At 57.3% G+C, this 56186-nt stretch carries 56 protein-coding genes and 2 pseudogenes (1 of these 58 running past the window's edge); 32 read left to right on the top strand and 26 right to left on the bottom strand.

The window, feature by feature from the left end; all coding sequences use genetic code 11:
* The first annotated feature begins 56 nt into the window (after positions 1 to 56).
* Positions 57 to 878: a PD-(D/E)XK nuclease family protein gene (locus WDJ60_RS06840; protein ID WP_340099402.1), complete on the top strand. Its 822-nt coding sequence runs from the start codon at positions 57 to 59 to the stop codon at positions 876 to 878.
* A gap of 424 nt (positions 879 to 1302) precedes the next feature.
* Positions 1303 to 1923: a tyrosine-type recombinase/integrase gene (locus tag WDJ60_RS06835; protein WP_340099399.1), complete on the top strand. Its 621-nt coding sequence runs from the start codon at positions 1303 to 1305 to the stop codon at positions 1921 to 1923.
* Positions 1924 to 1951: 28 nt separating this feature from the next.
* Here WDJ60_RS06835 and WDJ60_RS06830 read toward each other — a convergent pair whose 3' ends face one another.
* From WDJ60_RS06830 to WDJ60_RS06815, 4 genes are all read right to left on the bottom strand, one after another.
* Positions 1952 to 2587, bottom strand: coding sequence for a hypothetical protein (locus WDJ60_RS06830; protein WP_340099397.1), 636 nt, complete (start codon positions 2585 to 2587; stop codon positions 1952 to 1954).
* Between the two features lie 3 nt (positions 2588 to 2590).
* Complete coding sequence (locus tag WDJ60_RS06825) at positions 2591 to 3241, bottom strand: hypothetical protein (RefSeq protein WP_340099395.1); 651 nt, start codon at positions 3239 to 3241, stop codon at positions 2591 to 2593.
* A gap of 261 nt (positions 3242 to 3502) precedes the next feature.
* Positions 3503 to 4894 carry a hypothetical protein gene (locus WDJ60_RS06820; protein ID WP_340099393.1) on the bottom strand — a complete coding sequence of 464 codons (1392 nt, stop codon included), beginning with the start codon at positions 4892 to 4894 and terminating at the stop codon, positions 3503 to 3505.
* The gene (locus WDJ60_RS06815; RefSeq protein ID WP_340099391.1) at positions 4887 to 5318 is read right to left on the bottom strand and encodes a hypothetical protein; all 432 of its coding nucleotides are present in this window, start codon (positions 5316 to 5318) and stop codon (positions 4887 to 4889) included. Before WDJ60_RS06815 ends, WDJ60_RS06820 begins: the two co-directional genes overlap by 8 nt.
* A 341-nt stretch (positions 5319 to 5659) precedes the next feature.
* Between WDJ60_RS06815 and WDJ60_RS06810 the strand changes: the two genes are divergently transcribed.
* The 3 genes from WDJ60_RS06810 to WDJ60_RS06800 all read left to right on the top strand — a co-directional run bounded on the left by WDJ60_RS06810 (position 5660) and on the right by WDJ60_RS06800 (position 10497).
* Positions 5660 to 7255, top strand: a complete 1596-nt coding sequence (locus tag WDJ60_RS06810; protein ID WP_340099389.1) for a hypothetical protein — start codon at positions 5660 to 5662, stop codon at positions 7253 to 7255.
* Between the two features lie 1406 nt (positions 7256 to 8661).
* Positions 8662 to 10050: a PD-(D/E)XK nuclease family protein gene (locus WDJ60_RS06805; protein ID WP_340099387.1), complete on the top strand. Its 1389-nt coding sequence runs from the start codon at positions 8662 to 8664 to the stop codon at positions 10048 to 10050.
* Positions 10051 to 10215: 165 nt separating this feature from the next.
* Entirely contained in the window at positions 10216 to 10497 is a 282-nt protein-coding gene (locus WDJ60_RS06800) for a hypothetical protein (RefSeq protein WP_340099385.1), read from the top strand.
* 80 nt (positions 10498 to 10577) lie between these two features.
* Here the strand turns inward: WDJ60_RS06800 and WDJ60_RS06795 are convergent, their stop codons facing one another.
* On the bottom strand, positions 10578 to 11213 hold the full coding sequence (locus WDJ60_RS06795; RefSeq protein ID WP_340099383.1) for a winged helix-turn-helix domain-containing protein: 636 nt from the start codon (positions 11211 to 11213) through the stop codon (positions 10578 to 10580).
* A gap of 364 nt (positions 11214 to 11577) precedes the next feature.
* Here WDJ60_RS06795 and WDJ60_RS06790 point away from each other — a divergent pair, with 364 nt between their 5' ends.
* From WDJ60_RS06790 to WDJ60_RS06780, 3 genes are all read left to right on the top strand, one after another.
* Positions 11578 to 12171 carry a hypothetical protein gene (locus tag WDJ60_RS06790; protein WP_340099381.1) on the top strand — a complete coding sequence of 198 codons (594 nt, stop codon included), beginning with the start codon at positions 11578 to 11580 and terminating at the stop codon, positions 12169 to 12171.
* Positions 12158 to 14269 (top strand): minichromosome maintenance protein MCM, encoded by a 2112-nt coding sequence (locus WDJ60_RS06785; RefSeq protein WP_340099380.1) that lies wholly within the window; start codon positions 12158 to 12160, stop codon positions 14267 to 14269. Before WDJ60_RS06790 ends, WDJ60_RS06785 begins: the two co-directional genes overlap by 14 nt.
* 331 nt (positions 14270 to 14600) lie before the next feature.
* A complete protein-coding gene (locus WDJ60_RS06780) occupies positions 14601 to 15668 on the top strand; it encodes a hemolysin family protein (protein ID WP_340099378.1) in 1068 nt (355 codons plus the stop codon).
* A 729-nt stretch (positions 15669 to 16397) separates the two neighbouring features.
* On the opposite strand, the gene WDJ60_RS18890 is transcribed toward WDJ60_RS06780, so the two are convergent.
* Complete coding sequence (locus tag WDJ60_RS18890; RefSeq protein ID WP_465269241.1) at positions 16398 to 16667, bottom strand: DUF7344 domain-containing protein; 270 nt, start codon at positions 16665 to 16667, stop codon at positions 16398 to 16400.
* A 59-nt stretch (positions 16668 to 16726) separates the two neighbouring features.
* On the bottom strand, positions 16727 to 18109 hold the full coding sequence (tnpC, locus tag WDJ60_RS06775; protein WP_340099485.1) for an IS66 family transposase: 1383 nt from the start codon (positions 18107 to 18109) through the stop codon (positions 16727 to 16729).
* 335 nt (positions 18110 to 18444) lie between these two features.
* Between tnpC and WDJ60_RS06770 the strand changes: the two genes are divergently transcribed.
* Complete coding sequence (locus WDJ60_RS06770; protein WP_340099376.1) at positions 18445 to 19113, top strand: PAS domain-containing protein; 669 nt, start codon at positions 18445 to 18447, stop codon at positions 19111 to 19113.
* 1349 nt (positions 19114 to 20462) lie between these two features.
* Complete coding sequence (locus tag WDJ60_RS06760) at positions 20463 to 20726, top strand: DUF7386 family protein (protein ID WP_340099372.1); 264 nt, start codon at positions 20463 to 20465, stop codon at positions 20724 to 20726.
* Here the strand turns inward: WDJ60_RS06760 and WDJ60_RS06755 are convergent, their stop codons facing one another.
* The gene (locus tag WDJ60_RS06755) at positions 20727 to 21044 is read right to left on the bottom strand and encodes a hypothetical protein (RefSeq protein ID WP_340099370.1); all 318 of its coding nucleotides are present in this window, start codon (positions 21042 to 21044) and stop codon (positions 20727 to 20729) included.
* 93 nt (positions 21045 to 21137) lie between these two features.
* Between WDJ60_RS06755 and WDJ60_RS06750 the strand changes: the two genes are divergently transcribed.
* On the top strand, positions 21138 to 21482 hold the full coding sequence (locus tag WDJ60_RS06750; protein ID WP_340099369.1) for a helix-turn-helix domain-containing protein: 345 nt from the start codon (positions 21138 to 21140) through the stop codon (positions 21480 to 21482).
* A 158-nt stretch (positions 21483 to 21640) separates the two neighbouring features.
* Here the strand turns inward: WDJ60_RS06750 and WDJ60_RS06745 are convergent, their stop codons facing one another.
* From WDJ60_RS06745 to WDJ60_RS06730, 4 genes are all read right to left on the bottom strand, one after another.
* Entirely contained in the window at positions 21641 to 25372 is a 3732-nt protein-coding gene (locus tag WDJ60_RS06745; RefSeq protein WP_340099367.1) for a PAS domain S-box protein, read from the bottom strand.
* Positions 25373 to 25385: 13 nt separating this feature from the next.
* Entirely contained in the window at positions 25386 to 25826 is a 441-nt protein-coding gene (locus tag WDJ60_RS06740; protein ID WP_340099365.1) for a chemotaxis protein CheW, read from the bottom strand.
* The gene (locus tag WDJ60_RS06735) at positions 25823 to 28048 is read right to left on the bottom strand and encodes a HAMP domain-containing methyl-accepting chemotaxis protein (protein WP_340099364.1); all 2226 of its coding nucleotides are present in this window, start codon (positions 28046 to 28048) and stop codon (positions 25823 to 25825) included. The genes WDJ60_RS06740 and WDJ60_RS06735 overlap by 4 nt, the downstream gene beginning before the upstream one ends.
* Before the next feature lie 95 nt (positions 28049 to 28143).
* Positions 28144 to 28347, bottom strand: coding sequence for a helix-turn-helix domain-containing protein (locus tag WDJ60_RS06730; protein ID WP_417750439.1), 204 nt, complete (start codon positions 28345 to 28347; stop codon positions 28144 to 28146).
* On the opposite strand from WDJ60_RS06730, the pseudogene WDJ60_RS06725 reads away from it, so the two are divergent.
* The 3 genes and pseudogenes from WDJ60_RS06725 to WDJ60_RS06715 all read left to right on the top strand — a co-directional run.
* Positions 28345 to 28640: pseudogene (locus tag WDJ60_RS06725) on the top strand (sensor histidine kinase); the annotation flags it as partial. The gene WDJ60_RS06730 and the pseudogene WDJ60_RS06725 overlap by 3 nt on opposite strands.
* 115 nt (positions 28641 to 28755) lie before the next feature.
* On the top strand, positions 28756 to 28932 hold the full coding sequence (locus WDJ60_RS06720; RefSeq protein ID WP_340099362.1) for a hypothetical protein: 177 nt from the start codon (positions 28756 to 28758) through the stop codon (positions 28930 to 28932).
* Positions 28933 to 28979: 47 nt separating this feature from the next.
* On the top strand, positions 28980 to 29204 hold the full coding sequence (locus tag WDJ60_RS06715) for a hypothetical protein (protein ID WP_340099360.1): 225 nt from the start codon (positions 28980 to 28982) through the stop codon (positions 29202 to 29204).
* Here WDJ60_RS06715 and WDJ60_RS06710 read toward each other — a convergent pair.
* The gene (locus WDJ60_RS06710) at positions 29201 to 31114 is read right to left on the bottom strand and encodes a DHH family phosphoesterase (protein ID WP_340099358.1); all 1914 of its coding nucleotides are present in this window, start codon (positions 31112 to 31114) and stop codon (positions 29201 to 29203) included. The genes WDJ60_RS06715 and WDJ60_RS06710 overlap by 4 nt on opposite strands.
* 93 nt (positions 31115 to 31207) lie before the next feature.
* On the opposite strand from WDJ60_RS06710, the gene WDJ60_RS06705 reads away from it, so the two are divergent.
* Together WDJ60_RS06705 and WDJ60_RS06700 are read left to right on the top strand one after the other, a co-directional pair.
* Positions 31208 to 31714: a JAB/MPN domain protein-containing protein gene (locus tag WDJ60_RS06705; RefSeq protein WP_340099357.1), complete on the top strand. Its 507-nt coding sequence runs from the start codon at positions 31208 to 31210 to the stop codon at positions 31712 to 31714.
* Positions 31714 to 32139, top strand: a complete 426-nt coding sequence (locus WDJ60_RS06700) for an FAD synthase family protein (RefSeq protein WP_340099355.1) — start codon at positions 31714 to 31716, stop codon at positions 32137 to 32139. Before WDJ60_RS06705 ends, WDJ60_RS06700 begins: the two co-directional genes overlap by 1 nt.
* Here WDJ60_RS06700 and WDJ60_RS06695 read toward each other — a convergent pair.
* Both WDJ60_RS06695 and ribH read right to left on the bottom strand, forming a co-directional pair.
* Complete coding sequence (locus WDJ60_RS06695; RefSeq protein WP_340099354.1) at positions 32136 to 33290, bottom strand: pyridoxal phosphate-dependent aminotransferase; 1155 nt, start codon at positions 33288 to 33290, stop codon at positions 32136 to 32138. The two genes, WDJ60_RS06700 and WDJ60_RS06695, sit on opposite strands and share 4 nt — an antisense overlap.
* Positions 33287 to 33700, bottom strand: coding sequence for a 6,7-dimethyl-8-ribityllumazine synthase (gene ribH, locus WDJ60_RS06690; protein WP_340099352.1), 414 nt, complete (start codon positions 33698 to 33700; stop codon positions 33287 to 33289). The genes WDJ60_RS06695 and ribH overlap by 4 nt, the downstream gene beginning before the upstream one ends.
* Before the next feature lie 110 nt (positions 33701 to 33810).
* On the opposite strand from ribH, the gene WDJ60_RS06685 reads away from it, so the two are divergent.
* Together WDJ60_RS06685 and WDJ60_RS06680 are read left to right on the top strand one after the other, a co-directional pair.
* Positions 33811 to 35745 (top strand): flippase activity-associated protein Agl23, encoded by a 1935-nt coding sequence (locus WDJ60_RS06685; RefSeq protein WP_340099350.1) that lies wholly within the window; start codon positions 33811 to 33813, stop codon positions 35743 to 35745.
* Between the two features lie 69 nt (positions 35746 to 35814).
* Positions 35815 to 36972 (top strand): 5-(carboxyamino)imidazole ribonucleotide synthase, encoded by a 1158-nt coding sequence (locus tag WDJ60_RS06680; protein ID WP_340099348.1) that lies wholly within the window; start codon positions 35815 to 35817, stop codon positions 36970 to 36972.
* A gap of 6 nt (positions 36973 to 36978) precedes the next feature.
* Here WDJ60_RS06680 and WDJ60_RS06675 read toward each other — a convergent pair whose 3' ends face one another.
* Entirely contained in the window at positions 36979 to 37206 is a 228-nt protein-coding gene (locus tag WDJ60_RS06675; RefSeq protein WP_340099347.1) for a hypothetical protein, read from the bottom strand.
* Between the two features lie 127 nt (positions 37207 to 37333).
* Between WDJ60_RS06675 and WDJ60_RS06670 the strand changes: the two genes are divergently transcribed.
* From WDJ60_RS06670 to WDJ60_RS06625, 10 genes and pseudogenes are all read left to right on the top strand, one after another.
* Positions 37334 to 37981 carry a 5-(carboxyamino)imidazole ribonucleotide mutase gene (locus tag WDJ60_RS06670; RefSeq protein WP_340099345.1) on the top strand — a complete coding sequence of 216 codons (648 nt, stop codon included), beginning with the start codon at positions 37334 to 37336 and terminating at the stop codon, positions 37979 to 37981.
* Positions 37982 to 38084: 103 nt separating this feature from the next.
* Positions 38085 to 38501: an NADH-quinone oxidoreductase subunit A gene (locus tag WDJ60_RS06665; protein WP_340099344.1), complete on the top strand. Its 417-nt coding sequence runs from the start codon at positions 38085 to 38087 to the stop codon at positions 38499 to 38501.
* Positions 38498 to 39196, top strand: a complete 699-nt coding sequence (locus WDJ60_RS06660) for an NADH-quinone oxidoreductase subunit B (RefSeq protein ID WP_340099342.1) — start codon at positions 38498 to 38500, stop codon at positions 39194 to 39196. The genes WDJ60_RS06665 and WDJ60_RS06660 overlap by 4 nt, the downstream gene beginning before the upstream one ends.
* Before the next feature lie 16 nt (positions 39197 to 39212).
* A complete protein-coding gene (locus WDJ60_RS06655; protein ID WP_340099341.1) occupies positions 39213 to 40898 on the top strand; it encodes an NADH-quinone oxidoreductase subunit D in 1686 nt (561 codons plus the stop codon).
* Complete coding sequence (locus WDJ60_RS06650) at positions 40898 to 41950, top strand: complex I subunit 1/NuoH family protein (RefSeq protein ID WP_340099339.1); 1053 nt, start codon at positions 40898 to 40900, stop codon at positions 41948 to 41950. The genes WDJ60_RS06655 and WDJ60_RS06650 overlap by 1 nt, the downstream gene beginning before the upstream one ends.
* A gap of 34 nt (positions 41951 to 41984) precedes the next feature.
* Positions 41985 to 42446, top strand: coding sequence for a NuoI/complex I 23 kDa subunit family protein (locus tag WDJ60_RS06645; protein WP_340099338.1), 462 nt, complete (start codon positions 41985 to 41987; stop codon positions 42444 to 42446).
* A 123-nt stretch (positions 42447 to 42569) separates the two neighbouring features.
* Positions 42570 to 42656: pseudogene (locus WDJ60_RS06640) on the top strand (NuoI/complex I 23 kDa subunit family protein); the annotation flags it as partial.
* Positions 42657 to 42874: 218 nt separating this feature from the next.
* The gene (locus tag WDJ60_RS06635; RefSeq protein ID WP_340099335.1) at positions 42875 to 43348 is read left to right on the top strand and encodes a hypothetical protein; all 474 of its coding nucleotides are present in this window, start codon (positions 42875 to 42877) and stop codon (positions 43346 to 43348) included.
* A gap of 412 nt (positions 43349 to 43760) precedes the next feature.
* Complete coding sequence (locus WDJ60_RS06630) at positions 43761 to 44141, top strand: hypothetical protein (protein WP_340099334.1); 381 nt, start codon at positions 43761 to 43763, stop codon at positions 44139 to 44141.
* 333 nt (positions 44142 to 44474) lie between these two features.
* Entirely contained in the window at positions 44475 to 44675 is a 201-nt protein-coding gene (locus WDJ60_RS06625) for a dodecin (protein ID WP_340099333.1), read from the top strand.
* On the opposite strand, the gene WDJ60_RS06620 is transcribed toward WDJ60_RS06625, so the two are convergent.
* The 4 genes from WDJ60_RS06620 to WDJ60_RS06605 all read right to left on the bottom strand — a co-directional run bounded on the left by WDJ60_RS06620 (position 44672) and on the right by WDJ60_RS06605 (position 48333).
* A complete protein-coding gene (locus tag WDJ60_RS06620) occupies positions 44672 to 45040 on the bottom strand; it encodes a HesB/IscA family protein (RefSeq protein ID WP_340099332.1) in 369 nt (122 codons plus the stop codon). The genes WDJ60_RS06625 and WDJ60_RS06620 overlap by 4 nt on opposite strands.
* Before the next feature lie 55 nt (positions 45041 to 45095).
* Positions 45096 to 46208 carry a hypothetical protein gene (locus WDJ60_RS06615; RefSeq protein ID WP_340099330.1) on the bottom strand — a complete coding sequence of 371 codons (1113 nt, stop codon included), beginning with the start codon at positions 46206 to 46208 and terminating at the stop codon, positions 45096 to 45098.
* A 98-nt stretch (positions 46209 to 46306) separates the two neighbouring features.
* Positions 46307 to 47581, bottom strand: coding sequence for a histidinol dehydrogenase (hisD, locus tag WDJ60_RS06610; protein ID WP_340099328.1), 1275 nt, complete (start codon positions 47579 to 47581; stop codon positions 46307 to 46309).
* A gap of 38 nt (positions 47582 to 47619) precedes the next feature.
* A complete protein-coding gene (locus WDJ60_RS06605; protein ID WP_340099326.1) occupies positions 47620 to 48333 on the bottom strand; it encodes a J domain-containing protein in 714 nt (237 codons plus the stop codon).
* Between the two features lie 88 nt (positions 48334 to 48421).
* On the opposite strand from WDJ60_RS06605, the gene WDJ60_RS06600 reads away from it, so the two are divergent.
* On the top strand, positions 48422 to 48793 hold the full coding sequence (locus WDJ60_RS06600) for a DUF5658 family protein (RefSeq protein WP_340099325.1): 372 nt from the start codon (positions 48422 to 48424) through the stop codon (positions 48791 to 48793).
* 17 nt (positions 48794 to 48810) lie between these two features.
* On the opposite strand, the gene WDJ60_RS06595 is transcribed toward WDJ60_RS06600, so the two are convergent.
* The 5 genes from WDJ60_RS06595 to WDJ60_RS06575 all read right to left on the bottom strand — a co-directional run bounded on the left by WDJ60_RS06595 (position 48811) and on the right by WDJ60_RS06575 (position 53444).
* Positions 48811 to 49824 carry an AI-2E family transporter gene (locus WDJ60_RS06595; protein WP_340099324.1) on the bottom strand — a complete coding sequence of 338 codons (1014 nt, stop codon included), beginning with the start codon at positions 49822 to 49824 and terminating at the stop codon, positions 48811 to 48813.
* A 42-nt stretch (positions 49825 to 49866) separates the two neighbouring features.
* A complete protein-coding gene (locus WDJ60_RS06590; protein WP_340099321.1) occupies positions 49867 to 50754 on the bottom strand; it encodes a phosphoribosyltransferase HisG-related protein in 888 nt (295 codons plus the stop codon).
* 49 nt (positions 50755 to 50803) lie between these two features.
* Positions 50804 to 52036 (bottom strand): hypothetical protein, encoded by a 1233-nt coding sequence (locus WDJ60_RS06585; protein ID WP_340099320.1) that lies wholly within the window; start codon positions 52034 to 52036, stop codon positions 50804 to 50806.
* A gap of 96 nt (positions 52037 to 52132) precedes the next feature.
* Positions 52133 to 52966: an MBL fold metallo-hydrolase gene (locus WDJ60_RS06580; protein ID WP_340099319.1), complete on the bottom strand. Its 834-nt coding sequence runs from the start codon at positions 52964 to 52966 to the stop codon at positions 52133 to 52135.
* An 82-nt stretch (positions 52967 to 53048) separates the two neighbouring features.
* Positions 53049 to 53444, bottom strand: coding sequence for a YlbF/YmcA family competence regulator (locus WDJ60_RS06575; protein ID WP_340099317.1), 396 nt, complete (start codon positions 53442 to 53444; stop codon positions 53049 to 53051).
* Positions 53445 to 53553: 109 nt separating this feature from the next.
* Here WDJ60_RS06575 and dph2 point away from each other — a divergent pair, with 109 nt between their 5' ends.
* The 3 genes from dph2 (at position 53554) to WDJ60_RS06560 (ending at position 55854) form a co-directional block, all read left to right on the top strand.
* On the top strand, positions 53554 to 54609 hold the full coding sequence (gene dph2, locus WDJ60_RS06570) for a diphthamide biosynthesis enzyme Dph2 (protein WP_340099316.1): 1056 nt from the start codon (positions 53554 to 53556) through the stop codon (positions 54607 to 54609).
* Between the two features lie 8 nt (positions 54610 to 54617).
* Positions 54618 to 55172 (top strand): class I SAM-dependent methyltransferase, encoded by a 555-nt coding sequence (locus WDJ60_RS06565; RefSeq protein ID WP_340099314.1) that lies wholly within the window; start codon positions 54618 to 54620, stop codon positions 55170 to 55172.
* A 61-nt stretch (positions 55173 to 55233) separates the two neighbouring features.
* Positions 55234 to 55854, top strand: a complete 621-nt coding sequence (locus tag WDJ60_RS06560) for an METTL5 family protein (protein ID WP_340099312.1) — start codon at positions 55234 to 55236, stop codon at positions 55852 to 55854.
* Here WDJ60_RS06560 and WDJ60_RS06555 read toward each other — a convergent pair whose 3' ends face one another.
* Positions 55855 to 56186 carry the 3' portion of a rhomboid family intramembrane serine protease gene (locus tag WDJ60_RS06555; RefSeq protein WP_340099310.1) on the bottom strand. 1303 nt of this gene lie beyond the right edge of the window, so the window shows 332 of its 1635 coding nt (coding positions 1304-1635); its start codon lies beyond the right edge, outside the window; the stop codon is at positions 55855 to 55857. It abuts the gene before it with no gap.

Genomic DNA, 56186 nt, shown 5'->3' with positions numbered 1-56186 from the left:
ACCGGACAATAGACCGTGATTTCGAGGCCGACGACGGGCCACGCCGTCGCTACAGCGTGACCGGAGATATCCTCTCGTACCGACGGTGCGCCAGACAGTACGGACATTTCACGGACTTCGGCTTCTCGCCAGCTGGGTCGGGACAGCTCTACTTCGGTCAGGTGGTACACCGGACGCTGGATCGGATTCACCAGCAATACAAGGGACAGATCGAAGGCAAGGAGGCGGGTGTGGTTCCAGACGAGGGAACTGTCGAAGAGTACTTTGAACAGGTAAGCGAGTCGCTGGTCTCTCGGGGAATCTACCCGATGAGCGAGAAGGCTGAAGAGAAAGCGCTTGAGTACATAAAACGGTTTAACAGCCAGATGGGCGATGAGTTGTATCCTGCCGTGAAGGACACTGAGCACCAACTCAAGCGCCAACACGAGGATTTCGTTCTGCAGGGCACTGTAGACGTGCTAACACGGTCTGCTGTTGACGACGATAATCCCAGTGACTGGGAGATTTGGGATTACAAAGCGTCTCAAGTTCCACCGGAGGACAGCCAAGACATGCAGAACTATCGGTTCCAGATGCAGGTATACGCGGGGTTATTCGAACTGAAAAACGGCGACTTGCCCTCCCGCGCAGTACTGTACTTCCTTGGCGAGAGAAATCCCGAAGACGCCATGGTCGAGATTTCATTCACCCGGGATAAAATTGACCGTGCAATCGAGATATTCAGTAACACAGTCAACAATATCGAGGACAGTCGGCGCATGGAGTCGTGGCCCGCTCCAGATCCGGAGGAGGCACCGACAGAGGAGACTTGTGCCGACTGTGACCTCCGGTGGGACTGCCCCGCCGTCGAAGGGAGATATCCACTACGGACCCCTTGAGTATCTACACAACCTCTAAACACTGATACGAGGGGATCTTAATCATCTCGCCACTACGAATTCCCTTTCCAGCTCTGCCCTTCTGTATAATCCTTAGCTACAGAAACTCCTGTTCCGTCTTATCTTCCTACACCCCAAAGACTTCATTTCGGGTGTTTGTAGAGATGAACGGCAGCACACCACTGCGGCCCGGAAAACCCGACGCACCACCGTCGGGTTTTGCGCGGGTGAGCCTCGGCCACCACACCGAGGAATCACTCTCTCTTGGGGAACCGGCTAGCCCATATCTGAGCGACCGGCAGTTTGTCGACGTAACCCCACCTACTTCAATGCTCGCACACTCTCTGAATGTAGGAGTCTATTAGCAAACTCCCACATTCAAGTGGTCTGGACGATACCTCGCTTATAAGCAGCCAAGCAGCCTATGTCTCCAAAAACAAATTCCAACATTCGTGCGAAGGTGTGGTTAGAGCCCGCCCAAGTAGATTCACTTCGGAACGCGTGCTACGACAACTCGTTCGCATCCTACCTTCAGCAACGAAACGATGCGATCATCGGACTACTATACGACAGCGGGTTACGCGTCGGTGAACTCGTCCAGCTTGACGTCGGTATGCTCCGCGACAACAACACTGCTCTCTACCTACCAGCACATATTCAGAAGGACTACCCGACTGAGAACTCTCCCAGTGCTGTGACGATGGACTTGAATAGTGGCACCACACGAACGTTGAACTCCTACTTGGCCTCACGATGGAAAGAAACGGACTCGCTTTTCCCATCTAGGAAGTCGAATCGGATCACCGAACAAGGTGTCCGATATATGCTCCACGCCGCTGCTGAGACCGCTGGTGTTCGACCATTTAGGCTAGATGGCAGTCGTGGGGACCCAAGTGATGTAACGCCACACTCCTTGCGTCACAGCGTTGCTTACCGAATGCTCCATGAGAATAACGGGAACACTCTATATGATGTTCGCAACCGTCTCAGACACCGCTCTATCCAAACAACGGAGCGTGTCTACGATCACTTCAAGAGGGTCTAATATGAACACACCGCATGCACAACTACGATCACAAAATGTAGCCAGGGCTGTCCACACAACTCGGTAGTTTCAAATCGACCATATCCGCTGTTATTCTGGTTCCGAAAGAGAGTTGATTGAATTCAGGAACGAAGCGTCCTACTTCGATCGGACCATACTCCTGCAGACTCTCATCAAAATCTTCGGGTTTGTGTGCTGGCCGATGTTTTCCCGGCTCCACACAAATAATATGACAAGCATAGTCATTATTTAAAATCACTTTGAGTCTCCGGTGCAATCCGCACACTCTACTCAAATGGAACAGTTCAATAACGACTGGTTCTGGCTCCTCAATTAGTACGTCTACTCTTGTCGTACCTCCTCCTGTGATTTCTAATTCGATATCAACAGCTTCTCGATTGTAACCCAATTGAGTACAAGCCATTTTTATTGCTTGCTCACACCCGACTTGATGTACATCAGAATTCTGTGGACGACCGAAACAATCATTCTTCCCACTACTGTGAGTGAAGAGTTCATGCTGGTCTGCCCTCCGGTTAAATTCTACTTCGTCATTACAGAGCAAGCAACGGTAGGTGTCTGTATCTGAGAATAATGACTGCGGGTCCATAACATCCAGTCCAGAAATTAATTGGTCAGATGGTCTGTGTATGGCGGTGAACATAGATTATCGAACCTCTGGCGGCGCAAGATTTTTCATTGAAAAATCGGAACTTGGAACGAACCGTCCCGCCAGTTCAGCAAGTTCCCGCGTCCGCTCGATATCAGATAGATTGTGTTTCAGAAGCGGTAGCCAGTCTCCGTCTTCGAACGCTGTGACCGCTTCTTCACTGTCTGTAAATGGATCACAAGTGTCGTCACCAATGAGTGTATTGTAGATGCCGACCAAGTCATTACCGTTGTTTGTGGCAAACCGGCTTGTAGCCTCCATTGTGTCTGCGTAGGCAATGTCACCGAATGGCCACTGGGTATCATTTCGAATACAGGCGGATCGGAGAAATGGAAGATCAAATCCCCCATTCCAAGTTTCCCCATTGTAGGCTGTGAGATAATGGATATCGCCGTCAATCCGATTATCAGCGAAGTCACCAAGAGTTCGAAGTAGCTTCTCTTCGCTCGCTACTACAGTGAGTTCAGTTTGATTATCTGTACATTGATTGAGTGCTTCTGTGAGGGAGTCAGTGGAGGCGTGACGATCCCCCGTATTTAGTACAATCCAATTGGTCAGTTGGTGTGAGAACCCTGCAACAGTTACTACAGCCTGGTTATCTAAGCCAGAGGTTTCAATATCGAATGCGACTGGTGCAAGATTACCCATGTTGAATAGTAGTCAACGTATGAATATAAATTTCTGCAAACCGGAGTGAAAGTGGTTGAAGGGCCCATAAGGCAAACTTTTAAATTTGTTTGTGTCCCTAGATATGAACCCTAATATAGCATAATGATGGATAGACTGTCCATGCCCATCAATAACAACTTCTTAGTGGAAAGTGGCTTTCAATCCGGGATACAAGGCCACCCAGGGTGAAAGTGTTATAGGTCGTAGAGGACGGGCAATTGATGGCCGCTAAAAGTAACACTATGTCTCTCCGACAGCAGAGATTACCTTGTCATAAACTCCAAATTTATATACAGCATCTAAGTACGGTTCTCGAACATCTCTCTCCCAGTCTTGATTTTCTTTATGTTGGTAAGTTTCACTGTCCGCATCACCGCTGTTGCGATCTCCTCGGATTCGATATTGTCGGACCCTGTCTAAGAGCTCTCCATTATGGAGTTCTGACGATCCTGCTCTGTGAGCATCTGAGAAGAAATGTCGTACGACATGGAAGGTGAATTTCTGTTCGGTACTAAGCCCATGATCCCACAGAACCGGTCTACGGTGTTGTGACCCGCAGTCTTCACATTCGAATACTCGCCCTGTCTTCTCAGCTTCAACAGGGTTCCACTCCACAACAAACCCGCCACAGTTGGGACACTCACTTAGAGCGCGATCCTCTCCGTATATCTTCACACTGTCTGTATTTTCGCTCCAAAACAAGCGGACTCTCATTGCATCAGATCCTAATCGTCCAGGGCTTGATCCTCCTTCTTCCTGCTTTTTATTGGTGAATAGTGGCTGTACCTGTCGTTCAGTCGTTTCCGGTCGCACAAGGAGATACTCAATAAGCGCTGTTTTGAGTTCGCTGTCGATGGGGATCACTGACCCACTTTCTTCTTTCCGTTTGTTCCCTGTTTTTCGTGTTTCTCCATTCTTCTCAGGACCAGGAGTATCCCCATCTGGAATTTCATCATCAGCGTTGAACTCCTCATAAATCAGGATAGAATCTGGCTTATCACGAACACGAGGGTCCAGCGTCACATCATATTTTTCTACAAGATTCCAGAAGACGGGGTGATCAATATGGCAGCACCGAAGGTCGGTATTGATCGTTTCTCCCGCTCTGCTAGCAGTTTTCAATCCGGTGAGATGGAACGCGCGCGCAAATGGAGTGTCAAGCCATTTGAGAAATGTCTTCATCTGGGTGAAAGAGATAAACGGGCGATCGGGGGAATCCCAGTCCCGGTTCTCACGCTCTTCGGAGAGCGTACTGTCCACGGGGTTAGTTCCAATCGCGTTATTATCTACTAATGTAGTGTAGAACTTTGAAAGTATATCGAGGTAATCGATGATGGTACGGTCGCCAAGCTGTGGATCATTGTCAAGATCTTCATTGACAAACTTCCTGATGTCTGTTTCGACAACATCCCGTACACCGGAAACAACATCTGGAACTGACTCAGATTTAGCTAGGAATTTCTCGAATCGGCCAAGTACCATTTCCTCTCTTGAAGCATGGTTTTTGGTCAAATCCTGACTTTTGTGGTATTCCCTAATCGGATGTTCTTTCCATGTCCTCTCTGTTTCCTGCTTACGCTCCCGACGGGCTGGGCTATCTGGTTGCTCTTCTTGTGTGTTACTCTTATTCATCTTTAGTTTGAACAAAACCTCCCTTCACCGTACGCTCTGCCTTTCCCTGCTTATTCAATTCCTCTAATGAATCTAAGATCGCTTCTCGTTGTTCTTCTTTAGTCCCGAAGACCAGCTGGCGGAGATCTGAGAGCTCAACAGCGTCACGGGCACCCTTCACCGGCAACTCACGGAGGACCTTTTCTCTAAGACTATCTTCGATTGTAGTCTGTGAAGATGCAGGTGTAGCTGACTCACCGGTGGTGCCGTCATCCCCAAGCAACTGTGTTAGGCGATCCGCCTGGAACTCACCTGTCTCCCAAAGCATGTTACCAGCCCGAATTCGTTCTCTTCCATATCGAGACTGTGGGATCCCCAACTCCTCTGCTTCATCTTTCCAACGTTGAACCTCGTCATCAGGTCCAGATACACGGATATCCTCCATATATGATGTAACTATCTATGAACGTATATAACCTAGTCCTCAGCTTTCGGCTTCCAAAAAAGTACATATATAATATATAAAACTACTAATATTGGTACGTGATGGGGTTGGATGTATTATTTGAACGCTTTCGATACTGCCGAAACAGAAGAACTAGTTCAATAGTCGTACTGTGAGTCTATCATCCCTACTGACAGTCTGTGAAAAGACAGGTTTTTTATACAAATATATCCACTCTGGGAACAGCGCTATTCTAGGTTTAAATTCTATTCCGATTCTGTGACGGTACTCTTTCGTGTCCATAGTACAACCGTTTTTACAATAACAGGTCACTGGCTGCTATGGACGATATTGAGCGAATTCAGGCGTATATCCTCGGTCGGCTTGATGGCGACCCGCAGGAGAAGGAAGACATCATAACCGCGATCAATGAGAATCGCGGAGATGATCGTGATATCATCGAAACCGCGTTTGAGGAACTGATCAATCGAGACCGCATCCAACCTGGCGACGAGAACCCGCCAACCTACTCCCTTACAGAGGCCGGCGAGGTCAAGATGCTTTTCGAAGGGCCAGCGGTGATGCTGGCGATCGACTTCGTCGGCGTCCAAAACAAGGACCAGCTGGACGCCTACCTGATGGACCTATACGAGGTGGACGAGACGCCGGAGGAGATGACGACAGGAGGAACGAGTACACTCCCGCTCACCTCGCAAGAATGGGGCGAAATAGAAAAGGATCGGGGTGAGTTCGACTCCTTCAACCTGACGGTGATTCAGTTCAACTCCGTCCCACTCGGTTACCACGTCATCCTCTCCGGCAAGCTGACCACGGACTACTTTGATGCCATCTGGACCGCGGACAAAGATGCGAGTCTGGCATCGGCCCGTAACGCGATCCGCAAGGCATGGAGCGACATCTTCGATGGGTTCTCTCTCGGCCTCGTTTCTAGTCACGATGACCCGGTACGGCTCGCCGGGAGGAACACACCAATAACGCTGTCCACGCTCAAATTAGGGTTGAGCGTCAACGAAGCCCTGACGGGCTCCCCCGACGTCACGGATTATCAGCGACTCTATCGTTCGTACGCCTCGCACTTCGGCCGACGCGGGTTTTTCGAGATGCTGGATATCGATCCATTATCCACGAAGTCGGTAATCCCGCAGGCTGCCAATGTGGTCTGTGTTGTCGGTTCGGGAAGCAAGATGTCGCCAGATAACATGACGCACCATAGCTCCTATACCATGATCGAGATTTCCGACCAGCTGGTTCTGGATGAGAACAAGCGGACCCCGCCATCGGCGCTTTCCCTGAGTTCGGACTTTCTAGTGCGGTTCCTCCCGCTGCTTTACCTCTTCAACTGGTTCAAGGGCAAGCAGTTGGAGTTCTGGGATTTGAACGAGTCCGTCCGAGAACTCTCACTATCACGGATCGATGCCGGCGGCAGTATCGATGACATCCAGGACGACATGGAGCACCTGATCGATGCCGACCTGGATTTCACAGAGACGTACTCGCGGGTCCTGTTCCACCAGCAGATCGCGGAGAACTATTTCGAATACCTGACCGACTGGTTCAAGCAGCGGGACCACGGCGAGATCCCGATCTCGGATATACGGAGGATCGACGATACGGAAGAAGCCCAAGGCGTGTTCACAACCATTCTGGACGATATCATCGACGAGATGGAACTGGTTGAGGAGAACTACGAAGGCCTGTTTGACCGGTACTCGGTGACCGCGACCAGCTTGAACCGGCTGTTGTCGTACCAGTCGTCGGCGACGAACATCCAGATCAACAACACGGTGAAGTGGCTGACGGTGATTTTGGTATTTCTGGCGTTGTTCGGCGGCTTCGGCGGATACGAGTTCGTGATCGGCCTCGCTTCCCAGACCTATCAATTCGCAGTAGAACTGGCTGAACAGCTATCCATTTAACCTGTGAAGTCTCGGAAATCCGGCTTTGTTGAATTCCTTAGTCGATGATAGGTTTAAACGGCCTTGCTGCATCTATCTTCTATATCTTTCACGCCAATTTCAATCGATCTGTAATCTGTTACAGGAGAATATGAACTCTTACGCTGATCCCTATAGAACACGCGTGAACGTACTAACTGTCTTCGTCGGTTTCGAACAGATTTAATCTCACGGATTGATTCGGTCAAATTGTACCCCTGCAATTCACCGTTCATCGCTTTCACTACCGCCCGCAGAAAACCCCCCCTCCTCTCTCGTAATTCCATATTCAATCAAGTGATCATCGGCACGCCTGGAGTTCACACCTTTCGGATCGGCAGATTCTCACCGTCAGTGCTCCGACCAGAGGGAGACTCACTCCGAGTGTCTTTTTCGGGAAATCGATGATCGGCTTGATCACTCGCGTTGATATTGTTCCAGAAACTGTCCGACGCTCCGAACGACGGAGCCATCATCTCCGGGCCTGACGCTTCATCGACCTCGTTATCGTTGTGACTCATTATGGCGTGTTATTAATTTACTATGCCCAGGCAGGGGACTAAGAATTCAGTTCTGGGCGGCCAACCTCTGCACAATCAAGACATAGCGGCCTTCCCTCAAGATTCGTTGTCCACACGTTACCGAGGGCCGATCCGCACTTTGAGCACTTAGTCGGAGCCTTGGGAAGACGATACCTATCGAGAATGCTGAATGATTCTCGTGCTGCGGCGAGCTTCTCCTTTGCTGACCTAACAATACTTTGAGAGAATGGTTGCTCGTCAACTGGACTTTGCTCCTCTATGACGCACCGGACATACGCCTCGGCCTCCAGCGACGACAAGAGTCCAGCATCCGTGAGCGCACTAATTGCTTCTCTCCGTCGTGGCAGAGCCGGATTCTCAAACACATCTTCAAGCTCAGATGCCTCTATCGACGAGCTGTTCTGATGAATTGAACCATATTTCTGAGCGTAGTCGTCTGGTCTGAGCTCCCTCTTACAAGCTCAGCTTGTACATTATACAAGAGATTGTATTTTGTATAGTGATAGAACGGAGTGGAGCGCGATGAGCAAACTGCGCCCAAAACTACTGTAATAGCCACGAAGTTGTACATTGTACAGCGAATTGTATATCATATAATGAGAGAGGAGTGTCCTCACTTAACGACGACCACTACCGACACGAAAAAGCCAATCAATGCGTCTCTCAATCAATTCCAGTCCCCATCATTCAACGGGCTGATAACTGCCGTGCTCATTTATACAGATCTATCGTGTTCTGACTGCAACCGACACGTGCCTGGAGCAACCGTTTCATCTGTGCCCTTACCCACAGATTTTATGAGTAGTGGCTCTTTCCTTTATTTGGAAACCGAGAGGAGTATGTTACGTGTCAGATAGTCTCAAACAGAGACTTGGCGAATTCAAAAACCGGCTGGATCTGCTGCCGGAGTCCACAGAGCCTCCGCCAACGACACTCCAAATCCTTGGTCGGAGCAACGCAGAACAGGACTGGCAACGGCTACTCTTTCATTTTCTGTCACCCGGTGGAGCTCACGGGCTTGATCACGCTTTGTTAGAACATTTCCTCTCTGCAGTATCCGAGCGTGATGATGTCGAATACTCATTTTCCCGCTTCGATCTCAACGATATACAGATCGAAACGGAGGTGATCACTTCCAACGGACGGCGTCCAGATGCTGTCATCTGGGCCGGCAAAGACTGGTTCATTTGCTGGGAGTTGAAGGTAGAGGCCTCCGAGGGCGACGATCAGACGTGTGACTATGTTGACACTGATTCGTTCAGTAGTATTGGGCTTGAGAAAGACGAGGTGCCGTCGAACAGTCATCATTACGTCTATCTTGCTCCTGGCGACGCTCCGCTTCCGAAGGCGAATGAGTTTGTCCCGGTCACGTGGGAATGGGTGGCCTCGAATCTCCAGTCGTTTCTTGCTACAAGTCACGGTGAATACCCAGCGCGGACAACAGCGCAACTCAACGATTTCATTGATAACATCCGGAGTGAACTCACGATGACCGAATACGAAGAAACCCAGCAGGATAAGGTCGAATTGTATCTTGAGTATCACGACGAAATTTCGGATGTGCAAGCTGCGTTCACAGACAAGTGGGACGACTTCATCGACACTTGGGGCGTTGAATTAGTGGAGGCTCTTGATGCGGTGACGATCGTCGAGAACGGAGAGGTTCCAGAGGAGTATGTGCTTGCTGAAATTCCAGTGAGTGCAGGTGAATCACGTCAGTGGGTCTTCCGGCAGGGGCATACAGATTGGAATATGGTATTCCCGCGAGAGTGGTGGACGAAACTGGATGAAGCCAGTCCGATAACTGATTCACCCAAGCCAAACGCTCGTGTCGGGTTTGTCCACCGGCTTGGGGATCAGTACCGTTCAGTTGCGATTGGCGATCAGCAATTGAAATTCTGGCTCCGAAATGCACGCGCTGGCCACGATGACTTTGTCAAAAACTTCGCTGAACGGTTCCACAGTGATGACGATATTACAGAGCTACTGCCAGCTCGAACGGCCAGAACCGGGAATCAGGCGAATGTGCTTGAGGCCACGTACGAAATTAATGTTGAGTCCCATGGCGACTTTTTCGAGGCGTACATCGCGGCATTAGCCAGAGCAATAGACGACCACGTCGTGTCGAATCCTGACCTAATTAAGAAAATCGACACGCTCTATCACGACACTATTGAGCAAGATCTTCCATTTACTGTTCCTGACTCGCTAACTGAAACTGTTTCCTCAAGTTAACCAGGCCGTTGCTTACCCCTGTTTTCAACGACCGCTGAGAAGGACGATAGAGATTCTTTCTCCGAATGATTGTGGCGATCGCACTGCAAGCAAGTTGGAGAACCCGCCAGAAGCCAGAGTATTAAAAAAAAGAGAGTAGCGGTTTCACCTGTTTGGGTCAGACCCATGACTAACGTAACCACCCGAAAGCGAGTACAGAAAATCGAGAAAGCGAAAGAAATCATAGCAGAGTTAGAGGCTCAGAAAGGCATGGATCTGTCCATGCCGCGGGCCTGCCTGTACGATGCGAGTAAGCATATCGGCAGTGATCGGACCTACTTCAAGCACATGGAAGATGCGATAGGTAGAACCGCTGGATTCGCCATCGAAGGAGGCTATGACGATATCGCATCCGATGCTTCGCAGCTCATCACAGACATCCAAGAGAACGTTCTGGACGACGAGTAGTCCTAAGCGTTCCTTCTTGTGGGACGCCAGCGCGCTGCTATTGCGGTTCTTAATGATATTGGGGGTAAAAGAGGAGTCAATTACTCGTCTGCATCCGTTTCTGTGCTTGCAGCATCTTCCCCGGCATTTTCATCGTTGTCCGTGTCGTGAGCAGCTCCCTGCATCTTCTCCTGAATATTGGCGTCAGAGAGGCGAGATTGTGATTTATCCTCAGGTTCCGAATCTTTCGAATCAGGGCTGTCCGTCGGTTCGTCGATCTGGTCGTCCGGGCGGGGCTTAACCACACGTTCCAAGGAATCGCTTGAGTTGTCGTTCCGGTCTGGTAGTGTCTCCTCGTGTGGTTCCATGTAGCTAACGTAGTGGCTCGGGTTTTCATTAGCCCACTCTAGGAAGTTTTCTGTCTTTTCGTCCAGTGCTCGCTGATTATCTCGCATTTCCTGGTAACTACTCAGAATACCTCGTTGTGAGAGGTCACGGACTACTGCTTCACCGTAATCCGTGAGTCGGTATTCTGTTACTGTCCGATCTTTTCGCTTGCTGGCTGCACGTTCAAGCAATCCGGCGTCGATTCCATCGTCAGTCCGTGTACTGATAGTAGAGGATGTGATCAGGACATCAGGTTCAATTTCAGAGTACGTTTTGCCGTGTTTTTGGAGAGCTGCGAGGATACCGATTCCCCCTTTTGAGTTGAGGTAGTCGGTAAGCGTGGTACCCATTGATGCATTCTACTCCATTTCCCAGCTATTTAGCAACCCAAGCCAACTCCAAATTCGAGTTGAATATTTTCTTAATCGACTCCAAATTCGAGCCGAGGTTCCAAAGTAACTCCAAATTCGAGTTGGCTATATTTCCTTCTTAGCTCCGATCAAGTAGTTACAGGCACTTAGCGAAGGGATTCCTAAGTGTATACTCCATCCCTTCGTGCATGATCGGACCCCATTTCCGAGTTACAAATGGCAGTCAGCCTGCCAATGCGCACGCACAGAATCACAATATCAGTCATTTCAGACAGGCTGTTCCGACAGTGGATGTTTCATCGGTAGTGTCGGTTACGCCCCACGGGCACGCGGAGGTACTTGTATGACATCACGGGAGCACCGAGAAGGAACGCATCTTGAGCTGCCCGTTGAAGTTCTCGAACCACTGCGAGAGGCGGATGACAACAATTGGGAGATCGTCACAGAGGCTCTCAAAGTTCACCTTGCCGTTGAAAATGATAGCTTGGCCGCGCTGTATCGGCAGGTCGAGGAGCTTGAGCAAAGCATTGCTGAATATGATGACGAGATCCAGTCATTGGCAGAAACGAAAAATGAGCTTGTTGACCGGCGTAAACGTCTCAAAGAGAAGATAGAACTACAACAAGAGGAACGCCGAGAATACGGTAGCATAATTGACGACATCATTGACCGGTTAGTGGATAACCCTACACTTGGGATCGCTTCACAACGGAGTGAGCTGCGGGCAGCTGCGGAGATCAAAAATCAGGGCGTGGCGAGTGAAGATGCTATCAAGAAAGTTCGTAGTGACGTACGTGCACGCGTCACCGAACGTAACGTGGACATTCAACAGCGGCGTCTGCACTTGGATATGAGTGCCGCAGAGACAGAAGATGAAGAGGCGACGGCCCATCAGGAATTCGCACTGCTTCAGGAGGATAACGATGGCTCCGAGTGAGCAGTTGGATGCTGATACGAACGGGCACAAGCCTGATGATGAGAATCAGAAAGATGGCGACCATTACACCGAGCAAAGGCAAGAGCTAGAAGAGTGGTTAAAGACTCACCACGAGCAAGAGATAGAGGCATTTGTTGACCGAGTGCCTGATGAGTGTTGGATTCAATTATCGGCTGCGACGTTAGCAGAAGCGTGTGGGCCCGAGTTGGTTCAGGACTTGCTCGAACACGTGGAAACAATTGAAGAAGGAAGTACCCACTACCCGGAAGGATTAGCGATTAAAACTGTCATAGTCGAATTAGTTGAGGCAGATATCGATCCGGAGGATTTCACGATTCGATGGACAGACCTGCCAGACAAGCGGCTTGTCGGTGATTACCGGTCACAAGAGCTGGAACGGCTCTTCGCAATAGAGGGTCAGATCGACACGGTAACTGAAGTCGATCCTGTTCTCTCAGAAGCCGTATTCAAGTGCTTGCGGTGCGGTACAAATTCGTCGATACCGCAGCGAATGACCGATGATGACCTACTGGAGCCACACGAATGTGTGGGATGTGAGCGACAGGGCCCGTTTGATTTAGATAAAACAAAGTCCGAGTTCGTGGACTATCAGCAGTTACGGCTCCAGACCCCTCCAGAACACGCACAAGATGGGGTTGAAACCCTCACTGTCTCTCTGAAGGCATCGCTTGCAGGTGCGTATACTGGCGAATTAGGTCGAAACGTTGTGGTCAATGGGTACTTGACAACGGAAGATACGAACAGTTGGAATCGGCCGTACCGATTGCAAGCCCGTGAAATTGAAGCCGTTGATGAAGTTGACGTGAATGTCGAGACATATCAAGATGATATTGACGCCTTCGAGGAGGTACATGACCCGATAAGTGAGATTGTGGATTCGAAGATGGCTCCAGAAATGTACGCTCCAGGCGGTTCCAAGCTCCGTATGTTGAAATTCGCTGTGCTGTTACAAGCCTGTAGTTCTCCGCGCCTGAACAACTCGCAACGCGGTGACATCCACGTGTTGGCTTGCGGTGATCCAAGTACGGGGAAGACTGCCATAGCTGAATTAGCAGCAGATATCGTGCCCCGGTCGGAGTTCGTCTCAACACGAACATCGGGGGTAGGGCTTACTGCTGCAGCTGTACACGATGAAATGTCTGGCTGGACGATCAAGTCCGGCGCGATTGTCAGAGCTAACAACGGGATGCTCGTCATTGATGAGTTGGATAAGATCGGTGAGAGTACTATTGAGGATCTTCATAATCCTATGGAGTCACAAATAGTCTCAGCAACGGTTGCAGATCAGCACGTCACGATGCCTGCAGAAGCAAGTGTGATGGCAACAGCCAACCCGAGATACGGACGGTTCGATCAGTACGAACCAATTGCAGAGCAGTTCGATATGCCGGGATCGTTACTCTCCCGGTTTGATCTCATCGTGACGATGACCGACGAGGTAGATGCTGAGCGTGATGACAAGTTAGCATCAGCCGTGTTAGATGGGTTCCAGAGTGACATGGAAGCTGAGCGGAACGAAGACCATCAGGCGTCAGTTGACGACAATATCGGTTTTCTGCGAGCGTGGATCGCAGAAGCACAATCGTATCTGCCTGAATTACCAGATGAATCGAAAACACGATTAAAGGAATTCTTCCAGACCATTCGGAAAGAAGGAGATGACGAGGATTCGGCAGTACCGGTTACTGTCCGGAAATTAGAAGGCTTGACTCGGCTCGCAACTGCAAGTGCGCGTGCACGACATTCAGATGTCGTCGAAGATGTCGATGTTAGTCGAGCGATATGGTTAGTCAAGCAATCGCTTCAAGATGTCGGGATCGATCCCGAGACAGGTGAGTTCGATGCAGATCTAATTGAAGTCGGGAACTCAAAGTCCCAACGTGATCGGATTAAATCCCTCGAACGAACCGTACGTGATCTGTCCAGCGAGTATGAGAGCGGAGCCCCACACGCCGAAGTGATTGAAGAGATGGTTGCTAATGGAATCTCAGAAGAGAAGGCGGAGAAAGCGATTGCCAAGGGACTGAAACAGGGCAATCTGTACGAACCGGAGTCCGACAAGCTTCGACTGACCTAACTGAAGCGGAATTCGGAGGCGATACCTCATGCCTGTACACAACCACTTCACTGGAGACAACCTCATCGCTCTGCTAAGTCACCTTGATCTGAAAGCCGTGTACGGTCTGTACGCAGATAAGAGGTCTTAGGAGATAGATTTCATCGCTATCTGATTTGAAACACCCACTTAGTAGACCTGTTACTGATCTCCGAAAGTTATGAGAGTTCAACGAGATATATTGAAGACTATAAAAGATACAGGGCGCTTATTTTGCAGTCTGGTCAGGTCAAATTGTCGTATTTCTTCCCATTCATACACTGTTTTGTGTCTGGGATGAATGTAGCCAGTAATGGAACCGCTTGAGATCGGGTTGCGGATACTCGGTGGCCTTATCCTCATCGGGGTAAACGCGTATTTCGTCGCAATCGAATTCGCGCTAACCCGAGTCAGACAGTATCCCGAATCGGAGTTCGATACCCCTGGGCTCGAACTCGCTTGGGAAATGACTAACGACCTGGAATTTTATTTGACGACGTGTCAGGTCTGGATCTCTGGGACCAGTATCGCACTGGGAATCATCGCTGAACCCGGACTAGCAGCCCTGTTCGAACCATTATTCGAGAACACCACCCTCGCATCGATCGGGGCCGGTTCACTCCTCGGGTTTCTCCTCATCAATCTGATCCATCTCACCCACGGCGAACAGACTCCGACGTATCTTGGTGTCGAACGTTCCAAACAGGTAGCCCAGTACGGCGCACGGCCACTGTACTGGTTCTCCAAGATACTCGCTCCGGCCATCTGGGTCGGTGACTCGGTTGCAAAGGGAACGCTCGGTCTATTCGGTATCGAGATGACCCAGGCATGGACAGAGACCGAAAAGGAGGTCATCGAAACCCGCGCTGACCTTCGAAACAAGCTTGGGTCGGTGCTCAATGAGGGTGAGTTGGCCGAGGAACGCAGTGAGGAGGTTATGAACGCCTTTGCCATCGGCGAGCAGTCGGTGGGAGAAATCATGATTCCGCCGGAGGAGATTGTAGCGCTGTCTACTGAGGATGATCCTGAATCGAACTTTCGGAAACTCGAAGAGCACCCACACACGCGGTATCCACTGATCGGTGAGGACCTCACCGAGTTCCGTGGCATCGTTTACAGCCCGGCCCTGTTCAAGCGCCGTGAGGAACTGTCTGCTGGCAACGGTGCGTTTACTGAATTGGCAGCACCGACGATGACACTCTCACCTGATACCGACGTAAGTGATGCGATTGATCAGTTCCAGACAGAACGACAAGAGATGGCGCTCGTCATCGAAGACGGTGAGGTGGTTGGACTGATAACTGTCACCGACCTACTGGAAACAATTATCGGCGATATCGAGGACCCATTCGACCAGGACAATCCCGATATACTCGACTAAAAAAACATGCGCGGTCAGGTGGCAGGTTTCGTTGCAATATTGGACCGATAGCTTCGACTGACTTGCACGGGGTCTCTTGCTTCGATACCTCCCCCAAGTGGTGAACGGAACCTCTAAATTCAGCAGTTGTCGAGTTGACCTGTTCGAAGCCTAATATAATGCCGAGTGCTGAATAGACCGCGCGTATCGGTCACCGATTTCGAGGGAAAAACAGGGCTTTCAACCGAGGATAGAGGGTTGAGGGCCTCGGACAACGGGAAAGCGAAGTGGGAGGGGATTGGATGTCCACTAAGACCAAGTTTGAAAGCCCTATATTACTAAAGTGTTAATAAAATATCAATCTTGTCCATTATGAACCAAGGCGTTTAAGTGATAAAGTTGAAATTAGAAGATGAGAAGGTTGTGCTGTCTGGTTTTGTTCAATACGCAACCGACCATCTAACGGCCAATTCAAACGACGGATCGTGGATCAAGTCGGTTCTATTTGCTGCACTCACGCTCTGTCTCGGTCACTGTGCTACCTACCATCTGTTGGATAGATCGATTCAACGTGTGCAAGATAGATCGCGCGTATCTTGCACGGGACCACCACCAGTTTTCGAGTGAGCAGATTGATCAGTACAGGGAACTACGTACCGATCATCTTACTGAATATGGGCTGGCTCTCACAATATACAGACGAAGAGCAACCCGCGGATTTGGGACACTCAACGTGTTAGGACACGCTTTTTAGAACATATCCCGAACTTCGGTCAACAACTGCTTCGCGTCCTCACTTCCGTGATACGTGATTTCCCCGGTTTGTGTATCATAGCTCAACCATCCCCGTGATTGAAGCTTTGACAGGTGCGTTTGGGGAAGTGTCAACATAAGATGTTCTTGACTCTCGCCTGGCAGACGATCTGCAAGGTGCGTGGTCAATTCCTCAAGGGACGAACTCGTCCCCTCAATATGATTCTCGAAATAATGGACGATCTCCCGCCGAATCGGGTTAGCCAACGTTGTAAGTAGTTCATCAGCTCGTTCCCTTTTTTCGGGATAACAATTATCGTACGTGTTTACTCCGAGGACTCAACGGCCGGCACAGCCTGATCTCGTGAAAGCATCTCGTTGTTTCGGGCGACTCGCTTGAGTTCGTCGTAGGGATTGCGTCCCTGCTGGCGCCACGTCGCCAGCAGGGACAGCACCGTCTCATGAGCGAACATTCCACGGTCGTTGCGGAGTGTTCCGATAAGTTTCCGGAGAACCACCGGCTCACGGAGCGCGTTTTCCGCGGCATTGTTTGTTGGAGAGACCGCTGGCTCACCGACGAAGGTGAGCCAGTGGTCGAGGCCACCTTCGATCTTTTTGATGAGTGTTGCCACTGGTCCGTCGGGAACTGACCGCTCAATCAGCGATTCAAGCTCTCTTCGTGCAACACGCTGGAGTTCTGCTCGCTCACGAACAGTCAAGTCGCTCTCCAGCCGCGTCTGGAGAGCGACGTACAACTGCTTGAGAGAGTCGTAAATCGGTTTGCCTTCTGGCTGCTTCTCAGCGGCATCTTCAGCCTCTCGCAGAATATGTGCCCAACACCGTTGGAGATTGTCGCTGAAGGCTGGATAGGCCGTCCATCCATCACAGATGACCGTTCCCGCGAAGTCCTCGCCGAGGACTTCTGCGGGAACATCGCTTCCACGACTCTCTCTAACCGCGTAGAGTGTGTGGCTCTCGGTGGTGAACGTCCAGATCCATGCTTGCTCACCATCTCGCTTGATGCCTGTTTCATCGATGTGGACAACGTCAGCCTGCTGGATCTGGCGGCGGATCTGCTCATATTCACAGCGACCGGCGCGCGCAGCGCGCTCGGTCGCGTGCCACGCGGCCGCGCCTGACAACTCCAGTTCATGCAGCTGCTCGAAACGGTCAGCAATCTTCCGGTAGGGCAGGCGGTAATCGTATCTCGATAGTGCTGATTGAGCGATAACATTCACCCCGAACTGCCCCTCATCGGGGCAGTCAGGGTGTGTAGCGACTGTCTCAGTCCCACAGGAGTCGCACTGGTAGCAGTGGCGGTTGTACTGCGTGACTTCTGGTGGCTGTGGGTCCGGAATCTCCTCGACGAGTCGGGGGCTGACGCCCACCGACTCGTCGAAGTGCTGGCCACACTCTGGACAGCAGTCACAGGTGACCTCAACTTCTTCGTCCGGATCAGCCGTAGAACGCCACACAGGGTCGTGACCGTCCTTCCGTCCAGGAGTGCCGCCGTCAGATCTGACATCGTCGTCCTCGTCGTTTTGCGAGGTCGGGGACTCGGTCCCCGACCGTCGCTTACTAGGCGGTGTATGTGGATTCTCGTATTTGCGAAGGCGTTTTTCGAGTTCTTCGATCCGTTCTTGCTGCTCTTCGATTCGTTCGTCCTTCTGCGCCAGTTTCTCCTCCAGCTCGTCAATTCGATCTTCCATCTGGAGAAACCGCGAGAGAAGTTCGTCCTTGCTGAGGTCATCCCAATCCACTATGACCACCTCAGCGGTACCTCAGCAGAGCCATCGGGATGGTCTCCGAGCGGAGACCATCCCTGGAGAAGCTCAATTAGATCTTGCTGAGGGTACATATCCCCTTGATTGGTCGCCTACTACGAGACAGTGGCGAAATCCGTCGGGGCTAAACACGTACCAATTATCTATAGACATCGAGAACCCGTTGTAAAACCCATTATTAATTGGTGGATATTGGCCATACTCTCCAACAGGCAATAACGTGTACGGGATTTATACTTAATGAATCCTTATATCCAGTAATGGTGGGGCTAATGGATCCGAGCTATGAAGAGATCTTCAACAACAGCAATCAGTTTGTGGGGGTTCTCACACCAGATGGAACAGTTCGGGCGGCGAATGATACAATATTGAAATTCACTGAAAGTAACCGGAAAGAGATAATCGGAACGAAGTTGTGGAATGTTCCCGGAATCCGCTTCTCAGAAACCGTTCAGCGGCAGGTCCGTGCCGATATTCGCAAGGGCGTTAACGGCGAGTCTGTCAATCATGAGCTGACCATTCAGGGCGCAGACCGAAAAGCAGTCATCAACTTCTCACTTCAGCCACTCACCGACGAACACGGTGAGGTGACACATCTCCTCTCGGAAGGACACGATCTCACCGAGGGGCAACAGAAAAATACGGTCAGATCGGCGACGCACCATGAGCAGACATCCACCGATCTGCTGGTCGCGTACTCCCGTGATGCCGATGAGCCGATGAGTGAGTCGGTTCTACACGCTTTTCTCGCTCTCGACATGGACATCTTTGAAAGGGATAGCACCCTCCAAGATTGGATTGACGTTGACTTTCTCGATGAAGTGGACAATCTTTCAGGTCGTCCGATTACAATCACGACTCGTCTCTGGGGGTACACCGTGGAGCTGACAGCTGGCGAGGTTCGGATATATACAGACTCTCACCCGTAGATCTCTGTTGCCCTCTTTGAGTGAATTGCTAACACCTGATGTTATTTGACTGCTGTATACGCAGTCTTACCGAGGAGTTGATGCACGAATAATGGCGCGAAATCAATAGTGACCGAGTGCTGCATAGATCCTCTCTATTCAGCAGGCTAGTTCTGAAAGGTTTCAGAGAATTTCCATCTCGGCGAGATACAGCTTGCCTGCACTGAGCAAGAGTATGATTACTCTGACCCATCCCTGTCCGAGAACGTGCGTTCCTCGACAGACTGTCCGTAATAACTATTCTTTAAATAAGTAGGAACTCTGTCCGTAACCGTGCAAGTAGGCTGTACGTGCGGGTATCGACAAAGGACCAAGATCTTGACCACCAACTGTCTTCGACGAGTGAATACCCGCAGAACGAACTTGGATCGAATCTGCAGGACATCGATACCTATCGTGACAAGAGCACAGGCACGAACAAATGAATAGTAATGAATCTCGCTTCTAAATACGTTAAGACGTCACGGGAAAATTCCCCCACACATCGGTTCGTCGCAGACAATGGAAAGGGGGTAGCACGGGAAAATATTGAGCATACAACTATTGCTGGACGTCGAGTCTCAATTTCTGATCACATAACCAACGACGAATATACTCTGATCAAAGAGGCTATTGAGGCTACAAGACCCTCACAAAAATCCTGTTTTGTCAACTCGTTAAAAATGTGGGAGTACGATAACCGATTTGAATATAGCGAGGGATACGCGGTAATGTCTGATCTTAATGTTGGTGGAATTGAACATGCTTGGTCTATGTTACACGGAAAGAAACTCGTAGACGCCACTGAAGCATTTGACCATTACCACGGGGCGATAATTTCGGATCCCGATACCTTGGACCGATACACAGGATCGAATCTCACTGGCAACGGCATTATCGGGAATCATAAAAACCGATACGAGTTCCTGCGTGAGCGAGGCTATTTTCGCTGAATAGTTCTGTAACACTTGGGAGTTCTCTTTCTTGTACGCGATCACTTGTTCGTGCACACCCTGTGAGCAACTTTCCAACTTTATACGATGATCCAAAAGAAACAGCCTGTATGCGAAACAAAAAGCTGTTGAGACATCTGGAACCGGATCTTCGAAGCCAACCCCACGGGGTTGCGACTCAATGTATACGAGGTCCGCGATGTATGCACCCTGACCGGGCCGAGCGACCGAACAGGTGCATACAATTGGGGTTTGTGTCGGGGGGAGATTGCCCGGCACTCTTGCTGGACTCACTGACCTATATAAAGAAGCACCGTTCGCCGACTCCAGAACGACGCAATCACACCCCCGGTGCATACGCATCTACTTATACCACCCATGGCAACTGACCGAACCAGTCTGAAGTTGACCGACGAGAGGAAGCGGTTGTTCGATCAGGCAGAGGAGATTGTCGCTGCGAATCCGAGCGATGACCCTCCGCGTAGCGACGTGATCGACGCGGCGCTGACTCACCTCATTGAATCCCACGAGAACTTAGAACAGGTTCGAGACGAGTACTCGCCACAGACGGTGAAAGATTGCCTGAACACGAGTGTCATCGGTTTACGCTACCGCACGTCCATCGAGTCACGGTGGCGGTGACTACATCCACTCGTGGTTGTCCCAACCCTCATAGTGTTTGAGCCGACTCCTGATCTCGTAAGGTTCCCACTCACACTCGTAGTAGAGTACGTCAGCGAGCGCTCCAAAGTGGCTGTTGCTCAGTTCAATGCCTCGCTTGCCCTTTGACGTGATGTAGTCCTCGCTGCGAAGTTCGTCAAATACATCGCTTGCAGTGGGGTAGTCGTCCGTCTCGATAGCAGATATAGAGAGTAGGTTCTCCTCAACGATCGGCGATCCCCATCGGTGCTCAGCTACCATCGCCGCGAGGAGGGCACATTTCACTGACGGCTTGCGCATATTCTCCGTCTTCTCTCGTCCGTTATAAATTCACGTTATCTCGCGTTTACGCCTATGCAAACAGTTATGTGTGTCACTCGGCATACTGACCATATGAGCGAGTCAACGCGAACACACCCTGCAGAGGAGAAAGACACGAAGGAAGCGCGTCTGGAAAACCCCACTGGCGTCCTTCATCTCTTTCAGCACAAGAGCGTCCCTATCCTCATCGACGCCATTCTCACCCTTCCTCCAGGCAGGGAATTCAACAAGACGGAATTGGCCGATCACGCCGGAGTCACGCGCCAGACAGTGAGCAACTATATCGACCTCCTGCTGGAGACTGAAATCGTTGAAGAAGTCCCGAACACGTCACCCCGTCGCTACCGAGTCGCCAAGAGCGAGGCAGTCAAAGAACTCTTCGAACTCAACAGTGCGTTAAATGTGGCTGGTGAGTAGCCGAACGACCATCACCGACGAGGCTGCGGTTCTCACGCCTGTTCTCTTTCTCTACGCGTTTTTATACTGTAGCATAACTTGTCAACTACAATATTACTTAGAACTCAGCGGCGACCAGCGTTGATACCCGGCTTTGACAGTCGTGTCTGACCCGCTCGTCAGTGGTCAGCAAACTCGACGCCGGTGACTTCGAACCGGGCCCCGCCCTGCTCGCTCTCACCCACGGCAATCTCCCACCCGTGCGCGCTGGCAATTTGTTCGACGATTCGCAGGCCGAAGCCGGTGCCGTCCTCGTTGGTTGAGTATCCCGCCTCGAAGACCTCCTCGCGCTCGCTTTCGGGGATTCCGGGGCCGGTATCCGCCACATAAAAACCGTCATCCATCGCGCCGACCGTCACAGTCACGTCGTTGCTGCCGTGTTCGACCGCATTTCGGTAGAGGTTCTCGAACAGTTGCCGGAGGCGGCTCTGATCGGCCTTGATAGCCCGAGAAGTGTGGGTTTCGAGTGCGGCCTGTTCTGCGTTCGTGGTTTGCCAACTGTTCGTGGCGACGTCCGCAAGTCCAACCGATTCGGTCTCATCGACTTGCTTACCCTCTCGTGCCAGCGTCAGTAAGTCCTCAATGAGCGTGTCCATCCGGCCAAGTGCCTGTGCGACGTCGTCGATATGCTCACTCTCACATTCCTCCCGAATCAGTTCCAACCGTCCGTCGGCCACCTGGAGCGGATTCCGCAAATCGTGACTGACGATACTGGTGAACTCCTCCAGTCGCTTGTTTTGACGTTCGAGTTCCTGTTTTTCCTTGACGTCCTCGGTGACGTTCTGTGAGACTGCCATCACGCGGCCGATTTCCTCGCTGTCGGTCCGAACGGGGACCGTCTGAATCCGGTATCGCTTGCCCCCGTACTCCTGTTCGAACGTGTTGGCGTTCCCATCCAGCGCTTCCTCGTAGTAGTGACAGAGTTCATCCGCGACTTCCTCGGGGAACAGATCGTGTGGTTTCGCGCTCTCAATATCGTTCGGAGACAGGCCAAGGTTATTCAATTCTTTGCCACCGGCGCGTACGTATTCGAGATCCGTGTTGATGAGGAATACCGCACCGTCGGGAAAATTCTCGGCTAGTGTCTCGTACTGGTTTTTCAGCTCCTGTAACTCCTGTTCACGTTTTTTCCGGTGGGTCACATCCCGGAGTGTTCCAACCGAGCCGTTGAATTGGTCGCCTTCGTACGGGAGAACCCCCATGTGATCCTCACAGTCTATCGGGTCACCCTCCTGTGGGTGTATCGTTACTTCGAATGTAACTGTTTCCGGACCGTCACTCGACAACAACTGTCCCAACTGGTGTTCGGCCCGTTCGACGGCCTCCTCGTCTTTGATCAGTGCCGGGAGACTTCCGATGATTGTCTCCCGGTCGTAGCCGACCAACTCGACAAGCTCGTCATTGACGTAGGTAAACCGCCCTTCTTCGTCGAGCACGTACACTGCGTCGGTCAGTGCTTCGATGATCGTCTCGTACTCTTCTAATTCCCGCTTGCGGTTCTCGCGCTCGGTGACGTCCTGAAACTTCGAAAAGATCGATTGCACGTTCCCATCTTCGTCAGTGATTGCACGGTTGTGCCACTCGGCGGTGATTACCTCGCCGTCCTTTCGGACGTTTAGATTGAGTACGTGGGTTCCACCATCGGCATCGAGAAGATTCTTGACGACAGTGTTGACTTTGTCGTGGTCGTCAGGGGCGACAATCGTCTCCCACGACTCCCCGCGTAACTCTGGCTCATCATATCCAAGAATCCCTTCTGCGCGTGCGTTCAGCCGTTCGAATCGGAATTCGTCGTCCCACTGGATGGCCCCGAGCGGGGATTCCTCGAAGAACAGCGCGAGTTCCTGCTGTCGCTGGCGGGCGTTCTGTTCGCGTTCCACACGGTTGAATGCCGCGACGAGAGTTCCCGCCAGCAGTTCCCCGAGCGCGAGGTCCTGTTGATCGAACGCTGCCGGGTTCTCGGAGCCGGCGATCAGGATTCCGTGGTCGGCAAGTGGCAGGTACAAGTGCCCCCCGAGATTAGTCTCGGAGTTGTGGATGTCCGGGTCTTGTTGTACATCTGCTATCACTGCTGGCTCGCCGTCGCGGTAGACCCGTCCCGCGATACTGTCCGTCACAGGAAGGGGTTGAACGTCCCCGATGAGCGAGGCTACCTCATCCGTCTGTGCCGCGGGCACCAACTGTGTGTCGCCAGCCTCGGGGACGTGGATAGCATTCGCTTTGAAATCGAGGATATCACTGGCAGCCTCAACACCGATATCAGCGACCTCTTGTCTGGTTTCTGCCGCCAGGAGCGCCTGTGTGGCTTGGTTCAGTTCGGTTAACCGTCGTTCACGTGTTTTCTCGTCGGTGATATCCCGGATATAGCCACGGACTACGCTGCCGGTTTCACTCTCGGAGACGCGTTCACCTTGAGCAGTGAGCCATCGCTGCGCTTCATCGCCCGTGGTGAGTCGCACGTTGATCTCGTATGGTTCGCCCGTTTCGAGACAGTTAGTGAGTCGGTCGGCGAGTCGGTCCCGGTCGTCGGGATGGACAGCATCAAGCGCCGCTTCGAGCGTGAGGTCCTCGTCCGGGTTGAGTCCGTACAGCTGGCGTGTCCCGTCCGTTATCATGAGCTGTTCACTCGCAGAGTCGTATTCCCACGCGCCGGCGTCAGTCAACTCCTCCATGTTCGACATGAGGTCGCGGGCCTGTTCGAGGTCCTGCTGGCGCTCTTTCTGTTCGGTGACATTCCGTGTCGAACCGACGAGATACTTGACGGTCCCGTCAATCACGACCGGCGCGATTTGTGTTATCCAATACGAGTTCTCTCCGTCAAATCGTAACGTTTCCTCGTACTGGAGTGGTTCCTGGCGCTGGATGCACTCGTTGTATTTTGTTTCAGCGTTTGCTCCTGGTTGCTCGCCGAGGACAGCCCGCGGTGTTTGTCCACGAACTCGCTCGGCGGACAAACCCGTTTCGTCCTCCCACGCCGGATTCACCCGTTCGATACTGAACTCCTCGGCGACATCGATAAGAAACAGCGAATCCTGTGCGTGCTGGAACAGCGTCTCGATCTGTTTGAGTTTACGCTGGCGTTCCTTGCGGTCGGTGATGTCGTTGACAGCCCCGCGGAGCTTCGTTACCTGCCCCCCGGATTCCACGACTGGAGTGAGTGTAATGTCCAGAAGGCGCTCATCGCCGTCGCCTGGCTGGAGTCGCCACCTATCGTGCAGTTCCTCCCCCGTTTCGAATGCTCTGTCGAGTATTTGCTGAATGCCTTCGCGGTCGTCGGGGTGAAACAGTTCTATCGCCTCTTCAACAGGGATTTCAGTCTGTTCGGGACGCTCGATGATTCGACGGACGCCAGCAGTCAGTTGGATTGTATCGCTCTTTCTGTCCAGTTCAAATCCGCCGGTGTCACCGGCGAACTCCGTCAGGCGCATCAGTTGTTCCTGTCTGTCTGCTCGCTGTGCCTCACGGCGGGCTTGGACAGCGTTCCTGATTCGGTTAGCCAGCAGTTCATACTTTTCCGAACCCGAGCCCTTCTGAAGATAGCCTGTTACGTCTGCGGCGATCGCTTCGCTGGCGACGGCTTCGCTGCCGCGGCCGGTGAAGAGAATAAACGGGATGTCGGGGTACTCTTCCCGAACGGCCTGCAGGAATTCGATGCCATCCATGCCAGGCATATTGTAATCCGAGACAATGCAGTCGTAGTTGTCCGCCGCCAGTCTATCCGACCCTTCACTGGCACTCCGTGCCGTTTCGACGGAGAACCGATCGTCCTCGCGGTGAAGCATATCGGCTGCCAGCTCTGCGAGCGCCGGTTCGTCGTCAACATGGAGTACGTTAATCTCTTCTGTATCCATTTGTACTGTGTCTCTATTCAGTGGCCATCGAGAACTGTTCATGCACACAATCCGGATCAACCCAAAGCGTGAATTCCCCGTCTCGACTCACGACACCGCTGACAAATTGGTTGTCTTCGACCGGTTCTGTCTCCGGATTTTGGAGGGTTTCGACTTTAAGGACCCGATCGACGAGCCAGCCGAACTGTTGATCCGAATCGTCGTCGAAGATGATGACCTGCTCGCCAGGTGTTTCCTCGGCTGTCTCGAAGACCCGTTTCGGGTTCACGATAGCCGTCGTGTTTCCACGCAGATCCATCATGCCCACGACCGCGGGTGGCGTATCCGGCATGGGTGTCACTTCGGTCGCTTTCACGATCTCGTTCACTGCATCGATCGTGAGGCAGTAACGTTCCTCACCGAGGATGAATTCGAGCACCTGTGTGTCGGTGTCCGGCTGTTGGATTTCACTCATTGGGACTGCTCACCCGTTCGGTCGGTCTCACTGACGTTGCCCCCGTCGCTCACCGCTGGTGACTGACTGGTAGTGGTGGGTGCCTGTGCGTGGTTGCTCGTCGTTCCGACGTCGAATGCTTCTGTCTGACTGTTCAGTTCCTCTGCGAGGCTTGCCATCTCCTGAAGTGCGTCCGCTGCCTCTGACAGTGAGGCAGCCTGCTCTTCAGTCGCCGCAGACACGTTACTCGCTTCGGCGGCAGTCTGTTGACTCACGCTGGAAACTTCATCCACCATCGAGACGACTTCCTCCGAGGAAGCCGCCTGGTCGTCAGTCGCGTCACTGATCTCCCGGATACCGCCTTCGGCCTCCTGGACTGCGTTCGCAATATCGTCGAACATCTCGACCGACTCTTCGATCGTCTCGGCCCCGGATTCCACAGTCGCTCGCATGTCGTCTATTTCATCGACCGTCGAGTCAGTCGTTTCCTGGACATCTTCGATTCGCTCCTCGATGGTCGTCGTCGCGTCTGCGGCTTCCTCAGCAAGTCCTTTGATCTCGTTGGCGACCACACCGAACCCTTCGCCGGCTTCGCCGGCTCGTGCTGCCTCGATCGACGCGTTCAGCGCGAGCATATTCGTCTGCTCGGCAATCTCGGTGATCAGCTCCACCACCTCGCCGATTTCGTTCATCTTCGCATCGAGTTCTTGAACCTGCTCGGCGGCCCCGCCAGCCTGCGCTTTGATCGAGGCAAGTTCCTCAGACGCCTCAGCTGCTGACTCGCGGCCCGCTTCGCCGCGCTCGACGGCTGTCGAAGCGGTCGCGGCGACTTCTTCGGCTGAGGAGGCGATCTCTTCGACCGTGGCAGACATATCGTTCATTTCTCCAGCAACTTCCTGGAGACTCTCACTCTGGTCCTCCGCGCCGGCCGAAATCTCCTCGACAGAGGTCGCAATCTCGTCGCTTGCGGTTTCGGTCTCTTCGACACTGGCGGTGGTTTGCTCGCTCGACTCTGCAACGTCGTCTGCGATCTGCTGTACTGACGCGACGCTTGCGCTCAACTGGTCGATCCCCTCGTCCATATCGGCCAGAACAGACCCGTACGTGCCCGGATAGTCGGTGTCGAGAGCCTGGTCGAGGCGTCCTTCTTTTAGGTCCTCGCTCGCGGTGGCGATTTCGTCGAAGCTGCCCGAGAGCGCCCCCATGCCGTCGTCGAAGGCGGTGAGAATCTCGCCATAGTTACCGGCGCGGTTGATATCGATGTTCTGATCGAGGGACCCGTTTTTGAGGTTCTGGCTGGCGGTACGGATCTCCTCGAAGCCGCCGACCATCTCGGTGGCACCGTTATCGAGGTTGGTCATGATCTCACCGTAGGTGCCGGGGAAGTCGGTCTGGCGGTCGCGGGTCTGGAGGGCGTCGTCACCGGTGGAGAGGTTGGTGCTGAAGGTGTCGATTTCATCGAACACATTTCGGAGATTGGCCTGCATTTCCTGGAAGGCATCGCTCATGCGGCCGAGTTCGTCGTCTTCGAGGTGGTCTTCGACTTCGGCGGTAAGGTCGCCCTCACTCATGGCCTGTGAGGCCGCGGAGAGTTGTTTGATAGGGGCGGTAATGCGGCTGGCGACGAACAAGCCGATGACGATGGCCAAAATAAAGGCACCGATGGTAAGCCCGAGTATCTCCAGTTGTGCGGTCTGTGTCGTGCTATCGGCGATCTCGACTTGGGATTCCAGGTCTGCTTGTGCCGATTGCTCGATGGCGTGTGCGTCCTCTTCCATTTGGGTACGGAGAGAGTCCATTTCGTCGGCTTTCTGTGCAGCGAGTTCAGTCTCACCCGCGGCTCTCGCGTCGAAAAATTCAGTTCCGAGCGTGTTGTACTCCTCGTGTTGGGATTGGAGGGTCGAGAACTGCTCTTCTTGCTGTGGGCTCAACTCCGCCTCTTCGAGGTGCTGTGCCTCTTCGTTGAATAGTTGAGTGGACTCCTCGAATTGTTGCTGTGCGTTTTCCTCACCGAGTTGGGCAGCCTGTATCGCACCCTGTTGCTGTTCGATGGCAACGATCATCTCTGCGGACGCGTCCATCTTCAGCCCATCTTCTGCAATGATGTGTGCCTCTTCGTCAACGGTGGCAACCGAGGTGTATCCGATCGCACCGGTCACGGCGACCAGCGCGGCAATGATCACGAACGCGATGATTAGTTTCGGGCGCAGGTCGAACCGGTCGAGTTTTATCCGATCCAGCATGATAGATAATTGATAACGAATGTTAATAACTTTGTAGGGATGGGTATCAGAAGTGAGAATTGCTGGACAATATCCTCGAACATATCTGGCCAATTTTACAGTTGTTCGAACATGCCTTCGAAGAGTTTCCGCTGAGCGTTCCGGAGGTGCTGTGAGACCGTTGTTTGGGTCAGCGAGAGAGCGTCCGCAACTTCTGTTGCCGTACTCCTGCGAGGGGACTCGAAGTAGCCACCATGCAAGCAGGCCCGGAGGGTTAGTCGCTGTCGGTCCGTGAGTTCCTCTCGAAAGATGTCTGCCAACTTTTTGAGAACCTAATGCGGAACGCGGTTGAACACGGCGGTGAGGATGTGACGGTTACTGTTGGGGAGTTAGATGATGGCTTCTACGTTGAAGATGATGGGCCTGGTATCCCGGAAAATGCACGAGATAACGTGTTTGACGTTGGCTACTCGACTACCGAGGATGGAACAGGGTTTGGGTTGTCCATCGTCAAGCAAGTGGCTGATGCTCACGGCTGGACCATTCGTGTGACTGACGGCTCCGAAGTGGAACCCGATTTGAGATTCGTGGAACTGAAATCTTCGCTGAATAAGCGATGACCGACATAGACGCCCATCCCGGGTTCTACCCTCCGTATTTTGGAACGCCAACTCAATCTATGAAGCCTCAACTGGAACAATAACTCCGCTCGCGACAACAGAGAGGTGGTGCTTGTGCTAGAGGGCAAAGAAGTGGGGTCGTACTACGGGCGCGTCTTCGAGGCTGACTGGCCGGTCCCGCCTCCGGTACCCGCTACCATTGTCGTTGTCGTCCTCGCTGCAACGCTGGTTGCAGTTCGGGTCGGCACGCGGTTAGATTTCGACCCCGACCAGCCACCGCGCTGACACGCGTCTGACGGGGATTTTTTCGTAGTGGTATCTGAGTCCCGATTATGACAGCTTCAAGCCCGTGGCTGGATATCCACCGAGGTGACAGCGTACCAGACGATGTGACCGACGAGTCGGATTCGTCGGATGCAACCGCATCAGAGGATGTCACCGGCACTGAGAGCGAAGCGAAGACGAATCCGTGGGAGGGCGTCGACACGGCACGGCGGCCGAGTCAGACTGACGTGGACCTGCCGACCCCGGCGACCGACTCGCCAGCCGACGACTAGACGTCTTCGGGCAGCGCAGCCGAACTCTGGAGGTCTTCGTCGATCTCTGCGTCGGACATCTTCTCGACGAGTGCGTCCAGCACCTCCTCGCGGCGTCCCTTGACGAACTTGATAGAGCCGACGACGAGGTGACCGCCGCCGCTGACACCCGCACCCGGCAGTTCGTCGGTCAGTTCGGTGACCATCTGCGGGATGTCCAGGCGGACGCCGTCAGAGCGGAGCACGGCGAAGTCCGGGCCGTAGCCGATGGTGATAACGGGGTCGCCAGTCTCGGCGACTTTCCGGTCGTGCACTTTCCCCGTCGTCTTCCCCGGTGCCGGGTAGGTAAAGCGCTTGGCGTGGTTCTCGACGTCGAGGCGGTAGAGGTGGGCACCGTTGTCGAGGTCTTCTGTCTCGACGTGGGCGAGCGCGCCGTCGAGCTGGTCCTCGACGTCCTGTTCTGCGCCTTCAACGAGGAGGTCGATCAGCTGCTCGTGCCGGTCGCGATCATCGCAGTTGACGTTGAGCACGTCGTTGATGAACTCCCGACCGTCGTTGTAGCGCAGCCAGTGGGTTGCGTAGTCCAGCGCTTCACCGATGTCGCGCAGACGACTCTCCTCGTAGCCGGCTTCTTCTGCGAGTTCGATGTATTCGGGCATCGCTTCGCCCTCCGAGCGGTCCGAGAGGCCGGCGACGGCGGGCACGTGCTCGAGTTCCGACGTGAGGTCGGGAGCGATCATCCGCGCGATCTCGACGCACATCATCCCCGTGGTGATGCGGTAGTCCTCGCCGTGGAGGTAGGGGTTGACGTGGGCGTCGACGAGCGGCTCGACGATTTTGGGGTCGGGGTGGTGGTGGTCGACGACGAGAATCGGCACGTCGTAGTGGGCGAGATTCCGGTAGGCAGGGGTGTCTTCCTCGGTCGACCCGTTGTCGAGCATCAACAGCATCGGGAGCTTCTGCCCGTGGCGCTTGCGGTCCTCCAGTGCGTAGTTCAGGTCGCGGGTCACGTCCTCCATCTCGTAGAACGGCGCCTTGCTCGGGAGGCGCTTGAGCAGGTGCCGCGAGGCGTCGGGATCCTCGTACACCTCCTCGATGAACTGTTCGAGCGCGTACTGGAGCGGGACGCTCGCACACAGCCCGTCGCCGTCAGCGTGATGGCGCATCCGGAGCGGTCGACCCTCCAGTACGGTTTCCCGGAGACGGCGAGCGATGTCTTGGAGGTCCTCTCGGAGCTTCTCGAATTCGGGCCAGTCGGCCAGTGGCTCGACCGCTGCTGGGGCCGCCAGGTCGTCGGTCGCGGCGTCGAGACGCTCGTGTACGTCAGCTGCCTCTTCCTCATCGAGCACTCGGAGGTCGTCGGCTTCGAGCTGGACGGCCCCCTCGCGTGACTCGACAGTTCCGGTCACGCGTACGATGTCGTCGAGCTCGATATCGGGGAACGCCCGAACGCCGGCCTCGTTGAACGCGGCACAGGGAACGATTGCCCGCTCACCGCGGACCTGGAAGATAGTCGGGCCGCCGGTCTGTTTTATCTGGACGACCTGGCCGTCGAGGTGGACTGTCTCGCCGGTCGAATCGGATACGTCCGCAGCAGCAACGTCGCTGCCGTGGCCGACGCTTTCGGTGTCGAACTCGGCGAGCTGGACTTCGGCGAAACTCACGTCGCCGTCTGCCAGAATCTCGGTGAGTTCGACGACCAGGTCGTCGCCCACATCGTACGAGCCGATGAGGTTCGAACTGTGGACGAGCCCGGAGACCCGGTCCGAGACGTCGACAAAGACACCGTAGTCCATGACGCCATTGACTGTGGCGTGGTAGCGTTCGCCCTCTTCGAGGTCGTCGAGCGTACAATCCGCAGCGAGGTCGTAGACAGTGGCCCGTTCGGAGGCCGTGGCACCGGCGTTCCCGGTACCGTTCGGTGAAGACATGGGAATCTCTTCGACGTAGGTGCGTTTTTAAGCTTCGATACGCGTCGGCGCGCGAGCGGAACGCTTAGAAAGTCCCGGAACAGAGCGACGTGTATGGGATTGTTCCGCTCGGGCGAGATTCTCGGTATCGCAGAATCTGCACTCGAGTTCGCCCTGGCGGCCTCCGAAGAGGCCCATCCAAACGAGTACATGGGATTGCTCCGCGGTGAGAAAGCGAGTAACGTCGGCCTGGACGAAGACGGCACCGTCCTCACCGAGGTGCTGGTCGTCCCTGGAACCGAGAGCAACCCGGTCAGTGCCTCGTTCCAGACGAACATGGTTCCGAACGATTTGAGCGCGTCCGGGTCGATTCACTCACACCCCAACGGCGTTTTGCGTCCGAGTGATGCAGACCTCGCCACGTTCGGCCGGAACAAGGTACACATCATCGTGGGCGCGCCGTACGGTCGCACGGATTGGCAGGCGTTCGACCGCGAGGGCGAGGTAATCAACCTGCCAGTTCTCGACGTGGAGCCGCCCGAAGAGGAGTTTTTCGACTTTACACAGGAGGATATCGACCGCGAACTCCGCGGCGAGTCCGAGGAGGATCGGTGGTCGTGATGGAACGGGTCGTCGCACAGGGCACGTTCGACATCCTCCACCCCGGTCACGTCCACTATCTCAGGGACGCGGCGTCGATGGGCGAAGAACTCCACGTCATCGTCGCCCGTTCTGAGAACGTCACGCACAAACCGTCGCCGATTATCTCCGGGCCACAGCGCGTCGAGATGGTCGAGGCGCTGGAACCTGTCGACCATGCTCGGCTCGGTCACCCCGAAGACATTTTTATTCCGATCGAAGAAATCGAACCGTCGGTCATCGCACTCGGTCACGACCAGCACCACGACGTGGCTGGTATCGAGGCCGCACTGGCTGAGCGTGGTCTCGACTGTGAAGTGGTTCGTGCCTCCGGCCGCGAGGCGAGGCCGGACGAGATTCTCTCGACTGGGCAGATTATCGAAAAGATTCTCGACGAACGGGCCTAGAGCAGGTCTTCGTCGTCGAGTCGTGCGACTGCTTCTTCGAGTCGTTCCTTGCTGTTGGCGTAGGAAATGCGGGCGTAGCCGGGCGTCCCGAATGCGCTTCCGGGGACGGTAGCGACGTGTGCGTTCTCGATGGCCTGCTCGCACCACGCCTGGTCGTCGTCATCGACTGGCAGCATCATGTAGAACGCTCCCTGCGGCGTGGCAATCTGTTTGCCCCGCTTCTCGAATTCCTCGACGAGCAGGTCCCGACGCTCCTCGAAGGCGGCGACCATCTCGTCGATGGCGTCGTCGGTGTTTTCCAGCGCCTCGATGCCGGCGTGCTGGACGAAGTTGACTGCACAGGAGACGGAGTGGCCGTGGACTTTCCCGGCCTGCTCGACCAGTTCCTCGGGACCGGCGAAGTAGCCGAGTCGCCAACCGGTCATCGCGTAGGACTTCGAGAAGCCGTTGACCGTGATGGTACGGTCTCGCATCCCCTCCAGCGTGCCGAGACTGGTAAAGGAGACGTCGTCGTAGAGAATCTGGTCGTAGATTTCGTCGGAGATGACCGTCACGTCGTGGTTGACAGCCATGTCTCGGACGCCTTCGAGTGCCGTCTCGGAGTAGACCGCACCGTGGGGGTTGCCCGGCGTGTTGAGCACGAGCATCTCGGTGTCGTCGGTGACGGCACCGCGGAGGTCGCCGAGTGCGTCCTCCAGGCGGAAGTCGTACTGTGACGTGCCGATGCGGGTGAGGTCGGCCCCCGCGATTTTGGCCATCGCTTCGTAGGAGACCCACGCGGGGTCGAGCAGGACGACCTCGTCGCCGTCCTGGATGAGCGTCTGGAACACCTCGAAGAGGGCTTGCTTGGCACCCGGCGTGACCATGATGTTTTCGGGGCCGTACTGGTCGAGGCCGCGCCCGTGGAGGTCCTCGGCGATGGCCTCTCGGAGTTCGGGAATGCCCTGTGATGGCGTGTAGCCGGTCTCGCCCGCTTCGAGGGCTTCTTCGGCGGCGTCTTTGATGTTTTGCGGGGTGTCGAAGTCGGGTTCGCCGACGCTGAGGTCGACGACATCGATACCCTCGGCTTCGAGTTCCGATGCCTTGTTGCTGATTGCGAGCGTTGCGCTCGGTTCGACGCGGGTTACGCGGTCTGCGAAATTGAGTGTCATGATTCGAGTTCGTGTACCATATCGACTGCACTGTTGACGGCTGTCGCGCCGTGGTCGATGCGCGCTGCGGCCTCGTCCTGGCTCATACCCGGACCGATGATACCCAGCGTCACCGGCGTGTCCCGGTCGAGACTGACCTCGGTCAACGCCTGTGCGGCGGCGTCTCCGATGACCTGGTCGTGGTCGGTGTCACCGGTTACGATCGCACCGATAACGGCCACGGCATCGATATCGTCGCGCCGCGCCAGCCGGTCCGCCGCCAGCGGCGTGTCGTACGACCCCGGGACTTCCAGGGTCTCGACGATGTCGGCGTCGCGCTCGCTCGCTGCTTCGCGGGCGCGTTCGGCCATCTCGTGGGTGATTGGCCGGTCCTTGTTGAACTGGGCGACGACCAGTCCGAGCTGTACCATATTGCAGCCGGGGTGACGTGCGGTAAAAGAAGTACCGTTCTCAACACGGCTGGAGACGGCGGCCATCGGCAACCGTAACCATTCTAACGGTCCCGCTCGCCTGTCCGCGTATGTCGGAGCGTCGCCCTGACGACCCTGGCCAGGAAATCGGTGCTGAACGGTCAGCGACTCTATCTACCGTCAAACGGCTGTTCGGCTCTGTCTCGCTGGTCCAGGCCCTCCTCGTGATTACCGCCCTCGCACTCGTTGTCCGCCTCGTCGGGCTCGGGACGCGTCCCTTCCACTTCGACGAGGCGCGCGTCGCCTACTGGTCGCTGTACTACGTCGACAGCGGCCACTTCACCTACCGCCCCATCGTCCACGGCCCGTTCATTCAGCTGGTCAACGCCTGGCTCGTCGACGCCGTCGGCGCGAGTGACTTCCTTGCGCGCCTCCCCGTCGCAGTCGTCGGCGGCCTCTTCCCCGCGTCGGCGTACCTCTACCGGGAGCACCTCCGGAAGAGCGAAGTCGTCGCGCTCGCGCTCTTTCTCGCCTTCAACGCTATCTTCGTCTACTACTCGCGATTTCTCCGTAGCGACATCCTGCTCGCGGGCTTCATGTTCGCTGGATTCGGGTTCATCGTCAGGTACTACGATACCCGCCGGTTCCGCTATCTCTACGCCGCTGGTGCGCTCGTCGCGCTCGGGCTGACCACGAAAGAGAACGGGCTGGTCTATCTGCTGACGTGGGTCGGCGCGACGGGGCTGCTGGTCGACCACGCGCTCTTCCCGCCACGCGGTTTCAAAAGTGGATTCGACCGCATCAGGCAGTCCCGTGTCGGGAGGTTCCTCGGTGACGTGTACACGATTGCGCTCGTGCCGTTCAGGGGTACGGACGTGCTCTTCGAGCGGTGGGAGAATCCCCGCGGGGTCGGCCTGGCAGTCGGCCGACTGGCAGTCCACGCCGTCGGCGTCACCGTCGTCGCGCTTCTGATTCTCGTCTTCTTCTACGCGGACCGCGGGGCCGGAATGGACGGCATCGTCAACCCGCCCGTGGCTGCCGCTGCTGGTGAGTCGGGGCTGTGGCAGGCGCTCGGTCGACCGCTCCGGTTCCCCGGCTACGCATTCGGTACCGTCGAAGGCGCCTTCTCGGAGGCCATCGGCCAGTGGGGAAGCGTCAGTAGCGGCGGGGAGGACACCTCGTTTCTCGAGCGGTACGTCTCGACGCTCGGCGCAGAACTCGACGCGATTCGGAACGGCGCACTGGCTGTCGGGACACTCGCAATCCTCGGGTTCGTCTGGGAGCGCTACGGGACCGAGAACCCGCGAAATCTGGTGATGTTCATGGCCTACTGCGGGCTGGCGTCGCTCGTCGGCTACTCGCTGAAAAACGATCCGGGCACCGGCAAGTGGCTCACGATTCACCTCATCCTCCCGATGATGATCCCCGCCGCGGTCGGTGCAGGCCGACTCTACCGGTGGGGAAAGCAGGCCGCCGCCAACCGGGACACTGTCGGCGTGTTCATCGTTGTCGTCGTGATGTTGTTGCTCAGTGTGCAGATCGCGGCCGCTACCGTCACCACATCGTACACCGATACCACCGCCGAGAACAACGAACTCGTCCAGTTCGCACAGCCGGAAGCCGACGCACGTGACGCGTTCACCGCGCTCGGTGCCGTCAGCGACGGGGAGGGGACAGACGCGGTCATCTATCTCGACGAGAACCACTCGACGCGGTACGAACTCATCGGTGACGAATCGTACTGGTACAAGGAGCCGACCTGCGTCGGGAGCGCCTGGACCAGTACGCTGCCGCTGCCCTGGTACTTCGGGACGGCCGACACGAACGTCAGCTGCGTCGAGCAACCAGAGACGCTCACCGAGCACGTCCAGAACGACGCCCCGCCGATGATTATCACCCAGCCAGACGACTCGTCGGTGCCGACGGACCTGCTCGAAGCGAACTACACAGCGCGCACCTTCAATTTCTATCGGGGCGCACACCCGATCCGGTTCTACGTCCACGAGGACTACGTCGCTGATGCGCCGGGCTGGACGGCGCCGTAGCAGGCGATACCATACTCTTGCTCACCCGATGAAACAACCCTTATAGCGTTCGGTGGGGAACGCCGCGGTATGCCACTGACATCGCCAGGGACGACGCTCGGCGTCGTCGGCGGCGGCCAACTCGGTCGGATGCTGGGTGAAGCCGCCACGCCGCTCGGTATCGACCTGGTCGTCTCTGACCCGACGCCCGACGCACCGGCCGCACCTGTTGCCAGCGAGCAGGTCGTCGGCGACTTCGACGACGAGGAGACCATCCGTGCCGTCGCCGAACAGTCCGACTACCTCACCTTCGAAATCGAACTCGCGGATCCCGACGCGCTCGAACGGGTCAGCGAGGAGACGGGGACGCCAGTTCACCCCCACCCGGAGACGCTGCGGACGATTCAGGACAAACTCGTCCAGAAAGACCGCCTCAGCGAGGCCGGCGTTCCGGTACCCGACTATCGCCGCGTGGACTCGGCCGCGGACCTCCGGTCAGGACTCGACGACCTGGGCTACCCCGCGATGTTGAAAGCCCGAGAGGGCGGCTACGACGGACGCGGGAACGTCCCCGTCGAGTCTCCGGACGACGTAGCGACCGCTTTCGAGGCGATCGACGGTCCGGCGATGGTCGAGGCGTTCGTCGACTTCGAGCGCGAACTCGCCGTGATGGGCTGTCGCGGCGACGGCGAACGGGACACCTTCCCCGTCACCGAGACGATTCACCGCGAGGAGATTCTCCGCGAGACAGTGTCACCGGCGCGAACCGACGAGGACACGCGCGAGCGCGCCCGAGATGTTGCACACGACGTTCTCGACGTGATGGACGGCCGCGGCGTCTTCGGCATCGAACTGTTCGAGACGACCGACGGCGATATCCTCCTGAACGAAATCGCACCTCGGCCCCACAACTCCGGCCACTGGACCATCGAGGGGTGTCACACCTCTCAGTTCGAGCAACACGCCCGCGCAGTCACCGGACTCCCGCTGGGAACGACCGAACAGCGTGACCCGGCCGTCTCGGCGAACATTCTCGGTGATGTCGAGGAGCGCCAAGCGGCATCGCTGTCCGGCGCCGAGGACGCACTCGCCACTGAGAAACTCGGCTTCCACTGGTACGGCAAACGGGAGGTCTACGACCTGCGGAAGATGGGCCACCTGGCACTGGTTGGTGACGACAGCGACGACTACGAAGCACTGCTCGATAGCGTCCGCTCGGTCCGCGACGGACTGACGTTCCAGTCCTGACTGGTTTCAGTAGTGGTCGTCGAGGAGTTTGTCTATTTCGGCGGCCACGTCACCGTCCAACTCGACGCCGAGCGGTTCCGCGAGGGCAGCCTTTTCCAGTGCGTCTTCGATTTCCCACCGACTGACCCCCGTCTCTTCGGCGGCTTCGTGGAGTGATACGTCACCCAGCGCCACCAGTCCGACGGCAGTCGCAAGCTCCGTTTTGATGTCCGAAATTTCCGTCCCACCTGCCATATCCATGATGTGTGTGCGCCCGCTCTTCAATCTGTGTTTCCGATTGCAGTTCCTGAGAGCGGTGGGGCGACAGCCGGGTCCGTCGAGACCAGCAACGCTTACGGCTCCGCCGGGTCGAGAGTGGGATATGACACACTCCGACCGCGTCCAGTCACTCATCGACGAGTTCGAAGCCGAGGCAGAGCGCGACCGACCGGCCGAGGACACCCCCGAGATCGGCATTATCATGGGGTCCGATTCGGACCTCGACGTGATGGCCGGCTCCGAGGACGGTCGCCCCGGCGCGTACGACGTGCTCACCGAGGAACTCGGTTTCGCGGAACAGACCAGTTACGACGACCCGCCGGAAGCGCGCTTTACCTTCGAGACGTTCGTCGTCTCGGCCCACCGGACGCCGGAGCTGATGTACGCGTACGCGGACACGGCGGCCGACCGCGGTATCGACATCATCATCGCGGGCGCGGGCGGGAAATCGGCGGATCTGCCGAACATGACCGCATCTATCGCGTATCCGTTACCGGTCATCGGCGTGCCGGTCCAGGAGAAGTCACTGCAGTCGGTCATCGGGATGCCCCAGGGCGCGCCGCTGGTCGCCGTCGACGCGGGGAAGTCGTTCAACGCAGCGCTGTCGGCGGTTCAGATGCTCGCCCGGCAGTACGACGACCTCCGCGAGCGCCTCGTCGACTATCACACCGAACTCCAGGACGGCGTCGGCGAAGTCTCGAGAGAACTCCACGAACTCGGGACGCCGGGGTTTCGCGAGCGCGAGTCGTAGTCTCCGTGGACGAACCAGCAGGCAGCGAGCAGGATAGTCGGGAAAACACAACAATCAACCCTTATATGGGACCGCTCCAAACCGTCAAACGATAGGAGCCAATATGGTCAATCCATGGATAGCCATCGGAGCGCTGGCGCTCGTGGCAGTCGTCATCCCACTGAGTATGATGGTGGTATCGGCGTTGCTGCGGCCGAGCGTACCCGAAACGAGCAAACGCGCCACCTACGAAAGTGGCGAGGTGCCGACTGGCAGCAGCCGAGCGATTCGGTTCAATATCCAGTACTACATGGTCGCGCTGCTGTTTGTCGTCTTCGATATCGAAACCGTTCTCATCTTCCCCTGGACGGTTGTCTACCAGAGCGCTATCGAGAACGTCGGTCTCGCCCGTGCACTGGTACCGATGTTGCTGTTTATCGGTATCCTCGTCGTCGGCCTCGCGTGGGCCTGGCGCAACGGTGCAGTCGAGTGGGTGCGCAGCCCACGGGCTGACAGACAGCGGACAGAACACAAATCATGAGCAACGACACAGAACTCCACGACACGCTGGAACAGGCACAGTCGACCCAGGCCGCCCGGATGGGCGAGGGTGTCGACGACCGCTTCAACTCCAAACTTCGGCAGGCATTCGGTCATACCCCCTTCATCCTCACCAAATTCGACCAGTTCATGAACTGGGTCCGGGGGTCCTCGATGTTCATGCTTCTCTTCGGAATCGCCTGCTGTTCCATCGAGATGATGCACACGTACGCGGTCAAACACGACCTCGACCGCTTCGGTGCCGGTGTCCCCCGTGCGTCGCCCCGACAGGCAGACGTCATCATCGTTCCGGGGACCATCGTCTCGAAGTTCGCCCCACGGCTCAAGCGGGTCTACGACCAGATGCCAGAGCCCAAGTTCGTCGTCTCGATGGGATCGTGTACCATCTCCGGCGGCCCGTTCCAGGAGGGGTACAACGTCATCAAAGGGGCAGAGGAGATTATCCCGGTCGACATTCACGTCCCCGGGTGTCCGCCTCGCCCCGAGGCGCTCATCTACGGCGTCGCCAAACTCCAGGAGCGCATCTCCAACGGCGAGAGCGCACCGGTGACGGTCAAACCGTACGAACTCGAAGAGTTCGGCGACCTCGAACAGGACGAAATCGTTCAGAGCCTCGCCTCGGAGATCGACGAGGAGGACCTCGTTATGCGGCTCAACTGGGCTGATTCGCCATGATCGGAGGTGACCACGAATGAGTCTCGAAGACCCACGTAAACCGGCCGAGACGGACGCAGGCGTCACTGACGACGGAACACTCGACTACGACGAACTCGCAGACCTGCTCGGGGAGCACGTCATCGACCGCGAGGAGCACGTCAACGCCGAGGGATTCGTCATCCGCCCCGACGAGGTCGAGGAGACGCTCTCGACGCTCAAAGAGGAAGCCGGATTCGACCACCTCGCCTGCGTGACCGCACAGGACTACCAGGACCGCGCAGAATCTATCTACCATCTGCGGAAGTACGCCGACCCGACACAGGAACTGTCCGTCGTCGTCCCGACCGAACGGGACAACCCGGTCAGCCAGAGCGGTGCAGGCGTCTTCGACACCGCCGAGTGGCACGAGCGAGAGGCCTACGACCTCGTCGGCATCGAGTACGAGGGGAATCCCGACCTTCGCCGGATTCTCCTGCCCGAGACCTGGCAGGGGCACCCGCTCTCGCAGGACTACAATCAGGACAAACCCCAGATTGTCCCCCTGCGCGAGCACGCCAACCCGATGGAGAAGAAGACGAAGATTCCGGACGACCCGGACACGATGTTCGTCAACATCGGGCCACACCATCCTGCAACCCACGGCGTCCTCCACGTCAAGACGACGCTGGACGGCGAGCAGATTGCGGATCTCGACCCCGATATGGGGTACCTCCATCGGTGCGAGGAGCAGATGTGCCAGCAGTCGACCTACCGGCACCAGATTATGCCCTACCCCGACCGCTGGGACTACCTCTCCTCGGGCATCCTCAACGAGTGGGCGTACGCCCGGACGGCAGAGGACCTCGCGGACATCCAGGTCCCCGAGTACGCACAGGTCATCCGGACGATGTCCGCGGAACTGTGCCGTATCGCCTCGCACCTGCTGGCGATTGCGACGTTCGCACTGGACATCTACGGCGACTTCACGGCCATCTTCATGTACGGCATCCGTGACCGTGAGGTCATCCAGAACATTCTGGAGGACCTGACCGGCCAGCGCCTGATGTTCAACTACCTGCGCCTCGGTGGCGTCGCGTGGGACCTGCCGGAACCGCGCGAGGACTTCTTCGAGAAGACGCGGGACTTCCTCGACGAACTGCCGGACCGGCTGGAGGAGTACCACAACCTCCTCACCTCGAACGAAATCTTCCAGATGCGGGTCATCGACACTGGCGTGCTGCCGTACGAAGACGCCAAGTCCTTCGGCGCGACCGGGCCGGTCGCCCGTGGCTCCGGCGTCGACTACGACCTGCGTCGCGACGACCCATACGGCTACTACGACGAGCTGGACTGGGATGTCATCACCGAAGACGGCGGCGACAACTTCTCGCGGGCGCTCGTGCGCCTCAAGGAGATGGAGCAGTCCGGCCGCATCATCGAGCAGTGTGTCGACCTGCTCGAGGACTGGCCCGAAGACGAACGCGAGATTCAGGCCAACGTCCCCCGCACCCTCAAGCCAGATCCGGACACGGAGATTTACCGGGCCGTCGAGGCCGCGAAGGGCGAACTCGGCATCTACATCCGTTCGGACGGCACGGACAAGCCCGCACGGTTCAAGATTCGAAGTCCGTGCTTCTGTAACCTCCAGACGCTGCCGACAATGTCCGAGGGCGAGTACATCCCTGACATGATCGCTTCGCTGGGCAGCCTGGACGTCGTGCTCGGGGAGGTGGACCGGTAATGCAGATGCTCCCCGAGCAGATTGCCGGTGTGTTGCCAATCGGTGGCATGGCTGGCGAGATTATCGCCGCTATCATCGCCGCCGCTATTATCGGGACCATCATGCTCACGAACACGGCACTCGCCGGGCCGTGGGCAAAGCGAAAGATTACTGCAGCGTTTACCGACCGGATTGCGGTCAACCGTATCGGTCCGTTCGGCCTCCTGATTATCGTGGCCGACGCCGTCCGTCTGCTCTCGAAGGAACTCATCGTTCCCGAGGGCGTCGACCGGCCGGCGTGGGACCTCGCGCCGCTCATTATCGCCTCGACTGCGTTGCTCGGCTTCGCGGTCATCCCGATGGGGTCGATCTTCGGTATCAACATGCAACTGGCCGACCCCGACGCTGGGCTGGCAATCGTCTTCGCGTTCGCGTCGATGGCCTCGATTGGCCTCGTGATGGCCGGCTACGCGTCGAACAACAAGTTCTCGTTCCTCGGCGGGCTGCGTGCGGTTGCACAGAATCTCGCCTACGAGATTCCGCTCATCCTGACCGGTGTCTCCGTCGTGCTGTTCGCCGAGACGCTCCAGCTTGGTGGCATCGTCGCCGCACAGCAGGGGACGCTGTTCTCGCTCGGCCCGATTGCGATTCCGGCGTGGTTCGCGTTCGTGAACCCCTTCGCGTTCGTCCTGTTCATGATCGCGAATCTTGCAGAGGTCGGTCGGAACCCCTTCGACATCCCCGAAGCCCCGACCGAGATCGTCGCCGGGTATCAGACCGAGTACTCCTCGGTGTACTTCGTGCTCATCTACCTCGGTGAGTTTATCCACATCTTCCTCGGCGGCGCGATCATCGCCACGCTGTTCCTCGGTGGGCCGGCCGGACCGGTCCTGCCCGGGTTCATCTGGTTTATGATCAAAATCTGGGCGGTCTTCCTGTTCACGCAGTGGGCCCGCTCGGCGGTGCCCCGGGTTCGTATCGACCAGCTCATCCAGATCGGCTGGAAGGGCATGCTCGTCCTCGCATTCGCGAATCTGTTCCTGACGGCCGTCATCGTCGGGGTGATCGCCTGATGTCGACGACGACGCACTCCGGAGGTGTCAGAACATGCTAGGAATCCTCAAAGGTATGGCAACGACGATGAAACATGCGCTCGACGGCAAGACGTTTACCGTCGAGTATCCCGAAGAGACGCCGGAGGTGTCACCCCGGTTCCGCGGTGTCCACAAGTTCAGCCAGGAGCGGTGTATCTGGTGTCGGCAGTGCGAGAACGTCTGCCCGAACGACACGATCCAGATTGTCACCGACGAACAGCGCAACGGCGAGCAGTACAACCTCCACATCGGCCAGTGTATCTACTGCCGGCTCTGTGAGGAGGTCTGTCCCGTCGACGCGATTCTCCTGACCCAGAACTTCGAGTTCGTCGCGGACACGAAAGACGAGTTCGCCCTCAACAAGGAGGAACTCAAGAACGTGCCGTGGTACAAGGATATCGACCCGCTCGAATCCCGCGAACCGGACCGCGGCGCGTGGATCGGCGAGGGCGACGGCGAAGTTGACTATCAGTAGTAAAGTACCCGGCGACGAAATCGCCGGTTCACCGGAGCCGAACGGAGTGAGGGTCCGGCATTTTTCGCCCACGTTTTTTGGCGAGCGGTGGCGAACCTCGTGAGCCACCCGAGGCAAAAAAGGTGGAGGCATGTTGACCCGCTCGAATCCCGCGAACCGGACCGCGGCGCGTGGATCGGCGAGGGCGACGGCGAAGTCGACTACCAATAAACAAGTATCCGGCGACGAAGTCGCCGGCTCACCGGAGCCGAACGGAGTGAGGGTCCGACATTTTTGGTCCAGATTTTTGCCGGGAGTAGTGTGCGACCAGCGGGAGCACACCCGACCGGCAAAAAGGTGGTGGCTCTGTTGCGACCAACAGATATACCCCTCGCGTTTCCTTGCACCGGACCGTGAAGCGACCTATCCTGCTAGTAGCGGTCGTGGCAATGATTGGACTCTCCGGCTGTGCCGGGTTCCTCGGTACCGACGGCTCCGAACTCGATGGCAACGGAACCGTCGATGTCGAAGATACCGACCCTGGTGCGACGAACGTCAACCAGACGCTCAGAGCCGGCATCAACGACTCGGTCGCCGGCAGTGAATGGACCGCAATCGGGGCGACCTACCCGCGCGACGAGTTTACAGTCGACGCTGCGCAGCACGAGAACATCTCGCTTGGCGTCGATACCGACGGTGACGGCGAGGTTGACCGCGAATTCAACGAGACGCACATCAGCGGCGTCAACAACAACGCCTACTCCTTCGACATCACGCTCGATACGGACTACACGCTCGAAGAGGGAGACACTGTGATGGTCCAGTATCCGGCTATCGATAATCCGTCCGAAGCCGGCGACTATGAGGTCGAAATCCGTGTGAACGACCAGCGGATGTCGACCAGTTCACTGACTATCGAGTGAGCGGTCGTCGGGGTGCAGGGTTTTCATTCTCGGGACATCTCAACAGTGAGAAGTTTTTCTAGTCCTGTCCAATGCGGGTTGAGCGATTTTACGGAAATGCAACGGTGGTCCGGCCAGGGCTGAGCGCTGGCTGACTGTCTACCCGCCGACTGCGGCCACCATCGGACCCATCAGTGAAATATAAATTGATTGTTAGTCGAGGTACCCAACCAACATGTGTGAAAATATCAGTGCCAGTGAGGGGGATTTATATGAAAACCGAGAAAAGCACACCTATCGAATGGAAGAGAGAAATTCCGGTTCTAGGCGAGCAGTACTGGCTACTGGTGCAGCACTGACAGTCCCACTCGCTGGGTGTAGTGGGAGTGACAACGCAGAGCCAACAAAATCCCCTGGAGACCAGTCTGATCCAGTGGAGACAGGAACAGAGTGCCAGACCCCCGGTGATGATTTGACTGCTGTCTTCCCCGACAGCGAGGAGTACACGCTGAGCTTAACGAATACCTTTACTGATGATTCACCGTACGGGATACAGTCCGTTATCGGCGTCTACGAGGACGTAGACGGCAGCCGGTACGAGTTCCTGATCATCGAGTTTGAGGATGCCACGACAGCACGGGAGCAGTCGACAGAGGTCGCCTCTGATAACGAGTACGCCGAGACAGGATATCTGACCGCTGAGCAATATTTTTACGGACTCGCAGGTGAAAGCCAGGACGTAATTACTGCACTCATCGGCGCGTCAACACCGTTGGCAGAGTGCGTCGAAAACAATCTACAGTTCTCGACGTAACTCACTGTCTAGCTGGCTACCGAGAGCATTGTTCTCATGACCGTCGGTAGGTCGCGCTCTGTCTCGGAAAGTTTCCGCGATCAGTTTCAGACCCCGCCGTGTGGACACGCACGCCAAACCGCCGGACTGATATCGGGGAACCCTCACTCTCCCGACCGTCTTGACTGCCAATTTTCACCCCGAATATAGAGAGCGACAAACTCGGCTTGCACATCTCGGCTTGAGGGCGTAGTGCTGAACCGGCGTTACCTTTTACTCAACAGGCTGTGAAGTTCTATGTGGGTTGTTCACACGAAAAGCCACGAACACCCACTACATAATAAAACAAGAACTATGGTATTCAAGAAAATTACCCTAATTGGGACGAGTCCGGAGAGTTTCGAGCAAGCAACCGAGAACGCAATCGACCGTGCAGAGGCGACACTCGACAACGTCTACTGGGTGGACGTAGTCGAACAGGGCGTCGAGATAGCGAGCGTCGAGGGTCGGGAGTATCAGGCAGAAGTAGAGGTTGCGTTCGAACTCGAAGACTAGGTTCGGAAGCTCTCGCCACAGCCGCATTCGCTGACGACGTTGGGGTTCTCGACGTGGAACCCTGCGCCCTGCAACCCTCCTTCGTAATCGAGGACGGAGTCTTCGATGTAGTTGAGGCTCGATGGATCGACGAACACGCGGAGGCCGTGGTGTTCGGTGATCGCGTCGTCGCTCTCCGGTTCGTGTTCGAAGCGCATTCCGTAGGAGAGGCCGGCGCATCCGCCTTGCTGGACGTACAGTCGAAGGCCGCTCACGTCTGTATCCATCCCTTGCTCGTCCAGCAGGGAGAGTGCCTCCTCGGCGGCCACTTCGGTCACCTGGACGGGGTTCCCACCTCCGCTGGGGTCCTCGGCAGTGCTGCTCATGTTTCCGTAAAGCGTCCGAACGCTGTTAACTGTTTGCACCGAAGAGACTGGTCAGTCAGGCGAAGGCCATTCCACCGCCGCCGTCCGACTCGAACCCCGGCTGTCTGCCGGTCAGTCCCAGGAGGAACGACGAGACGAGTTCGCTGACGATCGGCGTAATCGTCTCCACGTCGACTTCGTTTCGGACCGTGACAGTCGTCCCGGCCGTGGATATCTCGGTGCTCTCGATGAACTCCCTGGCCTGGGGATCCTCGGCCTCCTCTTCGGCGAGTGCAAGTTGCCCCTCGAAGAACGTCTCGATGTCCGAGGCGTCCTGCTCCGAACCGGCCTCCATCTTGAACTCTGCACCGCGTACGTCGCCGTCGGCGTAGACCGACCCCGAAACGTATCTGATGTTTTCGACGGTCGGCTCGGCGGCCTCTGCCTGGCCGCTAGGGAGGTCTTCCGGCTCGATGTCCATCGCGAACTTCGCGTAGTCGCCGCTAGCCGCGTCCCAGGCCGAGCGGGTTTCGCCCGAAATCGGGTCTGCGTCGCCCGCCCGAACGTCGATGACATCGTGGGCGGCACCCGCTCGACCGAGGACTACGGTGCCGTCTCCGAGGATCGCGACGCGCTCTGTCGAGTCGTCGGTATCGTCGTTGACGTACACCGTCGTGCCGTTGTACTCCTCTGTCTGGATTTCGGTGTCGTCATCACTGTACTCCTCGATGAGTTCCGTGATCTCGCTTGCGCTCCAGTCGGTGTAGGTGAGCCAGCCGACGTAGTCGCTCTCCCCGTCTTCGTCTGTCTCCCCGAACAGCACGACTTCGTTTACGTTCCGTGGGTCTACGTCTCCCTCTTCTTCGATCATGTCGAGTGCGCCCGACACTGTACTCGGCATCATCGACTCCTCGGTCGACTGTTCGGCCAGGGCGTCGTTGACGGCACCGCGAAGTGCCTGGTCGTCCAGTAGTGCGGTGACGCTCAGACTCATCACGAGATTTGCCCGGGCAGGAATGTCGGCCGCTACGCTGCTGGTACTGTCGTCACTGTCGTCGTCGTCGTTGCTCTCATCGCTGTCGTCGCTCATTAAGTCCGAACAGCCACTCAGACTCCCGACTGCAGCGACGCTGGCGAGTGTCGCTCCCGTCTGTAGTACGTCTCGTCGTGTAACTTCGCGGGGCCCCATACCAGAAGTGATTGTTCTATTATCAAATAATCATTGCGATACTAGAGGTATGCCTCAATTGGCTGCAGAGCGCGTGCCAAGTGTGTCCCAGTCCGAACTTAGTCGTCTTCGAATCGTTTATCGATGCTTTCGGCGTGCGCTTCGAGTCCTTCCGCAGTCGCCAGCCGAGTAATCGTCTCCCGGAGGTCACCGAGTGAGTCTTGGTCGAGACGCTGAACGGTCGTCGACCGGAGGAACGTATCGACGGAGAGGCCGCCGACGAGTCGGGCCTTCCCGCCCGTCGGGAGGACGTGGTTTGGACCGCTGGCGTAATCGCCCGCGGCCACCGGACTGAACCCACCGAGGAAGACCGAGCCAGCGCTGTCGATACGGTCGAGCAGCGCCTCTTCGTTGTCGGTCTGAATCGCGAGGTGCTCGGCCGCGTACTCCTCGGCGAAAAGCGTCGCCTCGCTCATCGAGCGTGCGAGGAACACGCCGCTGGCGTCGTTGTCGAGTGCACCCCGGATGACCTCCGTCCGTTCGCGTTGGGCTGCCTGCTGTTCGACGGCATCTGCGACGGCGGCGGCGAGTGCGTCGTCGTCGGTCACCGCCACGACGGAGGCGTCGGTGTCGTGTTCTGCCTGTGCGACGAGGTCCGCAGCGACCAGTTCCGGGTCGGCCGTCTCGTCGGCGATGACGAGCAGTTCGCTCGGGCCGGCCAGAAAGTCGATTTCGACGTCTCCACGGACCTCCGCCTTCGCTGCGGTCACCCACCGGTTTCCGGGGCCGACGATGGTGTCGACGGCCGTGACGGTCTCCGTGCCGTACGCGAGCGCGGCGATGGCCTGCGCGCCGCCGACCTGGTAGACGGCGTCCGCACCAGCGACGTCGATAGCAGCGAGCGTGGCCGGGTTCAGCTGGTCCGCGGGTGGGGTGGCGACGGCGACGTGTTCGACGCCGGCCACCTTCGCTGGGATGATGCCCATCAGTGCGCTGGATGGGTAGGCTGCGGTCCCGCCGGGCGCGTAGACGCCGGCACTCTCGATCGGTCGGTAGCGCCGACCGAGCTCGCGGCCGTCGAACTCCTCGCGCCAGTCGTCAGGGTGCTGGCGCTCGTGGAACGCACGAATGTTCGCAGCGGCTGTCTCGATGGCCTCAAGGAGATCGTCGTCGACGCGGTCGCGTGCGCGTTCGACTTCGTCGGTAATCTCGATGTTACCCACGTCGACACCGTCGAACTCCGCGCTGCACTCGCGGAGTGCAACGTCGCCGCCCTCCTGAACGCGACCGATGATATCACGAACGTCCTCACGAACCGCCTCGACGCCGGCATCGCGCTCGAACAGCGCGCTCCGTTCCCCGGGGTCGAGGTCGGCAACCTCGCGTACTTCCATACCGTTCTGTATCGGTGGCGCGTACAAACGGCTTGTCCTTACGAATAGAGTTCCGAGATGACGTGCAGTACCGAGACGAAGAGCGTCATTCCGACCAGCGCCACGCCCAGGAGTAGCGTCGGCCACGACAGGTCGACGTGGGTCGCTATCTGGGAGAATGCGAGCCAGGAGGTCGCGGCGGCACTGCCGACGAAAATCACGTGGACGAGCAACCACGGCCCGACCGATCGGAGCGCAGCGAGCAGGTTCCGCACCGTCGAACGGTTCCCGCTGCCAACGTCGGTGTCTGCCCGCTGGTACGTCTGTGATGCCCGTTGCCACTCTTCGGCGGTCGCAGTCGCACCGGCGGCGCGTGCGTGTTGTCGGCGTCGTGTGCGCTGCTTCCCGGGCGTATCTTCGCCCAGCCAGGCGGTCCGGTCGTAGCCGCCGTCGCTCGCGCTCCGGGCTGTCTCCGTATCCGTCTTCGAGCGCTCTGTGGCGTCAGACTCCTGTTCCGGTGAGCTTTGCCAGGCGGACGACTCGACGTGCTGGCTGACGTACTTGGCGTGTCCCAGCCGGTCGTACCGCTGTCGCTCGTCGCCGTCTACGAGCACGTCTCGGGCGGTCGTCAGCCGCTTGAACTGCTCGGGTGCACCGGGGTCGTCGCTCACGTCCGGGTGATGTTCTTTGACCTGCTCGCGGTAGGCCCGGCGTATCGTCTGTCTGTCCGCGTCGCCGTCGACGCCGAGCACGCTGTAGAAGCTCTCACCCATACGAGCAGTACCGTAGCGTACAACGGTCACTGTCAAGAATCTGTGGGCGTACCAAGGTTCAGGACGCTGGCGACCGTACGACGATACGATGCAATCGAGCGGGGATCGCCAGCAGCCGCTGTTCACGCTCCGACGCACACGTCGGATGACTCGCACTCACGCAGCGCTGTGGACGCTCATCCTCGCTGCGACCGTGGCTGATATCCTCCTGACGATGGTCGGTACCGCTTGGGGGCTACAGGAGGGGAACGTTGTCGTCCGCGCGATGATGGGTGCGTTTGGTCCTGCTGGACTCTGGCTGGTGAAGTTCGCCGCGATGGTCTGGCTCGTCAGTGGCTGGGCGGTTCTCTCCGACCGCAACGCCGCAATTTTCCTCGCGCTCTTTGCCGCTGTAACCGTCTCCGTCACCGTCTACAACGCCGTCTTGCTGGTCGACACTGGCGTCGTCGCGGTGTCGTGACTGGCTTCGCGCGTCGTTCACTCGCTGTGGCTCTCCACCGTCTCTGAATGGCTGCTCTCTGCGAGCAGGTTCGTGAGCGCAACGACGATGGCCAGCACGATCGGCCCGACGATGAACCCGACCACGCCGATAGTCAGGCCGCCACCGACGAAGCCGACGAAGTACAGCGTTTGCGAGAGCCGTTCGGGATCGCCCAGCCGGAAGCGGACGACATCGACGATGAGGTTCGGGAGTGCAATAAGAAAGACAGCGCCGAGTGTCGCGATAGCGACGAACATCACTAGCTCCCCCTCCAGCAGGTGAAACACCGCCAGTCCGAGTGCGAGTGGCGCGGCGCTGATAAACGGGAGCGTCCAGAGCACCGCGCCGACGAGTGCGAGGATAAACGGCAGCTCGTAATCCAGGAGGAGGAACACGCCGAGACCGGTACCATAGGTCACGACACCGCCGACCAGGACGAGCACGTAGTGACCGAAGAGAACTTCGCGGATGCGTCCGTGCACCCTGTCGATGACATCGTGGTACATCGCCGGAATCGGACCGAAGACGAGCGAGCGGAGGCTGTTGTAGTAGTACAGCAACGCGAAGACGACGAACGCGTAGACGACGAACTTCGCGGAGTACACCGACATCTGCTGGGCAGCGACGACGGCGACGCGCGAGACGTTCGGGGTGAGCGCTTCCTGAAGCGGCGTCAGGTTGAGTATGACCGTCTCGCTCCCGACCGTCACCGGTATCGAGGTGTCGAGCGCCGCGATTCCGTCGAGGAGCGCGTCGCGTCGCACGTAGAGGACGAACACGAACGGCACAATCAGAGCAAGGCTCGCCACGACGCCGGCGAGTGTCACGAGTATCGCACTCCAGTAGGACGGGACGCCGTGCCGTATCGTCCACTTGTGGGCCGGCAACAGCATGTAGCTGGCGGCGATGGCGACCAGAATCGTCATGATGACGCGGGAGAGGACGAGCGCGGCTATCGCTGCGATGACGACACCCAGCCCCACGAGGACGGTCCGGCGTTCACTTGCCACAGCGGCAAATCGGCACAGTCCCGCTAAAAGCTTCCTATCGTGTCAGAAAAGAGGTTGTTCGATGCTGCGTTCGAACAGCGACGCGACGGTCCGAGTGTGTTCGTCGACTTCGGCCGTGTTCTCCAGCAGGACCGTTTCGCTGGGAAACAGTTTCTCTCCGAGAACGAGTCCGTTGTCTCGCGCGGTCGAGCCCGTCACTGTCAGGTAGACGCCGATACCCGTCTGTGCGATCGATGCTTCCTCTTCGATTCCCTCGACGGGATAGGTGAAATCGATACCGTCGAGCGCCTTCGTTCCGAGGACTGCCTCGACGAGCCGTTCGTATCGCGGTGAGATACAGAGTTCTCCCTCGTATTCCTCGACGAACGAGCGATCCAGTTCCCCGCTCCCTTCGAGTAGTTCCGGCGTCGCGAGCAGCGTATGATACACCGTATCGCCGAGTCCGTCGACGATTCGGACGTCCGTATCCAGCGGGTCGATTCGCTCGTTTGCGGCCTCGAGTCCGTCGATGGGGTCGTCACTGAGCTGGACGACCTCTTCGAGCACGAGGTCGGCGCTGTCGAAGCCGAGCGCAAACTCGTGGGTGCGCAGCGCGCGGAACGGCTCTTCCCGGCCGACCAGCTGAACGTCGGTCTCCCCGGCCGGAACGGTGACGCTGTCGAAGACCACTCGTCGGGGCATCCCTTCGCGGTCATCGCGCAAGAGCGTGTACTCTGGCTGTGTCGGGTCCGAGAGGGTACTATACTGCGCCAGCCGCTCGTAGACATCACTATCGGCTTGCTGGTTGTCCTTCGTAATCGCTTTCTCGTACCGAAGCGTCGAGATGATATCGTCGGCGGTCTCCTCGAACGGGACACTCTCAGCAAGTGCTTCCAGAACACCTTCCAGTGGTCGCCCTTTCCTCGGAACGGCCACCCGCACGGTCGTCATTGACGGAGACGAATGTACCGGGAGACAAAACAGACCCGGTTTCGAGACGCTAGCCGCCGAAGGTCGATTTGATCTGCTCTTGCCACTCCTGGAGGTCTTCGAGGTTCTCCTCGATATCTTCCAGTCGACCGGCCACGTCTCCATCGGTCACTTCCTTCTCCAGTTCGCCGACACTCGCTTCGACGGATTCGATCGATGCTTCGAGATCCGAAACCGTGGATTCGACGTCTGCAACTTCCTCGCCCATGTTCTCGACGTCTTCGCTCATCGCCTCGACTTCGGTGGACACGTCATCCATCTCGGTCCGGACTTCCGACACCGTTTCGCTCGTCTCAGAGAGTTCCGACTGGACTTCGTCGAGCGACCGGTCGAACTCCTCGAGCTGTGACTCGAAGTCTCTGATGAGCTGATTGCCGGTTCCGTTCTCTTCGAGGAACTCCTCGAGTGCGTCCGTGTACGCGCGCAGGTCGGCGATATCGCTCTGGAGTTTCTCGACCCGCGCGTCGTGTACGCCGTCGGTCTCGTCCCGGTCTGAGAGCTTGTCGATGGCCCGCTGGACGAGTTTCAGGTCGTCGACCGGCACGTCGTTCTGGCGAATCTCGTTTGCCATCGCGCGGACGACCGAATCACCCTCGATGTTCGCCGCTACCGGCTCTGTCCTGTCTGCATCACCGCCTTCGACGTCATCGCTGGCACCGCTGTCGGCAGTGACCATCGTTTCGCCGTCGGGTGCGTTCGGGTCTTTGAGGTCGAGCGTATCTATCTCCTCGTCGGTGTCGTCATCCTCGTCTTCGAGTCCGGGAACCGTTCCCTCGCCCGAAATGACGTCTTTGACGATGTCGTCGCCGCTCTCCGGGACGATGTCCTCGGCACTGGCGCCGGAATCAGAGTTACTGTCGACCGTCTCGCCGTCGGGGAGTGGCGGGTCGACTTCCTCGATGACCGGCTCGGTCAGGAACTTCTCGACGTCGTCGGCCCCGGTTGCACGAATCCCGTAGACGGTCGTGTATTCGGAGTTCCCCTCGAACTCCCGCTCGAAGGTGATCTGCTTCTCGTCGATGGTCCAGAACTCGCTGCCGTACTCGGGATGGAATCCGAGGTCTTCGACGGCCACGCTCTCGGGCACCTCGTCAGAGAGCGTGACGGCGACGGTCTCGTCGCGCTCGGTGACGAACTCGAAGGCGATGGCTGGCACAGGAAACTCGTCTTCCTCGAACCGCTTGGTCACGGACACCCCGTCGGAAGAAACCCCGACCTCCTCGTATGCCTGTGAATCACTCATGGTACATTGTGCGTTCAGCGACGGTATTAAAGCTATTTACTGTTACTGAAATTACGAAATACATTTCAGGTGGAAATAGTTCCGCTGACGAGGTGGTTACACGTCGAATCGGTCGCCAATCTCGACGACGTTCAGACGGCGGGGATACTCGAAACTCCGAACGTGCTCGTGGAGTGCCGCCGGGTCTGCCGTCAGACCTTTCCACATGTCCCAGTGTGTCGGCACGAGCGTATCGACCTGGAGTTCGTTCGCCGCCTCGACGAGCATGTTCTCGTCGTTGTACCACTTCGTGTACTTCGGTTTGCGCGTCTGTTTGTCCGGAATCATCCCCGCGCTACCAAAGGCGAGGACGCCGACGTCGATGTCGTAGTCCTCGCCGACCTCCTCGAAGTCGCCAGGTCTGGCGTCGCCAGCGTGGAAAAAGGTGCCCGACTGGTGCTCGATGACGTAGGAGACGGGGTGGTCGGCGTCGGGGTCGTTCGCCGGTTCGACGTGAATCGTCAGGTCACCGATTCGGACGGCGTCGCCTTCGCTGACGCGTTCGAGCTGTCCCGATTCGATCTCCCACTCGTCGAGCCAGCCTGCTTCGCGCACAGTGTCGATGCTGGCGTCGGGGCCGTAGAAGTTCGCGTCCGTGCCTTCCAGAAGCGGTCCCTGACTCGGGCCGTCGACGTGGTCGGAGTGTTCGTGCGTCGCGAGGACGGCGTCGGCCTCTGCAACGTCCGTCGGGTCGAACGGCACCGGAATCATCCGAACGGTTCGGGGTGGGTCGCCAGTGTTGAGATAGGGGTCGATAAAGAGCGTCGTCCCGCTGGAACTCTTCAGTACGAAGCCGTTGCAGCCGAGATACCAGACGGCAATCCCGTCGGGGTCGGCGTCTTCGACGGCACGGGGCAGCCAGTCGCCCCAGTCGGAGTGGACAGGGTCCATGTGTCCCGGTGCGCGCGGCCGGGGCTAAGGGGTTTCGGACGTGACCGAAAACGCGAGTGTGACGACGGGACAGCTGACAGTCTCAGTCGTTACAACAGCCGCCGGCCTTCTCGCCGAAGTCCACGTCCAGCGGTTCGCTGATGTGTTCGTTCAGCGCCTGCAGTCGGAGTTCGAGGTCGTTCTGGGCCTGAAGGAACTCACTCATGACGGGAATCGAGTGGAGCTTTTCCTGGGCCTCCTGGAGCTGTCGCAGGTCATCCTGATCGGCCTGGCCGGTCTGGCGGGCCATCATGTACTCCTCGCGGATCTGTTCGAACTCCTCGATCTGTGCCTGGGCCTCCTCGTCGGCCTCGACGGCCTCTTTCTTCTCGCTGAAGGTCTGGTAGGCGGGCATCTCCGTGATGGCCTCGCCGAGTTCGCGGGCCAGTTCCTCGACTGCCTGGTCGCCGTCGGCGGGAGATTCGGTCTCGACGCTCATCACCGGGAATTGGACGTGAACGCCTAAAGGCCTGCCGATGGGAGGGACCGACTCCCGCGCGTACAACGAAGCGCCGTTGTTATACGCGCTCAGCGGATATAACTGTTCAATGAGTCAGGATACGACGGACAGACCCGAGGGCGACCTCAGAAACACTGGGATGAGCCTTCGTCACGACCGAGAGTGGGACTACGAACTCGACCGTATCACGGAAGCGGTCGACGAGCGCGACGCTGATACCGTCGGACTGCAGTTCCCCGAAGGCCTCAAACGCCGCGGACCGGGCGTGGCAGACGACCTCCGAGAACTCCTTCCCGACGGCGTCTCGGTGATGATCTCGGGCCAGCCCTGCTACGGTGCCTGTGACCTCGACACCTATCTGATGCGCCGGACGGACGTGTTCGTCCACTTCGGACACTCGCCGATGAAAGAGTCCGACAGCATCATCTACGTCCCGCTGTTCTCGAACGTCGACGTCTTCCCCATCATGGAACGGGCGCTCGACGAGGAACTCGCACCCCCAGAAGAGGACCCGGACGTTGGGCTGGTCACGACCGCCCAGCACATGAACAAGTTCGAGGAGATGCGCGAATACCTCGAAGACCGGGGCTACGAGGTCCACACCCGCCGTGGCGACGACCGACTGACCCACGAAGGGCAGGTGCTCGGCTGTAACTACGCCTCTGCGGAGGTCGACGCCGACCAGATCCTCTACGTCGGCGGCGGCAAGTTCCACCCGCTCGGACTGGCGATGGAACACCCAGACAAGAACGTCGTCATCGGCGACCCGGTCAACAACGTCGTCAAAATCGCGGACAACGAGAAGTTCATGAAACAGCGATACGCCTCGGTCCACAAGGCGATGGACGCCGACAACTGGGGCGTTATCTTCTGCACGAAAATCGGTCAAGGGCGCTGGGACAAGGCACAGGAAATCGTCGAGAACAACGAGAACGCCTACCTCATCACGATGGACGAGATAACGCCGGACCGGCTGACAAACTTCGGGATGGACGCCTACGTCAACACCGGCTGTCCGCGTATCACCACCGACGACGGGCCGCAGTTCAAGAAACCGATGCTCACGCCCGGCGAGTACGAGATTGCGATCGGCGAGAAACCGCTCGACTCACTCGAGTTCGACACGTTCCACGGAACCTGGTGACTGACTGCATGGGATTTCACACCTTCGACCCCGAACGCGCGGACCGCCTCGAGGACGCAACTCGGTTCCGGTTTTGCTCCCGCGAGGAACTACTCGGCCCGCTGCCCCGCGGCCCGGACGCAACCGTTCTCGACGTGGGGAGTGGAACCGGCTTCTACACCGACGAGATCGCGCCTTTCGTCGGTCGCGTCCTCGCACTCGACGTCCAGCGGGAGATGCACGGCAAGTACCACACCAAGGGCATTCCAGCGAACGTCTCACCAGTCACTGCCAACGCCGAGTCGCTGCCCCTGGCAGACGGCACTGTCGGAGGCGCGTTCTCGACGATGACGTTCCACGAGTCGACGACACCGGACGCGCTAGCCGAACTCAAGCGCGTCCTGACAGCGAGCGCCCCCTTCGTCGTCGTCGACTGGTCCGGAGACGGGTCCGGCGAATCCGGCCCGCCGGTCGAGGAACGATTCGACGCCGAGCGCGCGCGAGACCTCCTCACGGACGCCGGATTCACCGTCGAAACCGACGAAGAGCGCTCTGAGACGTTCAGAGTCGTCGCCCGCGCCTGAGGTGGCGATTACTACGAAGCATGGCCGAAGATTTTTGTATTAATTTCGGGTATTGGGAGTGATGGCAACGAAGAGCGCGCTGACCCAGCAACTCGGCGTGGTCGTCGGGTTCGACGACCCACGGGTGGACTTAGAACAGTACCGGACGCCGCCCGAACTGGCTGCTCATCTCGTGCACACCGCCGACCTGCAGGGGGATGTCGAAGGAAAAACGGTCGTCGACCTCGGCTGCGGGACTGGTATGTTGGCACTCGGCGCAGCCCTTCGGGGCCCCGAGTCCGTCGTCGGTCTCGATATCGACCCGGCACCGCTCGCGACCGCCCGCGAGAACGAGCGTCGGATCGCGACGGCCAGCGCGGTGTCGTGGGTCCGGGGTGACGCCACCGAGGCACCGCTTTGCCCGGACACCGAGACGACGGTCATCATGAACCCACCGTTCGGCGCACAACAGGGCAACGAACACGCTGACCGCGCGTTTCTCGCAACTGCCGCCGACATCGCAGACGTGTCATACTCGATTCACAACGCCGACAGCGCCGACTTCGTCGAGGCGTTTGCCGGGGACAACGGCGGCGAGGTCACCCACGCGTTCCGTGCCGAGTTCGACCTCCCGCACTCCTTCGACTTCCACGACCAGGAGCGACGGAATATCGACGTCGAAGTGTTCCGTATCGAGTGGTGACTACTGCTGGCGTTTGGCGATACGCAGCTCCGTCCCCCCGACAGACGCGTTGAGGTTCGTCGCGTTCCGCTCGAATGTGATGCCACCGAGCGTCGTCTGTTCATCGAGTTGGGGGAGTTTCCCGGTCGCGACTGTCGTGTTGTTTTCCGAGACTGCCAGCTGATAGCCGTCGTCGACCGGTGCGAGCGTGACTCGGCTCCCGTTGAGCACCGCGGGGACGCGCACCGGGTCGGCTTCGAACACCTGCGTCGCCTCACGGTCGGGTGGGTCGACGAACACCTTGTACGTACTTCCACCGTCGACGACCGACCAGCCCGAGCGGGAGACGACGA

This window comes from Salinibaculum salinum (assembly GCF_037645885.1).
Classification (GTDB): Archaea; Halobacteriota; Halobacteria; order Halobacteriales; family Haloarculaceae; genus Salinibaculum; species Salinibaculum salinum.
The sequence above is the reverse complement of the archived record's forward strand: the minus strand, read 5'-3'. Positions and strand labels throughout refer to the sequence as shown.

Bases quoted from the DNA above. Each gene is read 5' to 3' on its own strand.
- WDJ60_RS06655 (WP_340099341.1), top strand. From the start codon at position 39,213: ATGAGTCTCGAAGACCCACGTAAACCGGCCGAGACGGACGCAGGCGTC.
- WDJ60_RS06560 (WP_340099312.1), top strand. From the start codon at position 55,234: ATGGCAACGAAGAGCGCGCTGACCCAGCAACTCGGCGTGGTCGTCGGG.
- WDJ60_RS06695 (WP_340099354.1), bottom strand. From the start codon at position 33,290: ATGACACTCAATTTCGCAGACCGCGTAACCCGCGTCGAACCGAGCGCA.
- WDJ60_RS06755 (WP_340099370.1), bottom strand. From the start codon at position 21,044: ATGCGCAAGCCGTCAGTGAAATGTGCCCTCCTCGCGGCGATGGTAGCT.
- WDJ60_RS06835 (WP_340099399.1), top strand. From the start codon at position 1,303: ATGTCTCCAAAAACAAATTCCAACATTCGTGCGAAGGTGTGGTTAGAG.
- WDJ60_RS06740 (WP_340099365.1), bottom strand. From the start codon at position 25,826: ATGAGTGAAATCCAACAGCCGGACACCGACACACAGGTGCTCGAATTC.
- WDJ60_RS06580 (WP_340099319.1), bottom strand. From the start codon at position 52,966: ATGGACCCTGTCCACTCCGACTGGGGCGACTGGCTGCCCCGTGCCGTC.
- WDJ60_RS06815 (WP_340099391.1), bottom strand. From the start codon at position 5,318: ATGGAGGATATCCGTGTATCTGGACCTGATGACGAGGTTCAACGTTGG.
- WDJ60_RS06635 (WP_340099335.1), top strand. From the start codon at position 42,875: ATGATTGGACTCTCCGGCTGTGCCGGGTTCCTCGGTACCGACGGCTCC.
- WDJ60_RS06605 (WP_340099326.1), bottom strand. From the start codon at position 48,333: ATGGGTGAGAGCTTCTACAGCGTGCTCGGCGTCGACGGCGACGCGGAC.
- WDJ60_RS06645 (WP_340099338.1), top strand. From the start codon at position 41,985: ATGCTAGGAATCCTCAAAGGTATGGCAACGACGATGAAACATGCGCTC.
- WDJ60_RS06715 (WP_340099360.1), top strand. From the start codon at position 28,980: ATGACAGCTTCAAGCCCGTGGCTGGATATCCACCGAGGTGACAGCGTA.
- WDJ60_RS06820 (WP_340099393.1), bottom strand. From the start codon at position 4,894: ATGAATAAGAGTAACACACAAGAAGAGCAACCAGATAGCCCAGCCCGT.
- WDJ60_RS06785 (WP_340099380.1), top strand. From the start codon at position 12,158: ATGGCTCCGAGTGAGCAGTTGGATGCTGATACGAACGGGCACAAGCCT.
- WDJ60_RS06770 (WP_340099376.1), top strand. From the start codon at position 18,445: ATGGTGGGGCTAATGGATCCGAGCTATGAAGAGATCTTCAACAACAGC.
- ribH (WP_340099352.1), bottom strand. From the start codon at position 33,700: ATGGTACAGCTCGGACTGGTCGTCGCCCAGTTCAACAAGGACCGGCCA.
- WDJ60_RS06830 (WP_340099397.1), bottom strand. From the start codon at position 2,587: ATGTTCACCGCCATACACAGACCATCTGACCAATTAATTTCTGGACTG.
- WDJ60_RS06800 (WP_340099385.1), top strand. From the start codon at position 10,216: ATGACTAACGTAACCACCCGAAAGCGAGTACAGAAAATCGAGAAAGCG.
- WDJ60_RS06745 (WP_340099367.1), bottom strand. From the start codon at position 25,372: ATGGATACAGAAGAGATTAACGTACTCCATGTTGACGACGAACCGGCG.
- WDJ60_RS06650 (WP_340099339.1), top strand. From the start codon at position 40,898: ATGCAGATGCTCCCCGAGCAGATTGCCGGTGTGTTGCCAATCGGTGGC.
- WDJ60_RS06790 (WP_340099381.1), top strand. From the start codon at position 11,578: ATGACATCACGGGAGCACCGAGAAGGAACGCATCTTGAGCTGCCCGTT.
- WDJ60_RS06620 (WP_340099332.1), bottom strand. From the start codon at position 45,040: ATGAGCAGCACTGCCGAGGACCCCAGCGGAGGTGGGAACCCCGTCCAG.
- tnpC (WP_340099485.1), bottom strand. From the start codon at position 18,109: ATGGAAGATCGAATTGACGAGCTGGAGGAGAAACTGGCGCAGAAGGAC.
- WDJ60_RS06685 (WP_340099350.1), top strand. From the start codon at position 33,811: ATGTCGGAGCGTCGCCCTGACGACCCTGGCCAGGAAATCGGTGCTGAA.
- WDJ60_RS06680 (WP_340099348.1), top strand. From the start codon at position 35,815: ATGCCACTGACATCGCCAGGGACGACGCTCGGCGTCGTCGGCGGCGGC.
- WDJ60_RS06625 (WP_340099333.1), top strand. From the start codon at position 44,475: ATGGTATTCAAGAAAATTACCCTAATTGGGACGAGTCCGGAGAGTTTC.
- WDJ60_RS06585 (WP_340099320.1), bottom strand. From the start codon at position 52,036: ATGAGTGATTCACAGGCATACGAGGAGGTCGGGGTTTCTTCCGACGGG.
- WDJ60_RS06760 (WP_340099372.1), top strand. From the start codon at position 20,463: ATGGCAACTGACCGAACCAGTCTGAAGTTGACCGACGAGAGGAAGCGG.
- WDJ60_RS06735 (WP_340099364.1), bottom strand. From the start codon at position 28,048: ATGCTGGATCGGATAAAACTCGACCGGTTCGACCTGCGCCCGAAACTA.
- WDJ60_RS06710 (WP_340099358.1), bottom strand. From the start codon at position 31,114: ATGTCTTCACCGAACGGTACCGGGAACGCCGGTGCCACGGCCTCCGAA.
- WDJ60_RS06810 (WP_340099389.1), top strand. From the start codon at position 5,660: ATGGACGATATTGAGCGAATTCAGGCGTATATCCTCGGTCGGCTTGAT.
- WDJ60_RS06670 (WP_340099345.1), top strand. From the start codon at position 37,334: ATGACACACTCCGACCGCGTCCAGTCACTCATCGACGAGTTCGAAGCC.
- WDJ60_RS06675 (WP_340099347.1), bottom strand. From the start codon at position 37,206: ATGGCAGGTGGGACGGAAATTTCGGACATCAAAACGGAGCTTGCGACT.
- WDJ60_RS06615 (WP_340099330.1), bottom strand. From the start codon at position 46,208: ATGGGGCCCCGCGAAGTTACACGACGAGACGTACTACAGACGGGAGCG.
- WDJ60_RS06795 (WP_340099383.1), bottom strand. From the start codon at position 11,213: ATGGGTACCACGCTTACCGACTACCTCAACTCAAAAGGGGGAATCGGT.
- dph2 (WP_340099316.1), top strand. From the start codon at position 53,554: ATGAGTCAGGATACGACGGACAGACCCGAGGGCGACCTCAGAAACACT.
- WDJ60_RS06565 (WP_340099314.1), top strand. From the start codon at position 54,618: ATGGGATTTCACACCTTCGACCCCGAACGCGCGGACCGCCTCGAGGAC.
- WDJ60_RS06750 (WP_340099369.1), top strand. From the start codon at position 21,138: ATGAGCGAGTCAACGCGAACACACCCTGCAGAGGAGAAAGACACGAAG.
- WDJ60_RS06780 (WP_340099378.1), top strand. From the start codon at position 14,601: ATGGAACCGCTTGAGATCGGGTTGCGGATACTCGGTGGCCTTATCCTC.
- WDJ60_RS06700 (WP_340099355.1), top strand. From the start codon at position 31,714: ATGGAACGGGTCGTCGCACAGGGCACGTTCGACATCCTCCACCCCGGT.
- WDJ60_RS06665 (WP_340099344.1), top strand. From the start codon at position 38,085: ATGGTCAATCCATGGATAGCCATCGGAGCGCTGGCGCTCGTGGCAGTC.
- WDJ60_RS06705 (WP_340099357.1), top strand. From the start codon at position 31,208: ATGGGATTGTTCCGCTCGGGCGAGATTCTCGGTATCGCAGAATCTGCA.
- hisD (WP_340099328.1), bottom strand. From the start codon at position 47,581: ATGGAAGTACGCGAGGTTGCCGACCTCGACCCCGGGGAACGGAGCGCG.
- WDJ60_RS06825 (WP_340099395.1), bottom strand. From the start codon at position 3,241: ATGGGTAATCTTGCACCAGTCGCATTCGATATTGAAACCTCTGGCTTA.
- WDJ60_RS06600 (WP_340099325.1), top strand. From the start codon at position 48,422: ATGCAATCGAGCGGGGATCGCCAGCAGCCGCTGTTCACGCTCCGACGC.
- WDJ60_RS06590 (WP_340099321.1), bottom strand. From the start codon at position 50,754: ATGACGACCGTGCGGGTGGCCGTTCCGAGGAAAGGGCGACCACTGGAA.
- WDJ60_RS06575 (WP_340099317.1), bottom strand. From the start codon at position 53,444: ATGAGCGTCGAGACCGAATCTCCCGCCGACGGCGACCAGGCAGTCGAG.
- WDJ60_RS06660 (WP_340099342.1), top strand. From the start codon at position 38,498: ATGAGCAACGACACAGAACTCCACGACACGCTGGAACAGGCACAGTCG.